This window comes from Roseovarius sp. TE539, from assembly GCF_003298505.1.
Classification (GTDB): Bacteria; Pseudomonadota; Alphaproteobacteria; order Rhodobacterales; family Rhodobacteraceae; genus Roseovarius.
This window is the reverse complement of the sequence record NZ_QNGB01000003.1, coordinates 57,672-114,012: the sequence shown is the minus strand read 5'-3', so window position 1 is coordinate 114,012 and position 56,341 is coordinate 57,672. Positions and strand designations below refer to the sequence as shown.

The 56,341-nt window shown below is 63.6% G+C and carries 58 protein-coding genes (2 of these 58 only partly in view); 23 read left to right on the top strand and 35 right to left on the bottom strand.

Annotated elements, in window-relative coordinates:
* From DQW77_RS02995 to coxB, 11 genes are all read right to left on the bottom strand, one after another.
* Window positions 1–434, bottom strand: the 5' end (the start) of a protein-coding gene (locus tag DQW77_RS02995) for an FAD-binding oxidoreductase (protein ID WP_113256702.1). The gene continues 988 nt to the left of window position 1, outside the view; 434 of the gene's 1,422 nt are visible here — the first part of the coding sequence; it begins with the start codon at window positions 432–434; its stop codon lies beyond the left edge, outside the window.
* A gap of 49 nt (window positions 435–483) precedes the next feature.
* The gene (locus DQW77_RS02990; RefSeq protein ID WP_113256803.1) at window positions 484–1,296 is read right to left on the bottom strand and encodes an MBL fold metallo-hydrolase; all 813 of its coding nucleotides are present in this window, start codon (window positions 1,294–1,296) and stop codon (window positions 484–486) included.
* A 61-nt stretch (window positions 1,297–1,357) separates the two neighbouring features.
* Entirely contained in the window at window positions 1,358–1,942 is a 585-nt protein-coding gene (locus DQW77_RS02985) for a GNAT family N-acetyltransferase (protein WP_113256701.1), read from the bottom strand.
* Window positions 1,942–3,204, bottom strand: coding sequence for a pitrilysin family protein (locus tag DQW77_RS02980; RefSeq protein ID WP_113256700.1), 1,263 nt, complete (start codon window positions 3,202–3,204; stop codon window positions 1,942–1,944). Before DQW77_RS02980 ends, DQW77_RS02985 begins: the two co-directional genes overlap by 1 nt.
* Window positions 3,201–4,589, bottom strand: coding sequence for a threonine synthase (gene thrC, locus DQW77_RS02975; protein WP_113256699.1), 1,389 nt, complete (start codon window positions 4,587–4,589; stop codon window positions 3,201–3,203). The genes DQW77_RS02980 and thrC overlap by 4 nt, the downstream gene beginning before the upstream one ends.
* Window positions 4,586–5,272 carry an SURF1 family protein gene (locus DQW77_RS02970; RefSeq protein ID WP_113256698.1) on the bottom strand — a complete coding sequence of 229 codons (687 nt, stop codon included), beginning with the start codon at window positions 5,270–5,272 and terminating at the stop codon, window positions 4,586–4,588. Before DQW77_RS02970 ends, thrC begins: the two co-directional genes overlap by 4 nt.
* A 100-nt stretch (window positions 5,273–5,372) precedes the next feature.
* On the bottom strand, window positions 5,373–6,173 hold the full coding sequence (locus DQW77_RS02965; RefSeq protein WP_113256697.1) for a cytochrome c oxidase subunit 3: 801 nt from the start codon (window positions 6,171–6,173) through the stop codon (window positions 5,373–5,375).
* A gap of 25 nt (window positions 6,174–6,198) precedes the next feature.
* The gene (locus tag DQW77_RS02960; RefSeq protein ID WP_113256696.1) at window positions 6,199–6,780 is read right to left on the bottom strand and encodes a cytochrome c oxidase assembly protein; all 582 of its coding nucleotides are present in this window, start codon (window positions 6,778–6,780) and stop codon (window positions 6,199–6,201) included.
* Window positions 6,780–6,944, bottom strand: coding sequence for a hypothetical protein (locus tag DQW77_RS18165; protein WP_181711184.1), 165 nt, complete (start codon window positions 6,942–6,944; stop codon window positions 6,780–6,782). Before DQW77_RS18165 ends, DQW77_RS02960 begins: the two co-directional genes overlap by 1 nt.
* The gene (gene cyoE / locus DQW77_RS02955; RefSeq protein WP_113256695.1) at window positions 6,944–7,888 is read right to left on the bottom strand and encodes a heme o synthase; all 945 of its coding nucleotides are present in this window, start codon (window positions 7,886–7,888) and stop codon (window positions 6,944–6,946) included. The genes DQW77_RS18165 and cyoE overlap by 1 nt, the downstream gene beginning before the upstream one ends.
* Window positions 7,889–7,983: 95 nt before the next feature.
* Entirely contained in the window at window positions 7,984–8,868 is an 885-nt protein-coding gene (gene coxB / locus DQW77_RS02950) for a cytochrome c oxidase subunit II (protein WP_113256802.1), read from the bottom strand.
* A gap of 193 nt (window positions 8,869–9,061) precedes the next feature.
* Between coxB and tldD the strand changes: the two genes are divergently transcribed.
* The 20 genes from tldD to pdeM all read left to right on the top strand — a co-directional run bounded on the left by tldD (window position 9,062) and on the right by pdeM (window position 31,994).
* Window positions 9,062–10,483, top strand: coding sequence for a metalloprotease TldD (gene tldD / locus DQW77_RS02945; RefSeq protein ID WP_113256694.1), 1,422 nt, complete (start codon window positions 9,062–9,064; stop codon window positions 10,481–10,483).
* Window positions 10,484–10,833: 350 nt separating this feature from the next.
* A complete protein-coding gene (dprA, locus tag DQW77_RS02940; RefSeq protein WP_113256693.1) occupies window positions 10,834–12,024 on the top strand; it encodes a DNA-processing protein DprA in 1,191 nt (396 codons plus the stop codon).
* Window positions 12,025–12,153: 129 nt separating this feature from the next.
* Window positions 12,154–14,673 carry a type I DNA topoisomerase gene (gene topA, locus DQW77_RS02935; RefSeq protein ID WP_113256801.1) on the top strand — a complete coding sequence of 840 codons (2,520 nt, stop codon included), beginning with the start codon at window positions 12,154–12,156 and terminating at the stop codon, window positions 14,671–14,673.
* Window positions 14,674–14,790: 117 nt separating this feature from the next.
* Complete coding sequence (locus tag DQW77_RS02930; RefSeq protein WP_113256692.1) at window positions 14,791–15,486, top strand: CoA transferase subunit A; 696 nt, start codon at window positions 14,791–14,793, stop codon at window positions 15,484–15,486.
* Window positions 15,487–15,489: 3 nt separating this feature from the next.
* Entirely contained in the window at window positions 15,490–16,116 is a 627-nt protein-coding gene (locus DQW77_RS02925; protein WP_113256691.1) for a 3-oxoacid CoA-transferase subunit B, read from the top strand.
* A gap of 423 nt (window positions 16,117–16,539) precedes the next feature.
* Entirely contained in the window at window positions 16,540–16,719 is a 180-nt protein-coding gene (locus DQW77_RS02920) for a Flp family type IVb pilin (protein ID WP_113256690.1), read from the top strand.
* 185 nt (window positions 16,720–16,904) lie between these two features.
* The gene (locus tag DQW77_RS02915; RefSeq protein ID WP_113256689.1) at window positions 16,905–17,084 is read left to right on the top strand and encodes a hypothetical protein; all 180 of its coding nucleotides are present in this window, start codon (window positions 16,905–16,907) and stop codon (window positions 17,082–17,084) included.
* A gap of 136 nt (window positions 17,085–17,220) precedes the next feature.
* Window positions 17,221–18,093 carry a Flp pilus assembly protein CpaB gene (gene cpaB / locus DQW77_RS02910; protein ID WP_113256688.1) on the top strand — a complete coding sequence of 291 codons (873 nt, stop codon included), beginning with the start codon at window positions 17,221–17,223 and terminating at the stop codon, window positions 18,091–18,093.
* A 198-nt stretch (window positions 18,094–18,291) separates the two neighbouring features.
* Entirely contained in the window at window positions 18,292–19,710 is a 1,419-nt protein-coding gene (locus tag DQW77_RS02905) for a type II and III secretion system protein family protein (protein WP_113256687.1), read from the top strand.
* A gap of 17 nt (window positions 19,711–19,727) precedes the next feature.
* Window positions 19,728–20,393: an OmpA family protein gene (locus tag DQW77_RS02900; protein WP_113256686.1), complete on the top strand. Its 666-nt coding sequence runs from the start codon at window positions 19,728–19,730 to the stop codon at window positions 20,391–20,393.
* A gap of 273 nt (window positions 20,394–20,666) precedes the next feature.
* A complete protein-coding gene (locus DQW77_RS02895; RefSeq protein ID WP_113256685.1) occupies window positions 20,667–21,896 on the top strand; it encodes an AAA family ATPase in 1,230 nt (409 codons plus the stop codon).
* Window positions 21,897–21,910: 14 nt separating this feature from the next.
* Window positions 21,911–23,362 carry a CpaF family protein gene (locus DQW77_RS02890; RefSeq protein ID WP_113256684.1) on the top strand — a complete coding sequence of 484 codons (1,452 nt, stop codon included), beginning with the start codon at window positions 21,911–21,913 and terminating at the stop codon, window positions 23,360–23,362.
* 5 nt (window positions 23,363–23,367) lie between these two features.
* The gene (locus DQW77_RS02885) at window positions 23,368–24,336 is read left to right on the top strand and encodes a type II secretion system F family protein (protein WP_181711182.1); all 969 of its coding nucleotides are present in this window, start codon (window positions 23,368–23,370) and stop codon (window positions 24,334–24,336) included.
* A 10-nt stretch (window positions 24,337–24,346) separates the two neighbouring features.
* On the top strand, window positions 24,347–25,321 hold the full coding sequence (locus DQW77_RS02880; protein ID WP_113256683.1) for a type II secretion system F family protein: 975 nt from the start codon (window positions 24,347–24,349) through the stop codon (window positions 25,319–25,321).
* Between the two features lie 27 nt (window positions 25,322–25,348).
* On the top strand, window positions 25,349–25,897 hold the full coding sequence (locus tag DQW77_RS02875) for a tetratricopeptide repeat protein (protein ID WP_113256682.1): 549 nt from the start codon (window positions 25,349–25,351) through the stop codon (window positions 25,895–25,897).
* Between the two features lie 29 nt (window positions 25,898–25,926).
* Entirely contained in the window at window positions 25,927–26,784 is an 858-nt protein-coding gene (locus tag DQW77_RS02870) for a lipopolysaccharide assembly protein LapB (RefSeq protein ID WP_113256681.1), read from the top strand.
* Between the two features lie 33 nt (window positions 26,785–26,817).
* The gene (locus DQW77_RS02865; protein ID WP_113256680.1) at window positions 26,818–27,312 is read left to right on the top strand and encodes a prepilin peptidase; all 495 of its coding nucleotides are present in this window, start codon (window positions 26,818–26,820) and stop codon (window positions 27,310–27,312) included.
* A gap of 99 nt (window positions 27,313–27,411) precedes the next feature.
* Window positions 27,412–28,725 carry an ATPase gene (locus tag DQW77_RS02860; RefSeq protein ID WP_113256679.1) on the top strand — a complete coding sequence of 438 codons (1,314 nt, stop codon included), beginning with the start codon at window positions 27,412–27,414 and terminating at the stop codon, window positions 28,723–28,725.
* Between the two features lie 144 nt (window positions 28,726–28,869).
* Window positions 28,870–31,278: a ligase-associated DNA damage response DEXH box helicase gene (locus tag DQW77_RS02855; protein WP_113256678.1), complete on the top strand. Its 2,409-nt coding sequence runs from the start codon at window positions 28,870–28,872 to the stop codon at window positions 31,276–31,278.
* Between the two features lie 53 nt (window positions 31,279–31,331).
* Window positions 31,332–31,994: a ligase-associated DNA damage response endonuclease PdeM gene (pdeM, locus tag DQW77_RS02850; protein WP_113256677.1), complete on the top strand. Its 663-nt coding sequence runs from the start codon at window positions 31,332–31,334 to the stop codon at window positions 31,992–31,994.
* Between the two features lie 3 nt (window positions 31,995–31,997).
* Here the strand turns inward: pdeM and DQW77_RS02845 are convergent, their stop codons facing one another.
* A complete protein-coding gene (locus DQW77_RS02845; protein ID WP_147094920.1) occupies window positions 31,998–32,861 on the bottom strand; it encodes a LytTR family DNA-binding domain-containing protein in 864 nt (287 codons plus the stop codon).
* Between the two features lie 186 nt (window positions 32,862–33,047).
* On the opposite strand from DQW77_RS02845, the gene DQW77_RS02840 reads away from it, so the two are divergent.
* Window positions 33,048–33,419: a PaaI family thioesterase gene (locus DQW77_RS02840; RefSeq protein WP_113256799.1), complete on the top strand. Its 372-nt coding sequence runs from the start codon at window positions 33,048–33,050 to the stop codon at window positions 33,417–33,419.
* Window positions 33,420–33,568: 149 nt separating this feature from the next.
* Here the strand turns inward: DQW77_RS02840 and DQW77_RS02835 are convergent, their stop codons facing one another.
* Window positions 33,569–34,327 carry a LytTR family DNA-binding domain-containing protein gene (locus DQW77_RS02835; RefSeq protein WP_113256675.1) on the bottom strand — a complete coding sequence of 253 codons (759 nt, stop codon included), beginning with the start codon at window positions 34,325–34,327 and terminating at the stop codon, window positions 33,569–33,571.
* A gap of 120 nt (window positions 34,328–34,447) precedes the next feature.
* Between DQW77_RS02835 and DQW77_RS02830 the strand changes: the two genes are divergently transcribed.
* Window positions 34,448–34,846, top strand: a complete 399-nt coding sequence (locus DQW77_RS02830) for a DUF2306 domain-containing protein (protein WP_113256674.1) — start codon at window positions 34,448–34,450, stop codon at window positions 34,844–34,846.
* A gap of 10 nt (window positions 34,847–34,856) precedes the next feature.
* Here DQW77_RS02830 and folD read toward each other — a convergent pair whose 3' ends face one another.
* The 19 genes from folD to ruvC all read right to left on the bottom strand — a co-directional run bounded on the left by folD (window position 34,857) and on the right by ruvC (window position 53,705).
* Complete coding sequence (gene folD, locus DQW77_RS02825) at window positions 34,857–35,774, bottom strand: bifunctional methylenetetrahydrofolate dehydrogenase/methenyltetrahydrofolate cyclohydrolase FolD (RefSeq protein ID WP_113256673.1); 918 nt, start codon at window positions 35,772–35,774, stop codon at window positions 34,857–34,859.
* A gap of 106 nt (window positions 35,775–35,880) precedes the next feature.
* Window positions 35,881–37,557: a formate--tetrahydrofolate ligase gene (locus DQW77_RS02820; RefSeq protein ID WP_113256672.1), complete on the bottom strand. Its 1,677-nt coding sequence runs from the start codon at window positions 37,555–37,557 to the stop codon at window positions 35,881–35,883.
* Between the two features lie 197 nt (window positions 37,558–37,754).
* Entirely contained in the window at window positions 37,755–38,474 is a 720-nt protein-coding gene (locus DQW77_RS02815) for a methyltransferase domain-containing protein (protein ID WP_404947921.1), read from the bottom strand.
* Window positions 38,475–38,533: 59 nt separating this feature from the next.
* Window positions 38,534–40,453 carry an ATP-dependent zinc metalloprotease FtsH gene (ftsH, locus tag DQW77_RS02810; RefSeq protein WP_113256670.1) on the bottom strand — a complete coding sequence of 640 codons (1,920 nt, stop codon included), beginning with the start codon at window positions 40,451–40,453 and terminating at the stop codon, window positions 38,534–38,536.
* Between the two features lie 80 nt (window positions 40,454–40,533).
* Window positions 40,534–41,802, bottom strand: coding sequence for a tRNA lysidine(34) synthetase TilS (tilS, locus tag DQW77_RS02805; RefSeq protein ID WP_258523650.1), 1,269 nt, complete (start codon window positions 41,800–41,802; stop codon window positions 40,534–40,536).
* Window positions 41,799–42,653 carry a tol-pal system protein YbgF gene (gene ybgF, locus DQW77_RS02800; RefSeq protein WP_113256668.1) on the bottom strand — a complete coding sequence of 285 codons (855 nt, stop codon included), beginning with the start codon at window positions 42,651–42,653 and terminating at the stop codon, window positions 41,799–41,801. Before ybgF ends, tilS begins: the two co-directional genes overlap by 4 nt.
* Before the next feature lie 27 nt (window positions 42,654–42,680).
* Window positions 42,681–43,178 carry a peptidoglycan-associated lipoprotein Pal gene (pal, locus tag DQW77_RS02795; RefSeq protein WP_181711181.1) on the bottom strand — a complete coding sequence of 166 codons (498 nt, stop codon included), beginning with the start codon at window positions 43,176–43,178 and terminating at the stop codon, window positions 42,681–42,683.
* A gap of 171 nt (window positions 43,179–43,349) precedes the next feature.
* Window positions 43,350–44,681 carry a Tol-Pal system beta propeller repeat protein TolB gene (gene tolB / locus DQW77_RS02790; RefSeq protein WP_258523649.1) on the bottom strand — a complete coding sequence of 444 codons (1,332 nt, stop codon included), beginning with the start codon at window positions 44,679–44,681 and terminating at the stop codon, window positions 43,350–43,352.
* Entirely contained in the window at window positions 44,678–45,778 is a 1,101-nt protein-coding gene (locus DQW77_RS02785; protein WP_113256667.1) for an energy transducer TonB, read from the bottom strand. Before DQW77_RS02785 ends, tolB begins: the two co-directional genes overlap by 4 nt.
* Window positions 45,779–45,786: 8 nt before the next feature.
* Window positions 45,787–46,272 (bottom strand): protein TolR, encoded by a 486-nt coding sequence (tolR, locus tag DQW77_RS02780; RefSeq protein ID WP_113256666.1) that lies wholly within the window; start codon window positions 46,270–46,272, stop codon window positions 45,787–45,789.
* 271 nt (window positions 46,273–46,543) lie between these two features.
* Window positions 46,544–47,239, bottom strand: a complete 696-nt coding sequence (tolQ, locus tag DQW77_RS02775) for a protein TolQ (RefSeq protein ID WP_113256665.1) — start codon at window positions 47,237–47,239, stop codon at window positions 46,544–46,546.
* Between the two features lie 115 nt (window positions 47,240–47,354).
* The gene (gene ybgC / locus DQW77_RS02770) at window positions 47,355–47,744 is read right to left on the bottom strand and encodes a tol-pal system-associated acyl-CoA thioesterase (protein ID WP_113256796.1); all 390 of its coding nucleotides are present in this window, start codon (window positions 47,742–47,744) and stop codon (window positions 47,355–47,357) included.
* 84 nt (window positions 47,745–47,828) lie between these two features.
* Window positions 47,829–48,386: an RNA 2',3'-cyclic phosphodiesterase gene (gene thpR / locus DQW77_RS02765; RefSeq protein WP_113256664.1), complete on the bottom strand. Its 558-nt coding sequence runs from the start codon at window positions 48,384–48,386 to the stop codon at window positions 47,829–47,831.
* Window positions 48,387–48,395: 9 nt separating this feature from the next.
* A complete protein-coding gene (locus tag DQW77_RS02760; protein WP_113256663.1) occupies window positions 48,396–49,439 on the bottom strand; it encodes a transporter substrate-binding domain-containing protein in 1,044 nt (347 codons plus the stop codon).
* Between the two features lie 3 nt (window positions 49,440–49,442).
* The gene (locus DQW77_RS02755) at window positions 49,443–50,531 is read right to left on the bottom strand and encodes a LysM peptidoglycan-binding domain-containing protein (RefSeq protein WP_113256662.1); all 1,089 of its coding nucleotides are present in this window, start codon (window positions 50,529–50,531) and stop codon (window positions 49,443–49,445) included.
* Window positions 50,532–50,678: 147 nt separating this feature from the next.
* Complete coding sequence (locus tag DQW77_RS02750) at window positions 50,679–51,317, bottom strand: hypothetical protein (RefSeq protein WP_181711180.1); 639 nt, start codon at window positions 51,315–51,317, stop codon at window positions 50,679–50,681.
* A 205-nt stretch (window positions 51,318–51,522) separates the two neighbouring features.
* A complete protein-coding gene (ruvB, locus tag DQW77_RS02745; protein ID WP_113256661.1) occupies window positions 51,523–52,548 on the bottom strand; it encodes a Holliday junction branch migration DNA helicase RuvB in 1,026 nt (341 codons plus the stop codon).
* Between the two features lie 3 nt (window positions 52,549–52,551).
* Window positions 52,552–53,223: a Holliday junction branch migration protein RuvA gene (gene ruvA / locus DQW77_RS02740; RefSeq protein WP_113256660.1), complete on the bottom strand. Its 672-nt coding sequence runs from the start codon at window positions 53,221–53,223 to the stop codon at window positions 52,552–52,554.
* Window positions 53,220–53,705, bottom strand: a complete 486-nt coding sequence (gene ruvC, locus DQW77_RS02735; protein WP_113256659.1) for a crossover junction endodeoxyribonuclease RuvC — start codon at window positions 53,703–53,705, stop codon at window positions 53,220–53,222. Before ruvC ends, ruvA begins: the two co-directional genes overlap by 4 nt.
* A 228-nt stretch (window positions 53,706–53,933) precedes the next feature.
* Between ruvC and DQW77_RS02730 the strand changes: the two genes are divergently transcribed.
* A complete protein-coding gene (locus DQW77_RS02730; protein ID WP_113256658.1) occupies window positions 53,934–54,134 on the top strand; it encodes a DUF1127 domain-containing protein in 201 nt (66 codons plus the stop codon).
* Window positions 54,135–54,222: 88 nt separating this feature from the next.
* Here the strand turns inward: DQW77_RS02730 and DQW77_RS17990 are convergent, their stop codons facing one another.
* From DQW77_RS17990 to DQW77_RS02720, 3 genes are all read right to left on the bottom strand, one after another.
* Entirely contained in the window at window positions 54,223–54,519 is a 297-nt protein-coding gene (locus tag DQW77_RS17990; protein ID WP_147094919.1) for a hypothetical protein, read from the bottom strand.
* 152 nt (window positions 54,520–54,671) lie between these two features.
* A complete protein-coding gene (locus DQW77_RS02725) occupies window positions 54,672–55,550 on the bottom strand; it encodes a 50S ribosomal protein L11 methyltransferase (protein ID WP_113256657.1) in 879 nt (292 codons plus the stop codon).
* Window positions 55,551–55,581: 31 nt separating this feature from the next.
* Window positions 55,582–56,341, bottom strand: partial view of an MFS transporter gene (locus tag DQW77_RS02720; RefSeq protein ID WP_113256794.1) — the 3' portion only. 473 nt of this gene lie beyond the right edge of the window; the window shows 760 of its 1,233 coding nt (coding positions 474–1,233); its start codon lies off the right edge, out of view; the stop codon is at window positions 55,582–55,584.

Here is a 56,341-nt window from a genome sequence, read left to right as displayed (position 1 = left end):
CCGATCTGCGCGCTGCCCCGTGCCGCGATGCTGAGCGGGAAGAGCCGTCCGGCCGCATCGGCGGCTGCCTGAATGTCGGCCAGCACCGCGCCCGCCTCGGCCTCCAGCACGTTTTCCTCTGGGTGAATCGCGCGGATCGCGTTCATTCGCTCAAGGCTCAGCAGGAGAGGCGCCGGCCCGTCCGGCATGATCTGCCCACCCACGAGGCCGGTGCCACCGCCATAGGGCACCACCGGCACCTTCGCACGGGCAGCGGCCCCGACGGTTGCCGCGACCTCTTTGGTACTGCGTGGCCGCACGACGATACCGGCCTGACCGTGCCAACGGCTGCGCGGTTCTTCCAGATGATGCGGCTCGGGCGCGCACATGTCCAGCCCCGGCAGCGCCGCGCGCAGCGCCTCGACGAAAGTACTGTCAGCGGGGGTCAGGGCCATACGTGACACTTAACACATGCGCACCCTCCGTCCAGCGGCTGACAGAAGCTCAGGGATCCCGAAGGTATTCGGGCCGCAGCACCGTGATCGTCGGCCGGGAGGGAAGGTCCCGCAAGGACACCGTCAGCGCGTTGGCCCCGTTGTCCCTGATCGCGTAATCCTCCGACATCCCGTCGAGAAACCGCATCAGGCCGGCCTCCGAGAACCAGTGCATCGGGATTACCACGGAGGCGCGGAGGCGCTGAAGCACGTCGATCATCGTCGGAAGATCCAGCGTTATCCCCCCGTCGACGGCGGCCATGACCACATCAAGCCGGCCGATGGCGGCGTATTGTTCCGGCGTCGGTTCGTGATGGAGATGGCCCAGGTGCCCGATGCAAAGGCCCGCTGCCTCGAAGATGAAGATGGAATTGCCATCGCGCTCCACACCCATGCCCGACCGGATGTCGGTCGGCACGTTACGGATCAGCATGCCGCCAAGATCCAGATGATGTTCGGCCCGCTCGCCGGGCTCGCCCCAACCTCGCAGGACATGCGGAATGGCCGGATCCGGATAGGGCGTCCAGTGCGTGGAATGGGCGTGGTTCATCGTCACCACGTCGGGTATGAAATCCACGTTGCCCACAAACCCGGTGTAGTCCGTGACCGCCGACAACCCGTCGACCGTCTGGATCAGGAAAGCCGCATGAGCCACGTATGTGATGCGCACCGCCTGATCAGGCACCGGATCGCGAAACGAAGCCCGGTGCAGATATTCCACCCCGGGGGTGTCCTGTCCGATAGCGATACAATGGCTTGGACGGCGTTCCTGCGCCATTGCGGGCAGGGAGAACATGGTCAGGAAAAGGATCAGTCGGATCATCTGCGCCACCTCCGCCAAAAAACATAGCGCAAAATTCTGCGGCGTCACCGCGGCTTTCACTTCAACCCGCCTCGGTCCGCCCTCGCCGGTCCGCGCGCAGTGCCGCATAGAGGACATGTGTGCGCCAGCGGCCGTTAATCTGAAGGTAGCTCTGTGCGACCCCTTCATATTTGAACCCGCATTTTTCAAGCAAAGCCCGCGACGCGGCATTCTCGGGCAGGCAGGCGGCCTCGATCCGGCTCAGGTCCATCCGGGTAAAGGCATGATGCACAACAGCGAGAATGGCTTCGCACATGTATCCCTGCCGCGCATGGGGTTGCCCTATCCAGTACCCAAGCGTGCCCGATTGCGCAGGGCCGCGGCGGATGTTGTCAAGCGTTATCGCCCCCAGAAGGGTGTCATCATCGCGGCGGAAGAGAAAAAGCGGCAGGGCCGCCCCACCTGCGATGGACCTTTGAGCCCAGTAAACACGGTTGGTGAAACCCTTGCGCGCAAGATGATCGGCGGCCCAGCTCGGTTCCCAGGGAGTGAGGAAATCCGTGCTGGCCCGGCGCAATCCGCTCCAGTGGCGGAAATCGGTCAAGGCAGGAGGGCGCAGGGTCAGCCGCTCGGTTTCGAGCCTGATCTTCCTGCGCGGCAGGAACATCAGGCTGCACGCCTTTCCTGCAGAGCCTCCAGCGTCGGCGCGGCGTCCACGGGCCCATAAAGCGCCATCGCCGCCGGTGCACGCAGTGCGATATCCCCGGCAATCTCGCGCACATCCTGCAGGGTGACCGCTTCGATATGGCCAACGACTTCCTCCAGCGGCGGCACACGCCCCCAGATCTGGAGCATCCGCGCCATGCGCTCGGCCCTGTTCGAGGGGCTTTCCAACCCCATCAGAAGCCCCGCTTTCATCTGTGCGCGGGCGCGCTCCACCTCGGCGGCGCTCATGTCGTCGGCGGTGCGCCGCAATTCGTCTACGGTTATCTCGGCCAGCCCGGCCATCTGATCGCCACTGGTTCCCGCATATATCGTCAGCATGCCGGTATCCGCATAGGCCCCGGCCTGCGCGAAGATGGTATAGCACAGGCCCCGGCGTTCGCGGATTTCCTGAAACAACCGCGACGACATTGAGCCGCCCAGCGCGCTGGCATAGACCTGCGCCGCGTGGATTCGCGGATCACAATAATGCGGGCTTTCGAAGGCCAGCGCGAAATGCGCCTGTTCCAGATCCTTGGCGTGACGTGTTTCTCCCCCCTTGAAACAAGCCAGCGGGGGCGCCGCCGCCGCACGGCCGGGCATGTCACCGAACAGCTTCTCGGCCTCCGCCGCGATCGCATCGTGGTCCACCGCGCCGGCGGCCGAAAGGATCATCTGCCCCGGGTGGTAGTGGCTGTCAACGAAGCCTTCCAGATCAGGTCGGTCAAAGGTTTTCACCCGTGCCTCGGGTCCGAGGATCGTGCGGCCCAGCGGGTGATCGGGATAGGCCTGCTCCTGCAACCAGTCGAAGATGATGTCGTCCGGAGTGTCATGGGCCTGCCCGATCTCCTGAAGGATGACGCCCCTTTCGACCTCGATCTCACCGGAATCGAATGCCGGATGGCGCAGGATGTCGGCCACCACATCGAGTGCCAGCGGCACGTCTTCTCCCAGCACGCGGGCATAATAGGCCGTGACCTCGCGGCTTGTATACGCGTTCATGTAACCGCCGACGTCCTCGATGGCCTCGGCGATCTGCAGTGCCGAGCGGCGCGCGGTCCCCTTGAAGGCCATGTGTTCGAGGAAATGCGCGATTCCGTTCTGCTCGGCCCGCTCGTGGCGCGCCCCGGCCAGCACCCAGACACCGATGGCAGCGGATTTCATCCCCGGCATGTGCTCGGTGACGACGCGGAACCCGTTCGGCAGGGTCGTGAGATTTACTGTCAATTCCCGGTGCGCTCCTTGATGAGTGTTTCCAGCATGGCCAGGTCGTTGGCGACCCCGGTGATCCGCTCGGGTCGCTCATACAGGTCCGACATGCGCTCGGGCAAGGGGGGACGGATGCCGGTGGCCGCCGCTACCGCATCGGGAAACTTGGCCGGGTGTGCAGTGGCGAGGGTGATCATCGGCGTGCCCGGCACCCGCTGCTCCTGCGCGACCTTCGCCCCGACAGCGGAATGCGGACACAGGAGTTCTCCTGTCGTCCGCCAAAGACCCGCGATGGTGGCACGGGTGTCATCCTCGTTGCAGACGCCGCTGTCGAACGCCTCGCGCAGGGCCTCCAGCGCACCCTGGCTGACGCTGAAACCACCGGCTGCAAGTTCGTCCATGAGCTGGGCAACGGCTCTGCCATCCTGTCCATAGGCATGGAACAAGGCCCGCTCGAAATTCGAGCTCACCTGGATGTCCATCGACGGGCTGATCGAGGGCACCACGCCGGAGGGCCGGTATTCCCCGCCGCTCAGGCAACGATGCAGGATATCGTTCTGGTTGGTGGCCACCACCAGCCGGTCGATGGGCAAGCCCATGCGCCGCGCGACATATCCCGCGAACACATCCCCGAAATTGCCCGTGGGCACAGTGAAACTGACCGCGCGGTGCGGCGCGCCCAGGCTGACGGCGGCGGTGAAATAGTAGACCACCTGCGCCAGCACACGCGCCCAGTTGATCGAATTGACACCAGCCAGCCCGACCGAGTCGCGGAAGGCAAAATCATTGAACATGCCCTTCACACGCGCCTGGCAGTCGTCGAAATGCCCTTCGACGGCCAGGGCATGCACATTGGCCTCCGCAGGGGTGGTCATCTGTCGCCGCTGGACCTCGGAAACCCGGCCTTCGGGATACAGGATGAACACATCCGCCGCATCCAGACCGCGAAACGCCTCGATCGCCGCACTGCCGGTATCGCCGCTGGTCGCGCCCACGATGCACACCCGCTGGCCGGATCGCTTGAGCGCCGCCTCGAAGAGTTGCCCGATCAGCTGCATGGCGAAATCCTTGAACGCCAGTGTCGGGCCGTGAAAAAGTTCCAGCAGGAAATGACCGGAGTCCAGTTGCACCAGCGGGGCCCGGGCCGCATGATCGAAACCGGCATAGGCCCGCGTGATGATGTCCTGGAATTCCGCCTCGGTGAAGGCGTCGCCAATGAACGGGCGCATGATCCGGAAGGCCGCCTCCTCGTAGGACACACCCTGAAGCGCGGCGATGTCGGCGCGCGACATTTGTGGAATGAACTGGGGCAGGTAAAGGCCGCCATCGCGTGCCAGCCCGGTCATCATGGCGTCTTCGAAGCCCAGGACGGGCGCCTGACCCCTCGTGGAGATGTAGTTCATGTCGGTCCGTCCTTCGCGCCACGGCGCATCCGCACAATGAGATAGAAGGTCATCGCCAGCCAGATCGCGGCCAGTGAAAACCAGGTTATCGCGTATTCAAGGTGATCGTTCGGAATGCCGCGGGTGTCGACCGGCAAAGGCGTCACCGGGGCGCCGGAATACGACAATTCCCGCGCGACCAATAGGACGGGGCGTGCGCCCAGCACCTGTGCCATCTCCGGAAGATCGCGCGCGAACCAGGTGTTTTCGGAGATGTCATTTTCCGGGGTGGACGCGTTGCGATCGTCGGGCCAGTGCAGATTCCCGATCACGGTAACCGGCTTATCGGGCGGTGAGGGTATCTCGCGCGCCACCTTCACGAAGCCACGGTCGACCAGGATGACCCGATCCCCGGTGTCCAGCGGCGAAATCACACGGTAGCCCGCACCGATCCGCTTGCGGCTGACAAGCACCCGCAGGGCACCGTCACCGAACCGTCCGGTCACCGTCACCGGCAGGTACTTGTCGGCCTCGGGATCGAGCGTTTCCGGCAGGGCCACCGGATCAGCGGCGATGCGGGTCTCGATATCGGCGAGCACACCCTCTTTCCACGCCAGCCGCTGCATCTGCCAGACACCAAGTGCGATCAGGACGGCCGCCCCCGCAAGTCCGAAGATTACCGGCGCCACAATCCTCGCTCGCATGTTATCCCCTTGAAGCAAAGATGCGGAAGGCAGCCCCCCGCATCCTGTCGTCTTCTTGGCCGAAACGCTCCCGACGGAGGCGGCTGATTTCGAAATGCCTTCAGGCGCCCCAGATGTAGATCGCGGCGAAAAGGAAAAGCCAGACCACGTCGACGAAATGCCAGTACCACGCGGCGGCCTCGAACCCGACATGCCGTTCCGGAGTGAAATGACCGCGCATCAGCCGTATCAGGCAAACGAACAGGAATATCGTTCCGATGATCACATGCGCACCGTGGAATCCCGTCGCCATGAAAAAATTGGCGCCGTAAATATTGCCGGAGAATCCGAACCCCGCGTGGGTATACTCGTAGATCTGGAAAACCGTGAACAACGCACCCAAAGCGATCGCCAGGATCAGTCCCCATTTCATGTCTTCGCGGTTGTTTTCATGCACCAGAGCATGGTGCGCCCACGTGGCGGCAGCGCCCGAGCAAAGCAGGATCAGCGTGTTGATGAGCGGCAGGTGCCAGGGATCAAACGTCTCGATCCCCGCCGGCGGCCACTGGCCGTCCTTGATCGGTGACATGGGCCCCATCGGGTACATCGCGTGCTTGAAGAAACTCCAGAACCACGCGGCAAAGAACATCACCTCCGACATGATGAACATGATGAAGCCGTAGCGCAGGCCAATCCTCACCACCGGGGTGTGATCGCCTTCCTGGCTTTCCGCCACCACATCGGCCCACCAGCCGAACATCACGTAAAGCACGCCCACCAAGCCGGCCAGGAACATCCACGGGCCGTTGCCGTGGAACATCAGCACGGCCCCGAAGAGCATGACAAACCCTGCCACGGCCCCGATGAATGGCCAGACCGAAGGGTTCAGAATGTGATAATCGTGGTTTTTCTCATGTGCCATCTTCGGTATTCCCTCGCTGGAAGGCTCAGTTCACGTTTGTCCCGGTTTCGCCCTTCCGGTCAAGGGCTGCCTGCGTTTCGGGCAGGTCTATTTCGTGGAAGGTGTAGGAAAGGGTGATGCGGCGCGTGTACTTGGCGTCGCGGTCCTCGACAATCTCGGGATCGACATAGAATGTCACGGGCATTTCGACCCGTTCGCCCGGTTGCAGGATCTGTTCTTCGAAGCAGAAACAGTCAATCTTGGTAAAGAAACCGCCAGCCTCGTACGGAGTGACATTGTAACTCGCACTGCCCGCCACCGGCTTGTCAGTGGGGTTGTAAGCCTCGTAGAAGGCCAGCCCTGTCTCGCCGATGCGCACGACCATCTCGCGTTCGACGGGTTTGAACTCCCAGGGCATGTCACGTTCCTTGGAGGCATCGAACCGGATCTTCATAGTCCGGTCAAGGATCTCATCGGAGCCCGCGGTGGCCACGCCCGGCTCTCCGCCGAACCCCGTCACCCTGCAGAACCAGTCGTAGAACGGAACCGAGGCCCACGCCAGCCCACCCATCAGCAGGACGACGCCGACCAGCCGTGTCACCGTTTTGGTATTCGCGTTCTGTGCCATCAGTCATCCACTCCGCTTTCGCTCTGGACGTTGAAGCCGTCAGTGCCGACCTTGGCCACCGTCAGCCCGAAGATCAGCCCGACAAACCCGGCAAGCACCAGCCCAAGCCCCAGGTTGCGGCTGAAACGGCGCTTGTGGATCTCATGCTGCCGGCTAAGTGCCATCACCAGCCTCCCAGCCCGAACGGTGCCAATGCCGCCTCAAGCATGATCGCGCCGAAATGGGCAAAGAGATAATAGAGCGACAGGCCGAAAAGTTTCTTCTCGGCGCGGTAACCGTCGCCCTCCGCAATTTCCTCGTTGCGTCGCCACACGGTCCACGCGCCCTTGAGGAACATCGCGTTCAGGATGACAGCCACCGCCATGTATACCGGCCCGCCTATGGCAGTCACCCCGAGACCGAGGGCCACCGGTGCCAGGAGCAGCGTGTAGACCAGTACATGCGCCCGGGTTGAACGACGGCCGTGGGTCACCGTCAGCATCGGCACGCCCGCGTCGTCATAATCGGACTTCATGAACAGGGCGAGTGCCCAGAAATGCGGCGGTGTCCACATGAAGATCAGGGCGAACATCAGAACCGATTCCATCGCGACACCACCGGTCACCGCCGCCCAGCCGATCATCGGCGGAAAGGCACCGGCGGCGCCACCGATGACTATGTTTTGCGGCGTGCTCCGCTTGAGCCACATGGAGTAGATGACCACGTAAAAGAAAATCGTGAAGGCCAGCAGTCCGGCGGCCAGAAGATTGGTCGCAAGCCCCAGCATGACCACCGAGAACCCGGCCAGCGCCATCCCGAACCCGAACGCTTCATCAGGACCGATCCGTCCGGCCGGTACCGGGCGGCGCCGGGTACGTTTCATTATCCCGTCGATGTCGGCATCCCACCACATGTTGAGCGCCCCCGACGCGCCACCACCGACGGCGATGAACAGGATCGCTGCAAAGCCCACGACGGGATGGATACCCCCGGGCGCCGCGATCAGCCCAGCCAGAGCGGTGAACACCACCAGCGTCATCACCCGTGGCTTGAGCAGGGCGAAGAAATCGGCGAAGCCCGCATCACCGGTCTGGGCCGGGGCAGAGGTATTCATGCTCGCGTCGCTCATTCCGAACCTCCGGGCGGGCACGTGACCGCCCGCATCCTTCAACGCCTCAGTGTCGGTGCATGGGGCCGTCACGCCCACACGCCCGCGTCATCATGTCACTCGACCGCCGCCATGCGCCGGACACGGTCAGGCAGGCTCGACGGGTCGCCGGCATACTCCTCCACCGCTCCCTTGAGCCAGAGATCGTATTCCTCCTGGCTCACCACCTTGACGGTGATCGGCATGTAGGCGTGGTCCTTGCCGCAAAGCTCGCTGCACTGACCGAAATAGACGCCTTCCTTCTCGGCCTCGAACCAGAGCTCGGCCAGGCGGCCCGGCACCGCATCCTGCTTCACGCCGAAGGCCGGAATGGTCCAGGAATGGATCACGTCGGCGCCGGTCACCCGCATCACGACCGTCTTGCCGACAGGCACCACCACCGCAGTGTCAGTGGCCAGCAGGAATTCATCCTCGGTGTAGCCCGCCGCTTCCAGTTCCGCCGCGACCTCGTCGTTGAGGACCTTGCCCTCCCCGATCATGAAACTTTCGAAACCGAAATCGTGGTCGGTGTACTCATACCCCCAGTACCACTGGTAGCCGGTCACCTTGATGTTGACGTCACCTTCGGGAATCTCCTGCTGCTTGAACAGCACCGGCAACGAAAACGCCCCGATGAACACCAGGATCACGATCGGAACAACCGTCCACGCCACTTCGATCGGCGAGTTGTGCGTGAAGCTGGCCGAATTCGGATTTGCCCTGCGGTTGTAGCGCACCATCACGATCACGAGCAGTGCGCAGACAAATATCACGATGGCGGTGATGATCACCAGGATCAGACCATCGAGCCATTGCAGATCGCGCGCCAGCTCGGTCGCAGCGGGCTGAAAGCCCATTGCGCCCTGTTCCGGCTTGCCGATGATCTCGAGCCCCTCCTGCGCCTGCGCTGGAAGGGCGGAAACGGCGGCCATCAGGGCCGTCAGGGAAGAGAATAGTCGCATGATGCATCCTGATCGGTTGAAGCGGGTCATTGTCGTCGGCATAAGGGATCGACCCCTACCGTGGTACAATCCCGTTGTTTCGTCGTCGTTAGAAACCATATTCTGATCCGGCAGACAAGAAAGACCATTGCGGCAAACGGACGCTTTTTTTGACTCAGATCAAATTGCCGCCCCCTGAAGAACTGGAGCACGGATGCCCGATGACGGCTTTGCACCCTTCGAAACCTCGCTTGACCGTGACGCGGCTCTGCGCCACCTGCGAGAGGCGACTGACGGCGCCGATGACGGTGAACTCTTCCTCGAACGGCGCCGGTCGGAGGCCCTCGTCTTTGACGACGGACGGTTGAAAACGGCCAGCTACGATGCTTCCGAGGGCTTCGGCCTGCGCGCCGTGCATGGCGAGGTGTCGGGATATGCCCATACCTCCGAGATCTCCGAACCGGCTTTGGGCCGCGCTGTCGAAACGGCTAGGCTTGCCGTGGGCGCCGGCGGCGGCGTGCTCGCCCCGCCACCGGTGTCGACGAACCGCCGGCTCTACACCGATGCCGATCCGATTGCCGGGGCGTCCCTGCCCGTGAAGATCGACACCCTGCGCGAGATCGACGCGTTCGGCCGCGGCCTCGATCCGCGTGTCGTGCAGGTTTCGGCCACCATCTCCGCCTCCCATCAGGAGGTCGTGATCCTTCGCCCCGACGGCACCCAGGTTTCCGACAGCCGCCCGATGGTGCGCCTCAACGTGTCGGTCATCGTCGAAGAGAACGGGCGCCGTGAATCCGGCACCGCCGGCGGCGGCGGGCGCGTGGGCCTGGGGGGGTTGATTGCCGCGGAGGACTGGCGGGAAAAGACCCGCGAGGCGTTGCGCATAGCGCGCGTCAACCTCTCGGCCGAGGATGCCCCGGCCGGTGTGATGGACGTGGTGCTTGGCCCCGGATGGCCCGGCATACTGTTGCACGAGGCGGTGGGTCATGGGCTGGAAGGCGATTTCAACCGCAAGGGCACGTCGGCCTTCGCCGGCCTGATGGGCAGCCGCATCGCAGCGCCCGGTGTCACGGTGGTGGATGACGGCACGATACCGGACAGGCGCGGCTCGATCACAGTGGATGACGAGGGGACGCCCTCGCGCCGCAACGTGCTGATCGAAGACGGCATCCTCACCGGCTTCATGCAGGACCGCCAGAATGCCCGGCTGATGGGCGTCGGGGTAACAGGCAACGGCCGGCGCGAAAGCTACGCCCACCTGCCGATGCCGCGGATGACCAACACCCTCATGCTGGGGGGAGAGAGTGATCCGGGCGATATCCTCGCCGATCTGGACGACGGGATTTACGCTGTGGGCTTCGGCGGCGGCCAGGTGGATATCACCAACGGCAAGTTCGTCTTCTCCTGCACGGAGGCGTATCGTGTGCAGGACGGCAAGGTCGGCGCCCCGGTCAAGGGTGCCACCCTGATCGGTGATGGCGCCACCGCGCTGCAGAAAATCCGCGGGCTCGGTAATGACATGGCCCTTGATCCCGGTATGGGCAACTGCGGCAAGGACGGGCAATGGGTGCCGGTCGGCGTGGGGCAACCCACCGTGATGATCGGCGGGCTGACGGTGGGCGGTTCCGCAGCCTGACAGCAGCGGCCCTGTCCGGGATGAATGGCCGGGTCATGGCCGTCGCACAAGAGCGGGGACTTTCCCCGGACCCGACCGCGGTGCGGGCGAACAGAAAACGCGTGGGCGGGAAAGGATCGAAAGCCGGCTTCAAACGATCCGCAACCGGTCCGGAAGCCGCGGGAGGAGTATCGGCATCCGACCCGGACGGAAACGAAGAAACCCGCGCTGTGGTACCCCGCGGGCAATCTGTGATAAATTTTCTGCCATCAGTTCAATGCTTTGCGGATGTTTTTTGCGAAAAGAAACCTGATTTACGCGCCATTAACCACTCGCCTCTATCACTGGTCCTGCAATCAGGCGGAGTCGCGTTGACCGTGGATAGTCATCCTTCCACTCACCCCCTACTCCCACCCACCACGGAAGATGATCGGGCTTCGTGGCTTCGTCTGTTGCGCTCCCGCCGGGTCGGGCCGGCCACCTTCTACCGTCTGATGGCCGAACACGGCAGCGCACCGGCCGCGCTGGACGCGCTGCCCGCGATCGCCCGGAACGCCGGCGTCAAGGATTACCATCCCTCAACCGACGCCGCCGCGAGGGCGGAAATGGACGCGGCGAAAAAGGCCGGGGCACGCATGATTTGCCTGCCTGACCCTGATTACCCGATCGCCCTCCGCGGGATTTCCGATCCGCCGCCGCTTCTCTGGGCAGTGGGTGAAGCCGAAATTTGCCCGCGTCCGGCGATCGCGCTCGTCGGGGCGCGCAACGCGTCCTCTCTGGGCACCCGGATGGCGCGCGCGCTGTCTGCCGAACTGGGAGAGGCGGGAAAGGTCATCGTTTCCGGCCTGGCCCGCGGCATCGACACCGCGGCACATCTGGCGGCGCTCGAAAACGGCACCGTCGCGGTGATGGCAGGTGGTGTTGACGTGCTGTACCCGGCGGAAAACGCACGTCTGGCCAACGACATCTGCGACCGCGGCGGCCTTAGAATTTCCGAGCAGCCGATGGGACTCACGCCTCAGGCACGTCATTTCCCGCGCCGCAACCGGATCATCAGCGGCATGGCACTTGCCGTGGTTGTCGTGGAGGCGGCGGCGAAATCCGGCAGCCTGATCACCGCGCGCACGGCGCTGGATCAGGGCCGCGAGGTGCTGGCGGTGCCCGGTCATCCATTCGATGCCCGCGCCGCCGGGTGCAACATGCTGATCCGTGACGGTGCCCTGCTGGTGCGCAGCGCCAATGACGTACTGGAAACGCTCGAGACCGCGGCACCGCGGGATCACGCCACCAAAGCACCATGCGATTCCGGTGCAATACCTCAACGCCCCGCGTGCCCGGCGCCGCCCCAGGCCAACGCCCCACCGGAAACCCGCAGCCTGCGTGAAACCGCGGAACTGCACCGCCGCATCCTCGACCGGCTTGGTCCGTCTCCATTGGCCGAGGATCAGCTCATCCGCGATCTCTCGGCGTCCGCGCACAGGGTTGCACCGGCCCTTCTGGAGCTCGAGCTCGAGGGGCGCGTCCACCGCCAACCCGGTGGGCTATTATCGCGCTCGAAGTGAAGCCTGAGTGAGCCCGGATCACCCGGCATCGTGACATGAAGCCGCCGAGTTGCGCTGCATTGACATTCACGGCCCCGGCACCACATGGTCCGCCGCCACGGATATCGTGGTGAGTCGAAAGGAATTTTCATGCCGGTCGTCGTTGTCGAATCGCCAGCCAAGGCAAAGACAATAAACAAATATCTTGGGTCCGATTACACGGTACTGGCGTCTTACGGGCACGTCCGGGATCTTCCGCCGAAGGACGGATCCGTTGACCCCGAAGCCGGCTTCGACATGAAATGGGAGGTCGGGACAGACAGTCGCAAACATGTCAAGGCGATCGCCGACGCGCTCCAGTCCGACCCCGAACTGATCCTCGCAACCGACCCGGACCGCGAAGGCGAGGCAATCAGCTGGCACCTTGAAGAGGCGCTGCGCAAGCGCCGGGCGATCAAGAAGGACACGCCGGTCAGCCGGGTTGTCTTCAACGCCATCACCAAGTCGGCGGTCACCGAAGCGATGGCCAACCCGCGCGGGATCGACGAGGATCTTGTCGAGGCCTATCTGGCCCGCCGGGCACTCGACTATCTCGTCGGGTTCAACCTCAGCCCGGTCCTGTGGCGCAAGCTGCCCGGGGCCAAGTCCGCGGGGCGGGTGCAATCGGTCTGCCTGCGGCTCATCGTCGAGCGCGAGATGGAGATCGAAGCGTTCAAACCCCGCGAGTACTGGTCGGTCAAGGCCCGCCTTTCCACCCCGAGGGGACAGGAATTCGACGCCCGTCTGGTCACCCTGGCGGGCAAAAAGCTTGACAAGTACGACATCGAGAATGGCACCAGCGCGGAAATGGCCGTGCAGGCGATCCGGAGTCGCGACCTGTCGGTCACCTCTGTCGAGGCCAAGCCGGGCACCCGGAATCCGTCCGCGCCCTTCATGACCTCGACCCTCCAGCAGGAGGCATCGCGCAAGTTCGGAATGGGCGCCCGTCAGGCGATGAGCGCGGCACAACGGCTCTACGAGGCGGGTTACATCACGTACATGCGGACCGACGGAATCGACATGGCGCCAGAGGCCGTACATGCAGCGCGTGATGCCATCCGCGACCGTTTCGGCGCCGAGTACGTGCCCAAATCCCCGCGCATGTACAAGAACAAGGCCAAGAATGCGCAGGAAGCGCATGAATGCATCCGTCCCACCGAGATGACCCGCGATGCCGCCGCGATCAGGACCACAGACGCCGATCAGCGCAAGCTTTATGATCTGATCTGGAAACGCACCCTGGCTTGCCAGATGGAGGCCGCGCGACTTGAACGCACCACGGTGCAGATCAACAGCGCCGACCGGCAGGTCGGCCTGCGCGCGACCGGGCAGGTGGTGCTTTTCGACGGGTTCCTGCGCATTTATGAAGAAGGCCGTGACGACACGGTCGTGGACGATGACGACAATCGCCTGCCCCAGATCGCCGAAGGCGAACCGGCCGAGAAACGCGAGGTGACGCCGGAACAGCATTTCACCCAGCCGCCGCCGCGCTACACCGAGGCGACTTTGGTCAAGCGGATGGAGGAACTCGGGATTGGCCGTCCGTCAACATATGCCAGCATCGTCACCACGATCCAGGACCGTGAATACGTCCGCAAGGAAGGCAATCGCCTGATCCCCGAGGACAAGGGCCGGATCGTGACGGTCTTCCTGCTCAATTTCTTCCGCAAATACGTGGGCTACGAATTTACCGCCAACCTGGAGGAGGAACTTGACAGGGTCAGCGCGGGAGACGCTGATTACAAGGAAGTCCTGAACAATTTCTGGCGTGATTTCTCGGCCGCCATTGCCGAGACGAGCGATTTGAGGATCACGGAAGTCCTCGACGTTCTGGATGAGGCGCTCAGCGATCAGCTTTATCCGCCGCGCGAGGATGGCGGCGATCCGCGTATCTGCCCGCTCTGTGGCGAAGGGCGGCTGCACCTCAAGACGTCCCGTACCGGCGGCTTCGTGGGCTGCGGCAATTACCCCGAATGCCGCTATACACGCCCGATCGGCGGGGATGCCGATCAGGCCGGCGATCGTGTGCTTGGCGAGGATCAGGGCGACGAGATCAGCCTGCGTTCGGGGCGTTTTGGCCCCTATGTGCAGCGCGGCGAGGCAACCGAGGAAAACAAGAAGCCGCCGCGCGCCTCCCTGCCCAAGGGGTGGAAACCCGAGGACATGGATCTTGAAAAGGCGCTCATGCTGCTGAGTCTTCCGCGCGAAATCGGACACCACCCCGAGGATGGCGAACCGATCGAGGCCGGCATCGGCCGTTACGGGCCTTACGTCAAGCATGGCCGGCTTTACGCCAATCTCAAGGAGGTTGATGAGGCCTGGACGATCGGCATGAACCGCGCGGTCGAGGAACTTGCCAAGAAGGCTGCCAGCCGCGGCAAGGGACGGGGGGCTGCGGCAAAGCCGCTAAAGGAACTGGGCGAGCATCCTGACAATGGCGGTCCGGTCAATGTCATGGACGGCCGCTACGGGCCCTATGTCAAGTGGGACAAGATCAATGCCACGCTGCCCAAGGGCACCGAACCCGCGGACGTGACCATGGACATGGCAGTTGCCCTGATCGACGAGAAGGCAGCAAAGAAGGGCAAGGGGCGCAAGGCACCGGCAAAGAAGGCGACGGCGCGCAAGTAGCGGCGCCGGCACCTAAGTAGAAATCCTTATGCCGTGTTGTCAGGCACGGCCACGCGTTGACTTTGGGGGCCGCCCCGGCACATACCCGTGGCGAATACCTCTCAAGGGGAGTTTTCCATGAAGAAAATATATGCGAACGCCACCGATGCACTCGACGGTCTGCTGCATGACGGGATGTTGATCGCGGCAGGTGGCTTCGGCCTCTGCGGCATTCCCGAACTGCTGTTGCAGGCCATCAAGGAGGCCGGCACGAAGAACCTCACTTTCGCGTCCAACAATGCCGGGGTTGACGACTTCGGCATCGGCATCCTGCTCCAGACCCGTCAGGTCAGGAAAATGATGTCTTCCTATGTGGGCGAGAATGACACGTTCATGCAGCAATATCTTTCCGGCGATCTGGAACTGGAATTCAACCCGCAGGGTACGCTGGCCGAACGCATGCGCGCTGGCGGGGCGGGCATTCCCGGCTTCTATACCAAGACGGGCTACGGCACGCAGATCGCCGAGGGCAAGGAGGTCAAGGAGTTCGACGGCGAGCCCTACATTCTGGAACGCGGGATTTTTGCCGATCTTTCCATCGTGAAGGCCTGGAAGGCCGACGAGACCGGGAACGCCATCTTTCGCAAGACAGCCCGCAACTTCAACCCGCCGGCGGCGATGTGCGGGCGCACCTGCGTGATGGAGGTCGAGGAGATCGTGCCGACAGGCAGCCTCGACCCGGACTGCATCCACCTGCCCGGCATCTACGTGCACCGCCTGATCCAGGGTGAGCACGAGAAGCGTATCGAGAAACGCACTTTGAGGGAGGGCTGAGCCATGCCTTGGGACCGCAACCAGATGGCCGCGCGCGCGGCACAGGAGCTTGAAGACGGAACCTACGTCAACCTCGGCATCGGTATTCCCACACTCGTGCCGAACTTCATCCCCGAGGGCGTGCACGTGACTCTGCAGTCTGAAAACGGGATGTTGGGGATGGGACCTTTCCCCACCGAGGACGAGCTGGACCCCGATCTCATCAATGCCGGCAAGCAGACGATAACCGAGTTGCCCAACACATCCTATTTCGACAGCGCAACCAGCTTCGGGATGATCCGGGGCGGCAAGATCGCGATGGCGATACTCGGCGCGATGGAGGTGGCCGGAAACGGTGATCTGGCAAACTGGATGATCCCCGGTAAGCTGGTAAAGGGCATGGGCGGCGCGATGGATCTGGTTGCCGGGGTGCGCCGGGTCGTCGTCGTGATGGACCACACCAACAAGCACGGTCAGTCGAAGGTGCTCAAGGAATGCACTCTGCCGTTAACCGGGACCGGCGTGGTGAACAGGATCATCACCAACCTGGGCGTTCTTGACGTTGTCGAGGGTGGGTTGAGGATAGTCGAGACCGCCGACGGCGTCACCGAGGAAGAACTCCGCGCCGCGACCGACGCCGCAATCGTCTGACAACCAGGGCACGGCGCACCAACCGCGCCGTGCCCGCGCGATCTGCCGCGGCTCTCTGGGCTCCGCGCGCCTTTTGCTACCATACCGCGCATCCCGATTTCCCTGATTCATGAAGGCGCGAGTCGCTCGTGACAGGCCGAAAACACCCTGAATCACCCCTCCAGGATGCCTGCCGCGACACTCCGTTCAAGCCGAATTCACGCGGCGCGTAATTTTTTGTTAATGTTTTTCAGTACCTTAATGATTGCATTTGCAAAAAAATGAACCCGCAACAAAAAGGCGCCATTCGCGCCAAATTCCCGCCTGAATTCGCTGGCTATATCTCCCCATACCGCGGCGCCAACGAGCCAAACAGAGAGTACGGCTCAATGAACGGTGAAGCGGTTGTAACCTGAGTAACCTGATCCTTTGGAGGGACAAACAATGATCAACTTCATCAAGAACTTCCGCAATGACGAAGACGGCGCCGTTACTGTTGACTGGGTTGTGCTGACCGCAGCCATCGTGGGCCTGGGCGTTGCAGCCGTGTCGACCGTCGAAGGCGGCGTTGACGGCCTGGCGTCGTCCATCAGCAGCGGCGTCTCTGACGAAACCGTTCGCTAATAGCAGGCAACCACCTGCGACGGAATTGCCTGAGGCCGCAAATCCCCGATTTGCGGCCTCTCGCACCCAAGATCACTTGAAATCGACGCCCTTCACTCGGATGGACTCCATTTTAATCATCCGTCTCTTTCTATCGCTCCGCTCGTTGCCTAGAATTATGCGACGCAACAGGAAGACAGTTTCAGATGTTCGGATTTCTCAAATCTCGTGGTGCCGATGAAGATGGCGCCGTCACCGTGGACTGGGTCGTTCTGACGGCAACGATGATCGGTCTCGCCGCGGGCGGTGCCACCGCCACGCTGACGGGTATAGAGGCACTCGGCGGCAAGGTCGAAAGCAACCTGTCCACACGCTCGGTGCAATGATCCGAATGGCAAGTCCGGCCCGGAAAGGGCCGTCGCGTTTCCGTTTTTTCGCCACATTCGGTTGGCATTGAAATACCAGACAGGTGCGCCCGCAACGGGCGTTTGGAAACGGGTGCGTTACCCTGAAAGGATAGACATGCGTTTGGTATTCGGACTTGTTCTTGTTCTGGGGCTCGGCCTGGCCGGTTTTGCCGTCTACATGGCAAAGAATTACATCCAGTCCTATCAGACCCAGCTTGAAAAGGAACGCAAGCAACGCGCTCCGGCGATCAAGACCACCGACGTGATCGTGGCCGGGCGCCCGCTGGCATATGGTGACCGTATCACCCAAGAGGATGTCCGCCGGGTCAAGTTCCCGGTGGATGCGCTGCCCGAAGGCACGTTCGAGAGTGTTGAAATTCTTCTGCCCGAGGGTGAAGAGAAGCCGCGCACCGTGCTGCGCAGCCTGGCCGAGAACGAGGTGCTGCTTGCATCAAAGGTCACCGAACCCGGCGCCAGTGCCGGAATCACGACAAAGCTCAAGCGCGGAATGCGCGCCTTCGCGATCAAGGTCGATCTGTCAAGCGGTGTTTCGGGCTTCCTGCGGCCCGGTGACTACGTGGATATCTACTGGACCGGCAAGGTCGGATCAGAGCGGCTTCGGACCGAAGGTGATTCCACTGGAGAAGTGACCAAGCTCATCGAGGGCGGCATGGAACTGATCGCGGTCGATCAGGTCTCGGACACGAACACCACCGGCGCCATCGACGCCCGGACAGTGACCGTTTCGGCCCGCCCGCAACAGGTTGCCGCGCTTGCCCAGGCCCAGGCCACCGGACGGCTCAGCCTGTCTTTGGTCGGAGTCGGAGACACCAGCGTCTCGGAGGTGGTCGAGGTCGATCAGCGGCGGCTTCTGGGCATCGCCGAAGCGGCCCCGGAAGCCCCCGAAGCGCCGAAAAAGGAAGTATGCACGATCCGCACGCGCCGCGGGTCCGAGGTGATCGAAACGCAGATCCCCTGCACCAATTGATGTGCCGTGAAAGCGTAGCGGCGCGTGGCTGCGCATTGCGCAGCCCGTTGCGTTTTTGCCGATCCTGCGTGGAGCGGTCACTGCAAGAATGCAGGAAAACCCATTGATAGTTGCAAAGAATCCGAAAATATCGCACAGTGTCGGGAACAGCGGGCAAAAAGACCCGTTTTTGAGGCGTGATCGGAAAAGGCAGGTCACATGAAAATCTTGACTGTTTTCGCGGCTGCCCTTTTGGGGGTGTCATTGGCTGCCGGGGCGCCTTCTGGGCCGGTCGCGGCCCAAACGATCCATGTCATGCGCAGCAGCACCTCGCGCGACCTGAACGTCCCGGTCAACCGGGCAGTTGTCGTCGAGAGCGACGTGATTTTTTCCGAGATCAACATCGCCAATCCGGCCATCGCGGACTTCTTCACCCTTTCGGACCGGACGATATACGTTCTCGGCAAGTCGCCGGGGCGCACCTCTTTGACATTGCTGGACGAAACCGGGCGGCTGATTACCAATGTCGAGGTGCGCGTCACCAACGACATCGCCGAGTTCAAGGAACGGCTGAGGCAGATCCTGCCAAACGAGAAAATCGAGGTCAGGACCGCGAATGACGGCATCGTCCTTTCCGGAAGTGTTTCAAGCACCAGTGACATGCAGCGCGCGCTTGATCTTGCCGAGCGTTACGCGCCCGAGCGGGTATCGAACCTGATGACGGTTTCCGGCAAACAGCAGGTGATGCTCAAGGTCCGGTTCGCCGAGATGCAGCGGAGCGTTTCCAAGCAGCTCAGCTCTTCAGTGGGGGTCAGCGCGCCGGGCGGCGAAGTTGGCGTCCTGAGTGAAACCGGAACATTTCTTGACGGTGGCAGCACCATCAACAACCCGCTGGCCGGCACCCAGAGCGGGGTCGAAGGGGCGATTTCCTTCGGCTTCGGTTTCGGCTCCACCCAGGTGGGCATTCTTCTGGAAGCCCTTGAAAGCAAGGGCGTCGTGCGCACTCTGGCCCAGCCGAACCTGACCGCGCTTTCGGGCCAGGAGGCCAAATTCCTTGCTGGCGGCGAATATCCCGTTCCCGTCGCCCAGGAAAATGATCAGATCACGATCGAGTTCAAACCATTCGGTGTCGAAATGAACTTCGTGCCCCGGGTGCTGGCCGACGGGGTGATCAACCTAGAAATGGCCGCGGCCGTCTCGTCTCTGGATCCCAGTAACGGGATCACGGCCACCGGCGGATTTTCGATTGATGCCTTCCGCCGCCGCGACACCTCGACAACGGTGGCGCTGCGCGACGGTGAAAGCTTTGCCATCGCCGGGCTGCTTCAGGACGATTTCCGCGACACCGCCGGGCAGGTGCCCTGGCTGGGTGACGTACCCGTCCTCGGGGCGCTTTTCCGCAGCGCGGATTTCCAGAGATCCCAGACGGAACTGGTGATCATCGTCACGGCGCATCTTGTCACGCCGACACAGGGCGAGGCGCTGGCCCTGCCAACGGACCGGGTGCGTCTGCCGTCCGAAAAGGATCTGTTCCTCAACGGGCGTGTGGCGCGTGAAGTGACGCCCCCCGAAAAGGGCGGGGCCGGCGAGGTTGCCAAACAGGACTTCAGCGGCTCTTACGGGTACGTGATGGATTGACACGGAGGCGGGGGCACATGAGACAACTTGTTGCGATTGCAGGCGTATCTTTTTTAACCGCCTGTGCAGGACCGTCCGGAGAGGTCTATCGCTCCTATTCCGAAGCCGGCGGGATCCTCGACGGCGGGAGCTTCGGCGCCGCCGACACCAACAATCGCCAGATCATGAGTGGTGAGAAAGTCTTTGCCATCGATCTTTCGAATCGCTTCGCGACCGAGGTCATGACGACGGTGAACTTTGCCTTCAATTCCGCGCGTCTGGACGCAGGCGCGCGCGACACGTTGCGCGAACAGGCAGCCTGGATCAAGCAATTCCCCGAAGTCCGGTTCCGCGTCTACGGTCATACCGATGCCGTCGGGTCGACCGCCTATAACAAACGGCTCGGGCTGCGCCGTGCACGGGCGGTCGTTTCCTATCTCGCCTCGCAGGGAATCAGCCGCAACCGGCTGGAGGCCGTTGTCTCATTCGGCGAAACCCAGCCGCTGATCGTTGCCCAGGGGCGCGAACGCCGCAACCGCCGGACGGTCACCGAGGTTTCGGGGTTCCTGAAATCGCATCCGGTCATCATGGACGGGCGCTATGCCGAGGTCGTGTACCGCGAAACGATCGAAAGCGCCAAACCGGATTCGGATCTTAAGATGGTCACCGGCGGTGGCGCGACAACCGGCGAAGGCGGCGAGTAAACCCATTCTCCCAGTCCGGACAGTCACCGGACCACCTTGAGCCCGCCCGGAAGGGCGGGTTTTTCTTTGTCCCTGGTGATCCCACAAATTCGATCTTTTGGCCTAAATATCGCCCAGATTTTCAGCGACATTGATGTCTGCCGGCCCCATAGCCCCTTGCTCGAGGTCGAGGTGACCGGCGATCGGGGGAATGCGCATTTGACAGGAAATTGCGGCCCCAGACGGAATTGAGGCGCCCTTCGCAGGGGGCAAACAGGATAGGACAGACGTTCGATGGCGAGTAATGGCATGCAACAGGCAGATCCGAGTCCGATCATCGCCTGCACGATCAGCAGGGATGTCCAGAATTTCGACCTCCTGATCGAAGACATGGAGGCCGCCCTCGGCGAAAGTTGGGGCGACCTGGGATTCTCCGAGGCGCTTGCATTCTTCAACCAGCCAGAGGCCGACACCCTCAAGTTCGTCGCCCTTGCAATCGACGAAACCGACGAGGCTGATATCGCGCTTCTGGGGCAGATAATCACCCTCGCACGCAGTCGCGGAATCAAGGTGATCCTTATCGCCGAGGACGTGAGCCCGGCAGCCCTGCATCAGCTGCTGCGCCAGGGCGCGGATGAATTCGTGCCCTATCCACTGCCGGAGAACGAGCTGCAGGCGGCCATCGAACGCCTGCAGAAACCCGAGCCGGCCCCGGCCAGCACCGTGGCCGCACCCGATGCCTCGGGCGAAGAGGGTGTTCTTCTGGGCGTGCATGGACTCGCCGGAGGGACCGGGGCTTCGACGCTGGCCGTCAATCTTGGCTGGGAACTGGTCAGCGTGGCGGCCGAAGACCCGCCCAAAGTCTGCATACTCGACCTCGACCTTCAGTACGGGGCAGTGGCGACCTTCCTCGACCTGCCCCGCCGCGAAGCGGTTTACGAGATGTGGTCGGATATCGACTCGATGGATGACGAGGTGTTCAAACAGGCCCTCGTCAGTTTCCAGGACAAGCTGTGGGTTCTCACGGCGCCTCCCGAAATGCTGCCCCTCGACATGATCACACCCGAAGACGTCACCCGGGTTCTGGAGCAGGCCCGCCGCCACTTCGATTACGTGGTCGTGGATATGCCCTCGACGCTGGTCCAGTGGTCCGAAGCCGTCCTCAGCTCCGCACAGCTCTATTTCGTGACCCTGGAAATGGACATGCGGTCGGCCCAGAACACCCTGCGCTTCAAACGCGCACTCAAGGCCGAGGAGTTGCCCCTGGAGCGTTTGCGATACTGTCTCAACCGGGCGCCGAAATTCACCGACCTGACCGGACGCTCACGGGTCAAGCGCATGTCGGAGAGCCTCGAAATCGGCATCGAACTGCAACTGCCGGATGGCGGGCGGCCGGTTGCGCAGGGGGGCGATCACGGGTTGCCCTTGGCAGAATCGGCTCCGAAAAATCCGCTGCGCAGGGAAATCGCGAAGCTCGCCGCTTCGCTGCATGAAATCGGCAAGAATGATGCCGAGGCCGCGTAGAACAAGGGGCACGCATGTTTTCCAGATACAAGAAATCCACGCCAGGGGCAGTCAAGACCTCGGCGCCGAAACCGGCCAACGATCAGCCCGGACCGGCCGCCCCGCAAAAGGCGCCCGAGGCCAAGCCGACCCTGCGGCGCGCACCGCAGAAGGCCAAGGCTGTTCCCGCCAGCGCCGACAAGGACCGCAAGCGCAAGGAGCGTCTGGCCGAGATCAAGCTGGACCTGCACCGCGCCCTTCTGGACAATCTCAACCTCTCTGCTCTTGATTCCGCCAGCGAGGCGGATCTGCGCGCCGAGATCAGTTCCATCGCCAGCGAGGTTCTCGAGGAGCGCAGCATCGTGCTCAACCGCGAGGAACGCCATACCCTCACGCAGGAACTCTATGACGAGGTTCGCGGACTCGGGCCGCTGGAGACATTGCTTCAGGACGACACCGTGAACGACATTCTCGTCAATGGTCCGCAGCAGATATTCGTCGAACGCGCCGGTCAGCTCGAACTTTCCGACGTCACCTTCAAGGATGAAAGGCATCTGCTTCGCATCATCGACAAGATCGTCTCGGCGGTTGGCCGCCGGGTGGACGAGTCCAACCCCTATGTCGACGCGCGCCTTGCGGATGGTTCACGTTTCAACGCCATGGTCCCGCCGATCGCCGTGGATGGAAGCCTCGTGTCGATCAGGAAATTCAAGAAGGACAAGCTGGGCATCGACGACCTGGTGAATTTCGGCGCCTTCAACGAGGAAATGGCCGCTTACCTTCAGGCCGCGGTGGCCTGCCGTCTGAACATCATCGTCTCGGGCGGAACCGGGTCCGGCAAGACCACCACACTCAACGCGCTGTCGTCGTTCATCGACAATTCCGAACGCATACTGACCATCGAGGACACGGCCGAACTGCAGCTTCAGCAGATTCACGTGGGCCGGATGGAAAGCCGTCCACCCAACGTCGAGGGCAAGGGCGAGGTGAGCGCGCGGGACTGCCTCAAGAACGCGCTCAGGATGCGCCCCGACCGGATCATCGTGGGTGAGACCCGCGGCGAGGAGGTTATCGACATGCTGCAGGCCATGAACACCGGCCATGACGGCTCGATGACCACGATCCACGCCAACAATGCCCGCGATGCGGTCAGCCGTCTGGAGAACATGATCGCAATGGCCGGGATCGAAATGCCGCTCAAGGCGGTACGAAGCCAGATCGCTTCGGCCGTGCACCTGATCGTGCAGGCCAGCCGCCTTCAGGACGGGTCGCGCCGCATGACCTCGATCACCGAGATCACCGGGATGGAGGGTGACGTGATCTCGATGCAGGAGATATTTCGTTTCCAGCGTGTCGGCCTGACACCCGAAAACAAGATCATCGGCCACTTCACCGGCGCGGGGGTGCGTTCGCACTTCACGGAACGTTTCCGGCTTTGGGGCTACGACCTGCCGCCTGCCATCTTCGAACCAGTGGCGGCGGAGTAACCGGGATGACAATCAGCCCGGAACCCATAATCTATGGCCTTATTTTCGTCGGGGTGCTGGTCCTTGTGGAAGGCATCTACCTGACGGTCTTCGGCAAGTCCATCAGCCTCAACAGCAGGGTAAATCGACGCCTCGACATGCTGGAAAAGGGCGCCGCCCGGCAGGAGGTGATGGAAAAGCTCCGCAAGGAAATGGAGCAGCATCTGCGATCGCAGCGGATACCGCTTTATTCCATGCTTGCCAGCAAGGCGCAGAAGGCCGCGATCGCTTTCACGCCGCAACAGCTTGTCCTGCTGATGTTCGGGCTGGCCTCGGCGGCCTTCGTGGCATTGTCCATCGGCACCGAGACCGAGGTGCCGGTGCGCGCGGCGATTTCTGTCGGGATGGGCGTGGGGGGCGTGATCCTTTGGATCAACATCAAGGCCGGCAAGCGGACGGCCCTGCTTGAGGAACAACTTCCCGACGCGATCGAACTGATGGTGCGCTCGCTAAAGGTGGGGCATCCGTTCTCGTCGGCCATATCGATCGTCGCCAACGAGGTTGCGGACCCGTTGGCGACCGAATTCGGAATGATCGCCGACGAAGCCGCCTATGGCCGCGACATGAGCGAGGCGCTCAAGGAAATGTCCAACCGTCTCGACATGCAGGACCTGCGCTTTCTGGCCGTGGCTGTGACGATCCAGCAGCAATCGGGCGGCAACCTGGCCGAGATCCTTGCCGGTCTCGCCAGGGTGATCCGGGCCCGGTTCCGTCTGTTTCGCAGGGTCAAGGCGATCACCGCCGAGGCGAAATGGTCAGGCAACTTCCTGTCGGCATTTCCCGTGCTCGCGCTGATCGCGATCAACATGCTGGACCCGAATTATTATGACGAGGCGATGGAGCACCCCTTCTTCATCCCCGCCTGCCTTGCTGTCGGGGCGTTTCTTGTCGCCAACCTGTTCGTGATGCGTGCCCTCGTGAACATCAAGGTCTGAAGGAAAAACCATGCGCCTGATCATCGACATGCTGACCACGACGCTGGGCCCCTTCGGCCCGGTGATCGCGATCGGCATGCTGGGCGTCTTCCTGATCCTCGGGACGGTTCTGCTGATGATCAATCAGCGTGCTGATCCGCTTGACAAACTCAAGAAGAACGCCCGGCCGGACACAGGCAAGTCCAAGGACAAGCAGCAATCCCTGCGCAGCCGCGGGCGCAATGAAAAGCTCGACAAATACGCCAATTTCCTTGAGCCGCAGGACGAGGAACAGCTTTCCGAGATGAAGCGCACGCTGATGCAGGCGGGCTATCGGGGCCGCGATGCCGTGCGCTATTTCCACTTCGCCCAGTTCGCGCTCGGGATCGGGTTCCTGGTTATCGGGGTTGTTTACTACGTCATGTTCGTGTCGGGTACCGACACGACGACCCAGCAGACACTGATGTATATCCTGGGTCCGGGTGGCGTGGGCTACATGCTGCCCAAGTACTGGATCACCAAGCGCCAGCAGAAACGGCAGGAGGAGATCGAGGAGGGCTTTCCCGACAGCCTCGACATGATGCTGATTTGTGTCGAGGCCGGTCAATCACTCGATCAGGCAATCATACGCGTCGCCCATGAAATCAAACCGTCCTTTCCGGCCCTTTCGGAAGAATACGAGATCGTGTCACAGCAGATCAAAGCGGGCCGTGACAAACCTTCGGTGTTGACAGAAATGTCCGAACGTTGTGGCGTGCAGGACATATCGAGCTTCGTGACCGTTCTGATCCAGTCGCAGAGTTTCGGCACGTCGATCGCCGACGCGCTGCGGGTCTACGCCGGCGAAATGCGTGACAAACGGGTCATGCGAGCCGAGGAAAAGGCCAACAAGCTTCCCACGAAGATGACATTGGTCACCATGACGCTTACAGTTCCCCCACTTCTTATCATCCTGGTGGGGCCTTCGGTGATCGGGCTGATGGAACTCACGGCAATGTCAAAGTGACACGCGGATCGAAAAAAACAGGGCCGAATGGCACGGGCAGGGGCAATTCTGGTGATCGCGCTGGCGCTGGCGGGCTGTAACCCGGGCGATCCCTCGAATGGACCCTACGCACCGGGTATCGCTCCCTCCGGCACGTCTGTGGACGGCTTGACCGTGGGGCACCGCATGATGCGCGCGGGCGAACACGAACTGGCGCTCGAGGCTTTTACCCGCGCCGCGTCCGAACACGGAATAACGCCTGATATCCTTGCCGCACTTGGCAGCGCAAATCTTGCGCTCGGACGGCTCGGTCAGGCCGAGGACCTGTTGAGAGACGCGATCGAAAGCGAAGATGCCGTGCCGGAAACCTGGAACAATCTCGGCGTCGTCCTCATGGAACGGGGCAAGACGGCCGAGGCATCCCGGATTTTCCGTCACGCATACGCGATCGACAATGGCGAAAGTGACGCGATTCGCGATAATCTTCGCTTGGCCCTCGCAAAATTGGAAAATCCCGGTTATGTTGTTGGCAAGGAACAAGATTACAAATTGGTACGGCGGGGCAGCAGCGATTACCTGATCCGCAAGATACCATGACGAGGCGAAGGCAGTAAAAGGACGCAAAAATGCGCCACCCCATCCTATTTTCGCTCTGCGCCGCTGGCGCGGTCCTGGTGTCTGGCTGTGAAAAGGACAGCGGTGACGATGTCGACCGCGCCTTTCAGGGCGTGAATGTCGTTGACGAGACAAATCTCAACGACGTCATGCTCACGGCGGCGGACCCGAACGAGGCCGTGACCTATTTTCAACGCACCACCCAGGAGCAGCCGGATCGCATCGACCTTCGGCGCGGCTTGGCCAAATCCCTGATCCGCGCCAAGCGCCACACAGAAGCGATAACCGCCTGGAAAAAAGTCACCAAGCATGAAAAGGCCACCGACGAAGACCGTGTCAACCTGGCCGATGCGCTTATCCGGAACAATGACTGGGACGAGGCCGAGAAGGTGCTTGATGCCATCCCGCCAACCTTCGAGACCTTCAAGCGCTACCGGCTCGAAGCGATGGTCGCCGACAGCAACAAGGACTGGAAAAGCGCCGACAGTTTCTATGAAACCGCCGCGGGTCTGACGACCCGCCCTGCCGGAGTTCTGAACAACTGGGGTTATTCCAAACTTTCGCGCGGCGAATTTGCCGAGGCTGAAAGGCTGTTCTCTGACGCCATACGCCTTGACGGAACGCTGTTCACCGCCAAGAACAACCTTGTCCTGGCCCGCGGAGCACAGCGCAATTATACCCTGCCGGTGATGCCGGTGACCCAGACCGAACGTGCGCAACTGCTCTACACGCTCGGGCTTTCTGCGATCAAGCAGGATGACGTTACAACCGGTCGCGGGCTTCTTCAGGAAGCGGTCGACACCCATCCCCAGCATTTCGAGGAAGCCGCCCGCAGCTTGCGCGCGCTCGAAAGCAACGTCGTCAATTGATTTGCCCGCCAAGGGACCGGACCGGAGCCACCGATGCACATAACCGCCACCGAGGCCCTCTGGTTCCTGCCCTTTGTCCTGCCGGTCTGTCTCTGGGTGGCCTGGACCGATCTCAAGCTGATGCGGATCCGGAACACGGCTGTGATCACGCTTGCCGCCATCTTCGTGATCGTGGGTCCGCTGGTCCTGCCACTGGAGGATTACGGCTGGCGGCTGGCCCACCTTCCTGCGGCGCTCGTGATCGGCATCGCACTGAACGCGGGCGGGCTCGTGGGGGCGGGCGACGCCAAGTTCGTTGCTGCTGCCGCCCCCTTCATCGCCCCCGGTGATATCACATTGCTGACCCTGATCATGGCCGCCAACCTGCTTGCCGCCTTCGCCGCCCATCGAATCGCCAAGTACAGCGGCCTGCGCCGTCTCGCCCCCGACTGGGAAAGCTGGTCACGCGGCAAGAAATTCCCAATGGGCCTGTCGCTGGGGGGATCCCTGGCGATCTACCTCGGCCTTGCGGCAGCATACGGCGCCTGAGCCGGCACCGCCCCGGACCTGCCCCGGGGATACCACATTTCCTGCATCTTTCGCCGGCATCATCCACGCGACGCACCATGCAAGCACAGGATCGACGTGATGAACATGCAAGCCCCTGCAACCGGGGTACAACCACCCCCGCCACCCAGCACCATCGAGGACATGCGCCTCCCCCCGGTGATGATGCGCGACATCCTGCTGAAAACGATCTTCCGCAAGAATACCAATACCGCCTCGGATATCGCCACCGCGCTCTGCCTGCCGCGCGCCGTCACCCAGGAACTCGTGGACACTGCCCGCGAACAACGCCTGCTCGAGGCGACCGGCACGCTCAACGCCAACTCCGGCAACGAGATGGGTTTCCAGCTCACGGATGCGGGCAAGTCCCGCGCCCTCGACGCGCTCAGCCAGTCAGAGTATTTCGGCGCCATGCCTGTGCCGCTCGCGGTTTACGCCGAGCAGGTCCGTCGGCAGTCAATCCGCAATATCCAGATCACCCGGGATGAACTGACCCGCGCGATGGGGCATCTGGTACTGCCCGACTCGCTGCTCGATCACCTGGGTCCGGCGGTCAGCGCGGGGCGCTCGATCCTGATGTACGGCCCGCCGGGTAACGGCAAGTCCTCGATCTCGAATGGCATCCGCGACGCCCTTGGCGACAAGATCTATGTCCCCCGCGCGATCGAGTACGCCGGCCAGGTGATCACTGTTTACGACCCCATCGTGCATTCCGCGGCAGAAGCGGAACAGGACGACCCCAACGCCCTGCGCCGGCGCCGCACATTCGACGCGCGCTACGTGCGCTGCGAACGTCCGACCGTGATCACCGGCGGGGAACTGACGCTCGACATGCTTGATCTGGTGTACAACCCCACGGCCCGGACATACCAGGCGCCGCTTCAGTTCAAGGCCACCGGCGGGATCTTCATCGTCGATGACCTTGGCCGCCAATCCGAGCCGCCGCAAAGCCTGATAAACCGCTGGATCGTGCCGCTGGAGGAAGGAAAGGACATCCTCGCCCTGCAGTCGGGTGAAAAATTCGAGGTGCCCTTCGACACGCTTGCGATCTTCTCGACCAATTTCCACCCGAACGAGATCTTCGACCAGGCCGCCCTCCGCCGCATCTTCTACAAGATCAAGATCGACGGTCCCTGCCAGGCCGATTTCCTCAAGATCTTCGCAATGGTGGCCAAGAAAAAGAAGATGCCGCTCGACGAGGCGTCGCTTGTCCATCTGATCCGCAAGAAATATCCGGAAATCAATAACGTGTACGCAAACTACCAGCCGATTTTCCTGATCGACCAGATGATCGCGATATGTGAGTTCGAGGGCATCCAGTACCAGATGACGCCCGAACTGATAGAACGTGCCTGGGCCAACATGTTCGTCCGCGAGGAAGAGATCATCCACTGACGGCGGTGGCGCGGCCCGGCCCGCTCCTCGGGCCGGAATAAACGTGCGGCTTCCGGCCCTGATCGCAGATCGCCCTGCGGGCGCGCCACCGCTCTCTTCGGCCACGTCTTTGCTTTCCGCGCCCGCGCCCCTAGCTTGCCGCCCATGAAAGCTTTGCCCCCGCTCATTTCGGACTGGTTCACCACGCGTGGCTGGTCGCTTCACCCGCATCAGCGCGAGATGCTCGCACGGGCCGGCGACCCCGCCACCTTGCTGATTGCGCCCACCGGCGGCGGCAAGACGATGGCGGGCTTTCTGCCCACCCTGGCAGAGCTGGCCGATGGCGGGCATGACGGGTTGCACACGCTTTATATCTCGCCGCTCAAGGCCCTCGCCGCGGATATACGGCGCAATCTGGTCACGCCGATAACCGAACTGGACCTGCCAATCCGGGTCGAGGATCGAACCGGAGACACATCCTCGCATACACGACGGAGGCAACGCGCGGCCCCTCCGCACATCTTGCTGACGACACCCGAAAGCCTGGCGCTGCTGACATCCTATGCCGATGCGCCGCAGATATTCGCGGGGCTGCGGCGCGTGGTCGTGGACGAGGTTCACGCGCTGGCCGAATCCAGGCGCGGCGATCAGCTTATGCTGGCGCTCGCGCGACTTCAGGCGCTCTGCCCCGGGCTGCGGCGCGTGGGCCTTTCGGCCACCGTGGAGGATCCCGGGGCGATCGCGGCATTCCTGGCGCCGCATCCAGAACCATGCGCCATCCTTGCCGCCGATCCTGGCCCGGACCCGGATATCGCCACCCTGGAAACGCGCGTTCCGCCCCCCTGGGCAGGCGGCGGGGCCATCCACGCGATACCGGAGATCCTGGAACAGATCCGGGCCCACCGAACGACCCTGATCTTTCACAATACCCGCGCCCAGGCCGAGATCTTCTTCCGCAACCTGTGGCTGGCCAATGAAGAGGGCTTGCCGATCGGCATCCACCACGGCAGCCTGGACCGCGCGCAGCGGGAGCGTGTGGAGGCGGCCATGAGCCGCGGTGAACTGCGCGCCATCGTTTGCACCGGCAGCCTTGATCTAGGGCTCGACTGGGGCGATGTGGACCTGGTGATACAGGTCGGCGCCCCCAAGAACGTCAAGCGTCTGGTGCAGCGTATCGGACGGGCAAACCATCGCTACAATGCTCCCTCCAAGGCGCTTCTGGTGCCCGCCAACCGGTTCGAGGAGCTCGAATGCCGTGCCGCTCTGGAAGCGGTCCGCGCGCATGCTCTGGATGGCGAGCCAAGAGGGCCCGGGCCGCTCGACGTCTTGTGTCAGCACATTCTCGTCACCGCCTGCGCGGGGCCCGTCGCGGCGGATTACCTCTTTGACGAGGTGAGGCGCGCGGGGCCCTATGCCTCTCTGTCACGCGCCGATTTCGATGATTGCCTGGAATTCTGTGCCACCGGCGGCTACGCGCTCCGGGCCTACGACCAGTGGCGGCGGCTGAAACAGGATTCGGACGGTTTATGGCGCCTGCGTGACCCGCGCAGTGCGCGCCTCATACGGATGAACATTGGCACCATCCAGGATGCCGACAAGCTCAAGGTGCGCCTGAAACGCAAACGCGGCGGCAAACCCCTGGGCGAGGTCGAGGAAGGATTCGCCGCCTCTCTGACGCCGGGCGACACCTTTTTGATCGGCGGGCAGGTGGTGCGTTACGAGTCGCTGCGCGAAATGACCGTAGAGGTCAGCCGCGATGCCGCACGCCAACCCAGGATCGCGGTGTTTTCCGGCACCAAGTTCGCCACATCCACACAACTTTCCCAACGTATCCTCAAGCTTCTGGCGGGAGGGGACTGGCGAGACCTGCCCGAACATACCCGCGACTGGCTCCAGCTTCAGCATCAAGTGTCGCAATTACCACGCGCCGGCCGCCTGCTGATCGAGAGTTTTCGACATGAAAGCCGGGAACATACCTGCATTTACGGCTTTGCCGGGCGCAACGCGCAACAGACACTCGGCTTGCTTCTGACCAAACGGATGGAGGAGACGGGCCTTGCGCCGCTCGGTTTCGTGGCCACCGATTACGCCACGCTGATCTGGGGGCTGGAGCCGGTACAGGATCCGGCGCCGCTTTTCCAGCCCGAGGCGCTGCGCGCCGGGCTTGATACATGGCTCGCGCAGAACGCCCTGATGAAACGCACCTTTCGTGCGTCGGCCACCATCGCCGGCCTGATCCAGCGCAACGCGCCGGGCTCACGGAAATCCGGCCGCCAGGCGACGTTCTCTTCCGACATTCTCTACGACACCCTGCACCGGCACGATCCCGGTCACCTGCTGCTGCGCGTTACCCGGCAGGAGGCGATGCGCGGGTTGATCGATTTCGGGCGCGTCACCGAAATGCTGGAACGGATTGGCGGGCGGATAGACCATCGCCGCCTGAAACGGGTATCCCCTTTCGCGGCGCCCCTTCTTCTCGAGGCCGGGCGCACACCGGTCGAGGGCACGGGTCAGGAGCGCCTGATGGCCCAACAGGCGCAGAAGCTGATGAACGCGGCTGGACTGAACGATTGACAGCCTCCCGTGACAGGCTTGCAACTTCGGTGCCGGCGCTCCAATCAGGGGCCATGACGGGACATGGTTTCACCCTTTCCGGCGCGCATCTCGTCGCGCTCGGCAGCGGCGCCCTGCATTGGCCCGCGCATGACCTGCTCTGTGTTTCGGACCTGCATCTCGGCAAGTCCGGCCGGCGGTTGCGCCTCGGCGGCGCCCCGCTACCCCCCTATGAGACACGCGACACGCTTGAACGGCTGGAAACAGCGCTGCACCATACCGGCGCCGGAACCGTGGTATGTCTTGGCGACAGTTTTGACGACAACGCCGCCGCGAGGGACTTGCCCGAGGAAGAAAAACTCAGGATCACGGCGCTACAGGCCGGCAGACGCTGGATCTGGATCGAGGGCAATCACGATCCGGGCCCGGTGGAGCTGGGCGGCACGCATCTAGACGAAATGGCGCTGCCCCCGCTTTCCTTCCGCCACATCGCCCGTCGCGACCGGACAGGCGAGATATCGGGGCACTACCACCCCAAGGCCACGATCGGGCTGGGCGGACGCCGCATGTCGCGGCCGGCCTTCCTGATTGACAACGACAGGGTCATCCTGCCCGCTTTCGGCACCTATACGGGCGGCCTGCGCAGCGATGATCCCGCCCTTGCCGGGCTGATGCGGGAGTCCGCCGTCGCGGTCCTGACAGGGGCTGCTCCGGTCGTGATTCCGATGCCGCGCTGAAGGTCATGCGCTTCGCGCCAAGGCGTTCTCGCCGGTATGGATGATACCCGAAGCCTCGAGGTCGGACCGGTATTTCCGGCTGACCGGCAGACGATCGCCATTTGTCACAATGACGAAGAACCGGTGCGCGTTCTCACGTTCCATTCCGGCAATGGCCCTCCGCGCTACCCAGAAGGACCGGTGCGTGCAGAACCCTTCCACCGGCTCCATCTCGTCCATTGCGTCACCAAGACGCATGCGCAATGTGTGCCGGCCACCTTCGGTGACCACTTCGACAAAATGATCCCGCGCGCAAAGGTAGAGGATCGGCGCACGATCCTCCCTGGGCAAGCGCCGCAACAGCCGCGCCGCCTCGGGTCCGTGCGCGTCTGCACGCGGGGAAACGCGGACGCAGGCGTCACTCGTGCCGGAGGTGAAGTAGCTCCCCGGTTCGACGCCGGGGATCAGGCGCCGCGCGACGAATACCCCGACCGAGATGATCAGGACATTCAGCGCGGTATGCAGAAACGGGGTATCGGGTTCGGCGCCCGGCAACGCCAGGCCCCTTTTGGCAAGCCACGGAACCGGCGAGAAAACCGCTGTCATCATGAGTACCGCCGAAACATCGAAAAGGATCGGCCGTTCCGTGCCGACCAGCCCCTTCACCGTTGTCCTCACTCCGCAGCCCGCCACGATGGACACCGTCACGATCACCAGCCAATAGAGCGCGCGGCCTTCGAAACTCATCGTCCGGTCCGTACCGAACGGCGCTGCCAGGATCGCGACCATGACAGCGATCAGCCATATGTGAATGGTCAACGGGCTGAGAAGCGACCCGTAACTTTCCCTGAATGCAGCCCTCAGGTCCTCTTCCCTCTTGCGTGACAAGATCTCACCGCTTCCACTTGCCCGAAAGGGCCCGAACCAAAAAACGGCGCGAATTTCTGTTCACAGCTCCCGCGCCGAACGCTAGAAGCAAGGGGTAGCACATCCAGCCACAAGGGAAACAATTCTGACGTGTGCCCGCGATCACGAAAAATTGAAGAATTGCAGGCCAGCTTCGCCGCCCAGTCGATGATGGCCACGCTTGGCGCCACCCTTGCCAAGGCCGGCGAGGGCGAGGCCGAAATACATGCGCCAATTCTTCCCGGTAGCCTTCAGCAGCACGGCTATGCCCATGCCGGGCTAACCTTCTCGATCGGTGACAGCGCAGCCGGCTACGCGGCCCTCAGCGTGATGCCGGATGGGGCCGAAGTGCTGACCTCCGAGATGAAGATCCACCTTCTGGCTCCGGCACGCGGCGACGTTCTGATCGCACGCGGACGGGTGATCAAACCGGGCCGCAGGCTTGTCATCGTGCAGGCTGACATCCACGCCCGCGCGGACGGGACTGAAACCCATGTCGCGCTCATGACCGGCACCATGGTTCCGATCCTCCCCGGCTGAAGTCTTTCACTGTTGACCGGACCCGATCCGCAGACGTGCGCCCGGCCGCCCCGGTGGTTCCGGCGGCTCCGGCACGCGCCCGCCTCGGGGCGGTTGCGTGCCCGTCGCGGTTGCGACGGATGGATGCATCCGATCTGGCGCAGCTTGCACTAGATCAATCCCGCGGCACGTGCCGCGGGTCTCTGGGAGCGGCTTACCGGCACCTCGGCACCATCGGCCATCACGACAAGGTCCCGGCCACGGCGCCGGCGGTGCCCGCTCGCCTGCCGGATCATGATCCAGTGCGAGCGGTGAACGCGAAGGCCGCCCGCCCCGTCCAGCTCGGCCTCCGCATCCGCAAGGCGCATCAGGATCAGCGCATGTCCGGCCGCCGTCACGACCTTCAGGTAATGGTCCTGCGCTTCGATGCGGATGAGAGGCCCACGCCTGTCCGATGGCAAACGCCGCAGGAACACGGTGGCCGGCGATGGTTCGGCCGTGCCCCCTGACCGTTCTGGCGGGGCCTTGCCCGGTCGCGGCGCGCTGAATGGTCCCAGCAGCCTCGCCGCGGCTTCGACCATCAGCGTGATCAGGAACACCAGTCCAACCATGTAGACCAGATCCTCCCAGCTACCCCAGCCGTCGAAGACGGCCGCATTAATTCCGTGAATCGCCAATGCAAGGATGATCGACCCGGCGGACCGCGCCGCGATGCCGCCCCACTCCGAAAGGCCGGCGGACAACCTCACCGCAAGCAACCCCAGGCTGACAGAAATCCCCACGATGCCGGCCCAGTAGGCCAGCCTGGCCGTGGGGGCGAGTGCTTCGAACGTACCGAAGGGGCCGGCCACCCCGGCCAGCACGCTCAGGATTGCCCAGATCCCGAGCGGCAGCCGCCAGCGGTGCAGTTCACGAAGCGCGCATTGCATTGCCCGTCACCCACGTAGCCGGTTTGACGGCCGCGCATGCGCTCTGGCGCGGACCGCCGCGCCTGCCCGATACCGGCCTGGACATCCAGATCCAGACATCACCGGCACGGGAGACGCATCATGACACTTCAACCCCTCCTGAATACCACAGCGGCAATACAGCTTCACGCCCTCACCGCGCTCGCGGTGCTGTGCCTTACGGGGGCCATCTTCATGCTCCCGCGCGGGCGCCGGGCGCATCGCGTCCTCGGCTGGATATGGGTGATCGCAATGCTCGTTATCGCTGTCAGCAGCTTTTGGATACACACGATTGGCCAGTTCGGGCCGTTCAGCCTCATTCACCTGCTCTCTCTCGCCACACTGGCCGGGCTCGCTTACGGGGTGTCGGCCGCACGCCGCCACCGCGTGGCCGATCACCGGCGAACGATGCTGCAACTCGTGTGGATCGCCCTGATCGGCGCCGGGGTCTTCACACTTCTGCCGGGCCGCCTGATGCATGCCGTCCTCATGGGCGGCTGACGGCCGGGTTTCAGGCGGTCAGCCCCTCGGGCTCATCCAGCCCATTGGCCCGACAACAGGCGGTAACCGTGTTGGCCAGAAGGCAAGCGATGGTCATAGGCCCGACGCCGCCCGGCACGGGCGTGATCGCCCCCGCAACCGCCGCCGCGGACTCGAAATCCACGTCGCCCACCAGCCGGCTCTTGGGGCTTCCATCCTCGTTCACACCGCGCTCGGGCGCGGCGATGCGGTTGATACCGACATCGATCACGGTCGCACCCGGCTTGATCCAGTCACCCGGCACCATCTGCGGCCGGCCAACGGCCGCCACCACGATATCGGCCCGCCGGACCGTTCCAGGCAGATCCCTGGTGCGTGAATGGGCGATCGTGACGGTGCAGCTGTCCCCCAGCAGAAGCTGCGCCATGGGCTTGCCGACGATATTGGAGCGTCCGATCACCACCGCGTCCATGCCGCTCAGGCGGCCATGGTGTTCGCGGAGCATCATCAGGCAGCCAAGCGGTGTGCACGGCACCATGGATTTCTGCCCGGTGCCCAGACGGCCGACATTCGAGACATGGAACCCGTCGACATCCTTTTCAGGGCTGATTGAGTTGATCACCAGATCCTCGTCCAGATGCCCGGGCAGCGGAAGCTGCACGAGAATTCCATGTACTTCCGGGTCGTTGTTGAGCGTGTCGATCAAAGCCAGAAGATCCGCTTCCGGGGTGTCGGCTTCCAGCTTGTGCTCGTAGGAGTTCATGCCGGTCTCGACCGTCTGCTTGCCCTTCGAACGGACATAGACCTGGCTGGCCGGATCCTCGCCCACCAGAACCACGGCAAGGCCGGGAGTGATTTGGTGATTCTCCTTCAGGCGTGCAACCTGTCCTGCCACCTTTTCGCGTACCGTGGCCGCGAGCGCCTTGCCGTCAATGATCTCGGCCGTCATTTTGCGGTCCCTTCATCTTTCCCAAAATACTCCCGCCGGAGGCGGAGCCGCCATCGGGCGGCGACCGGGCCGGGCGGGGCCATGCACCGTCCGGCCCGTCCCGTGTTCAGAACAGGCCCTCGATCTCGCCCGCGTCGTTGAGGCGGATCGATTCCGCAGCCGGCTTGCTGGGCAGGCCCGGCATGGTCATGATCTCGCCGCAGACCACAACCACGAATCCCGCACCGGCACTCAGACGCACTTCGCGCACCGGGACACTGTGCCCGGTGGGCGCGCCGCGCAAGCCGGGGTCGGTGGAAAAGCTGTATTGGGTCTTTGCCATGCAGACCGGCAGGTTTCCGTATCCTTGCTCTTCCCAGAGCTTGAGCTGGTCGCGGATCTTCTTGTCCGCGATCACCTCGTCAGCCCGGTAGATCGACTTCGCCACCCGCTCGATCTTCTCGAAAAGCGGCAGGTCATCGCGATAGAGCGGCGCGAACTGGCTCTGGCCGCTGTCGGCCACCTCGGCCACCCGCTGCGCCAGATCTTCCGCGCCCTCGCCGCCCAGTTCCCAGTGGCGGCTGACGATCGCTTCGCTGCCCTGGCCGGCGACGTAGTCTTTAACGGCCTCGATCTCGGCCTCGGTGTCCTTGACGAAATGGTTGATCGCCACGACCACCGGCACCCCGAAGGACTTCAGGTTCCCGATATGGCGGCCCAGGTTGGCACAGCCTTCCTTCACGGCCTCCACGTTTTCCTCGCCGAGGTTCTCCTTGCTGATCCCGCCATTCATCTTCATGGCCCGCACGGTGGCCACCAGGACCACGCAATCGGGCGCCAGTCCGGCCTTGCGGCACTTGATGTTCATGAACTTCTCGGCACCCAGATCGGCACCGAATCCGGCCTCCGTGACCACGTAGTCCGAGATCTTCAGCGCCGTCTTGGTGGCGGTGACCGAGTTGCAACCATGAGCGATGTTGGCGAACGGCCCGCCGTGCACGAAGGCGGGGTTGTTTTCCAGCGTCTGCACCAGGTTGGGCTGCATCGCGTCCTTGAGCAGCACCGCCATCGCGCCCTCGGCCTTGATGTCGCGGCAATAGACCGGCGTGCGGTCGCGCCGGTAGGCGACGATCATGGCGCCCAGGCGGTCCTCCAGGTCCTTCAGGTCGCTGGCCAGGCACAGGATCGCCATGACTTCGGAGGCGACGGTGATGTCGAAGCCCCCCTCGCGCGGGAAGCCGTTTGCGACCCCGCCCAGCGACACGTTTATCTGCCGCAGGGCCCGGTCGTTCATGTCCACCACGCGGCGCCACTGAACCCGGCGCACGTCGATTTCCTCCGCGTTGCCCCAGTAGATGTGGTTGTCGATCATCGCGCTCAGGAGGCTGTGCGCGCTGGTGATGGCATGGAAATCACCCGTGAAGTGCAGGTTCATGTCCTCCATCGGCACAACCTGCGCATGCCCGCCGCCCGCGGCGCCGCCCTTCATTCCGAAGTTGGGGCCAAGGCTGGCCTCGCGGATGCAGATCATGGCCTTCTTGCCGATCCGGTTCAGCCCGTCGCCAAGCCCCACGGTCGTCGTGGTCTTGCCTTCGCCCGCCGGGGTCGGGTTGATCGCGGTCACGAGGATCAGCTTGCCATTGTCGTTCTTCTGAACGGCGTTGATGTACTCCTGGCTTACCTTGGCCTTGTCATGGCCATAAGGCAGCAGGTGCTCGGCGGGAATGCCGAGGTTGTCACCGATTTCCTGAATCGGTTTCTTCTTCGCCGCGCGGGCGATCTCGATATCGGATTTGAATGCCATGTCCTTGGTCCTCGTTCTGCCGGCCGGCCGGTGATGCTGTGGCCGCTCTTATCCGGTCCGCGACAGCATACAGAACGCGATTCCGACATTTCCACCCCCGCTTGCGGCGGGTTGCCGCGGCCCCGTTTCGCATCGGAAACAGACGGCACCCGTGCAGACGCGCCCCTGCGCCGGACGCCCCCGCCCCGGCGGGGCGGTCACACCGTCAGCGTGAAGAACAAGCGCCGGAAGGGAAACAGCACCGATCCATCGGCGCGCACCGGATAGGCGGCCTGCATGGCCTCCTCATAGCGCTGCACGAGTGCCGCCTTCTCATCGGGGTCAAGCGCCGCCAGCACGGGCCGCGCATAGGTGCTTTCGGTGAATCGCCGCACCGGGTGGCTTCCGGCTTCGGCCATCAACCTTTGATAATATTCCGTTTCCCAAAGGCGGAACCGCCCCAGCGGTTCAAGCAACGCCTCGTATTTCGCCGGCGCCATGAGCCCGGGGGTACCCATCTTCTCGACGCGGCCGGGAAACATCTCTTCGACAAGGTTCAGCCAGACGCGGTGCGACGGAGCCTTGTTCTGATGCGGCATCTGCACCGCAAGGGTCCCGCCGCGCCCCGGCATCGCCGCCAGCCGCGGCATCAGAACCTCATGGTTGCCGACCCAGTGCAGCGCCGCATTGGAAAAGATCAGGCCCGGCGCACGATGCGGGTGCCAATCCGCGATATCCACCTGCTGCAGCTTGTCATACCCCGTCGCGGCGCGCGCCTTTTCCAGCATCGCGGGCGATGCATCGACGCCGATGACCGCACGCCCGCCGGCGCGTGCCGACAAAGCCTCGCCCATCGTGCCATTGCCGCAGCCAAGGTCGATCACGTCACCCGCGCCCATCTGCCCGACCGCGTTCAGCAGGTCCAGTGCCGGGCGCATGCGCAAATCCCGGAACCTTGCATAGGCTCCGGGATTCCAGTCGCTTTTCGCCTTGGCGCTCACGTCGAGGGTTCGGGTTCCAGCCCGCCGTCCTTGGGGGGCGACTTGGGTTTGGTCTTGGGGATCGCCGCGAAAGACGGCTTGTCCTCTTCGGCCGGGGAATCGCCACCGTGGTCATCCGACTCGGGTGGTTCGCCCCGAATGACGCGATTGATCTCCTCGCCGGTCAGGGTCTCGTATTCCAGAAGCCCTTCTGCCAGGCGTTCCCACTCCTGACGCTTGTCGGTTAGTATCTGCTTTGCCCGGTCATAGGCTTCGTCGATCAGGCGCTTGACCTCGTCCTCGATCAACTCCTTGGTGTGGGCCGAGATCGAGAAACCGCCGGCGGCATTGCCCATGTACCCCTCGTGCGCCTGCTCGTAATCGACATTGCCCACCTTGTCGGACATACCCCACCGAAGAACCATGGCGCGCGCCAGTCCGCTGGCCTGCTGAATGTCACCGGCCGGGCCGTTGCTGACATTGCCTTCTCCGTATCTCAGGATTTCGGCGGCCTTGCCGGCCATCGTCATCGCCAGCTTTTCCTCACATTCCGACTTGTGCCAGTTCAGCCGGTCGATTTCAGGCAGGCTGACAACCATGCCAAGCGCACCGCCGCGCGGAATGATCGTAGCCTTGTAGACGGGATCGCACTTGGGAAGTTCCAGCCCCACGATGGCATGTCCGGCCTCGTGGTACGCGGTCTTTTCCTTTTGTTCCGGGGTCAGCACCATCGACCGCCGTTCCGCGCCCATCATCACCTTGTCCTTGGCCATCTCGAAATCCACCATCGAGACGTAGCGCCGCCCGATCCGCGCCGCCATCAGCGCCGCTTCGTTGACGAGGTTGGCCAGATCGGCCCCCGAGAAACCCGGCGTGCCGCGGGCGATGATGCGCAGGTCCACGTCCGGGCCGAGCGGCGTCTTGCGGGCGTGCACGCCAAGGATCTTTTCCCGGCCCTTGATGTCGGGGTTGGGCACGGTGATCTGACGGTCAAACCGGCCGGGGCGCAGGAGCGCGGGGTCAAGCACGTCCTTGCGGTTCGTCGCGGCCACGATGATCACGCCCTCGTTGGACTCGAACCCGTCCATTTCCACAAGAAGCTGGTTGAGCGTCTGTTCACGCTCGTCATTGCCGCCGCCATATCCGGCGCCGCGATGCCGTCCCACGGCGTCGATCTCATCGATGAAGACGATGCAGGGCGCGTTCTTCTTGGCCTGTTCGAACATGTCGCGCACACGGGATGCGCCGACACCCACGAACATCTCCACGAAGTCGGACCCGGAAATGGTGAAGAACGGCACCCCCGCCTCGCCGGCGATCGCACGCGCCAGAAGCGTCTTGCCTGTGCCCGGCGGGCCCACAAGCAGCGCCCCCTTCGGAATCTGCCCGCCGAGCCGCGAGAACTTCTGCGGATTGCGCAGGAATTCCACGATCTCCTCAAGCTCTTCCTTGGCCTCGTCAATGCCGGCCACGTCATCGAACGTCACCCGGCCCTGTTTCTCGGTCAGCATCTTGGCCTTGGACTTGCCGAAGCCCATGGCACCGCCCTTGCCGCCGCCCTGCATGCGGTTCATGAAGTAGATCCAGACCCCGATCAGCAACAGGAACGGCAGAAGCGAGATCAGGAATGTCTGGAACCCTGACTGCTCCTGGCTCTCGGCGCTCACCGGGATGCCTTCCTCGATCAGGCGATCGGTGATCTTGGCATCTTCCGGTTTGATCGTGACGTAATTCTGGCCGTCCTGCCCGCGAAAGCGGATCGTCTCGCCATCCAGTGTCGCCTGGCTGACATTGCCTTGCTCCAGCGCGGTCAGGAACTCGGAATAACTGAGCTGCTTGCTTTGCAGCGTGTTCCCGGATCCGCTGAACAAATTGAACAGAGCGAGGATCAACAGGAACAGGACCAGCCAGAAGGCGATATTTCTTGCGTTGCCCAAGGAAACTCTCCCAAAAAATCGGTTGACCCTGCGCCTACCACAAGGGCCACCCTTCTTAAATAGACATCATGCAGCCCACTTCAATGCGGCGGCCAATCGCCACGCAACGTGGCAAAATAGTCCTCGCCCCCCCGTGAGAGCCGGGCCGACCATCCATTGTTCAGCCCGGCCAGCGGCGCCGACAGCAGCTCCGCCCCCCGCCAGAGCGCCGGTGACGCCGCCATCGAGGCCGCGGGAAGCCCGGTCCGATGACGCCCGGGACACCGCGCCAGCCCCTCCGGACCAAGGGCCTTGATCTCCGCGCCCGGCGCGTCGGGCCCGGAAAGCCGCCAGCGCCCGTCCCAGATACCGTCGGGCGGTACGCGAAGCCCCGATACCGCCCTGTATTCCCGGCTCATGCGGATCTGCCCGCGCCCCACACCGATCAGGCAGCCATGCAATGTCATGCCGCGCCCGGCGCGCAACGTGTCCACGAGCCGCATCTGGGCCCGTCCCCGCGGCACATAATCCGCCCCGCTGATCCACATGAGAGCCGCCTGCACAATGCGCCGCGCCAATTCGTCCGAAAGCGCCGCAAAGCCCTCGCCCTCGATCAACAGGTCGCCCTGGTCAACGGCCACGATCGAGCGTGCCGCCGCCTCGGCCTGCAGCCCCAGCTCCACCCGCGCCGCGCGTAAATGCCGCGCCACCGCACTCAACCCCTCGGCGGTGATTCCCAATGGCGCCAGCTCCGCGAGGGCCTGCCGCGCCCGCACCCGCTCATAGGCAGGGTCGGCATTGCCGGGATCATCGGCCCACGTCATGCCACGCGCCCGCAGCACCCCGCGCAGGGCCTCCCGGGTGACCGGAAGTGCGGGACGATGCCATGTCACGCCCGCATCGTGGCGCCTTGGTGCCATCGCGGACAACCCGTCAAGCCCGGCCTCGCGTGCAAGCCGCATCAGGACGGTCTCGGCCTGATCGTCGGCCGTGTGGGCCAGCGCGACATCGGCAAACCCGTGCGACAGCGCCCACCCGGCAATCAGCCCATAGCGCGCCCGCCTTGCCTTGTCGGGCAGGTTGCCGCGGCCGTCCCAGCCACTCCATTCCAGGGTCTCATGCGGTACGGCCAGACCGGCACAGACATCGGAAACCTGCCGTGCCTCCGCCGCCGATTCAGGCCGCAGGCCATGATCGACGGTCACTGCGCTGATCTCGGGGCCGCCCCGATCGCGCCAGTCGCTGAGAAGCACCAGAAGGGCAAGCGAGTCGCTGCCCCCTGAAACACCCACTGCCAGGCATGGCGGCGCGTCGGGCAGAAAATGATCTGCGATCCTGTCGCGCAATGCCACCGCCGGGGTGACGCTCAAGGACATCCCAGTTCGCGCATCTCGTCGCGCGCGGCCTCGACCACATCGGCTGCCTGCGGATAACGCGGCCCGACCTCTCCGAGGGTGACGCAAGCCTCATCGACCTTGCCGAGCTGGCCAAGCGCGGCGCCCAGCCTATACAGCGCCTGCGGCGCTGACGGACCGGCCGGTGCGGCGCTGAACGTATCCAGGAAGGCGCGCGCGGCGCCGCTGGTATCACCCGCACCCTCAAGCGCCCGGCCCAGAAGCAGGCCGGCACGGCCCGCCAGCGGACTTCCGGGATAGGTTTCGCGGAACCCCCGCAGAAGATCGGCGGCCTCGGCATATTCGCCATCTTCCAGCGCCGCCTCGGCATTCTCGAAATCCTCTTTCTCGCCGACGGCCAGCTCCGGTTCCGCTGCGCCGTCGGCATCCGCGGCGTCATCGGGGGGCGCGGCGCCCGGCACCGGGCCCGGCGCCCCGGCACCGCCCAGTGTCGGCGTCTCGCCCAGCGTGGCGATATCGCAGTCCGGCTCCAGTTCGCACAGGCGGAACTCAAGATCCCCGATCCGGTTGGTGCCGTCGCGCACGACGCCTTCGATCCTGAGTTCCAATTCCTCGGTCTGCGCGGTAAGGCGTTGCAACTCACCCTCGATCGCCGAAAGGCGGTCCAGAACCGATCCGCCTGTCACCAGCTCTCCGGTGCCTCCCGTGGTGCTGAGTTCCCGCCGCAACCTGCGCAGCTCGACGTAAAGAACCGAAAGTTCCTGACGGATGTCGGCAAGGGTTGCATCGCGATCCTGCGCCAGGCCCGGACGCGGCACACAGGCCAGCGCGGCCAGCACAGCGAGCCCGCAAAGAAATGCCTTCATGCCACGCATCCGTCCATCACCCCGCGATCAGCCGGTGACACCGGCCGTGATCACGGTCACGGCACGGCGGTTCTTGGCATAGCAGCTTTCGGCACTGCAAATCTCGATCGGGCGCTCCTTGCCATAGCTCACCACATCGAGCCGTTCGGCCGGGACACCGCGGCTGAGCAGGTATTCAAGAACCGAATTCGCGCGCCGCGCCCCCAGTGCCAGGTTGTATTCCCGCGTCCCCTGTTCATCGGCATGGCCCTCGATCACGGCATCGTAATCGGCATTGCGCAACAACCAGTCTGCCTGTCCGTCCAGCACCTGCCGCGCCTGCGTGGTGAGGGTGTGCTGATCGACCTCGAAGAGAACACGATCACCGACCGCCTGCTCGAAATAGGCAGGCGACGTGGGATCGTCCACGCCGGCATTCGCGCCGTTCAGGTTCACGGTGTTGTCATCCCCGAACCGTGCCGCGCCGCCACATGCGCTCAGCGCCATTGCCGCCATCAGGATAAGAAGCCTGCTCAAGAATTTCATGTCTATGCCCCGCTCGATCATTTGCCCGTTTCGTCAAATCATGCGCCATTACGCCCGCAGCACGCTTTTCCGCGCGTCTGTTTTCGGTTTCTAGCACAGTGTGGACCGCATTGGAACGCATCACCGCATGTACGCGGCCTGCTTTCGGCGGGTTTCCTCCGCACCGCGGCCTCAGTCCAGCAGCGGTGACCACGATGGATCGCTTGCTCCGGTATCGGTCGGCACCTTGCGCAGGTTCCGCCCGGTGATATCCACCGAGTAGAGGTTCGCACGGCCCTGTGCCCCCTGGGTTTCGCGGGTGAACATGATCACGCGCCCGTTGGGTGACCATGTCGGCCCCTCGTCCAGGAAGGATGCCGTCAGAAGCCGTTCCTCGCTGCCGTCCACGCGCATCACTCCGATATGAAACCGCCGCTTGGATTGCTTGGTGAACGCAATCAGATCACCGCGCGGCGACCAGACCGGCGTGCCGTAAAGGCCGGCGCCGCTGCTGATCCGTTCGGCCGGGCCGCCCTGCGCCGGCATGATGTAGATCTGCCGGCTGCCGCTGCGGTCGCTCTCGAAGACGATCCGCTTCCCGTCGGGCGAGAAGCTTGGCGCCGTCTCGATCGAGGGGGCGCTCGTCAGACGGGTACTCTCGCCCGTCGCGATGTCCATCCGGTAGAGGTCGGTATTTCCGCCACGGGTCAGCGAGTAGACCACCGTCCGGCCGTCCGGCCCGAAGCGCGGGGCGAAACTCATCGCGCCGTCCTGCGCTTCCAGCGCCCGGCGCCGCACGCTCGCCACATCAAGGACATAGATGCGCGGCCGGCCCGTCTCGTAGCTGGTGTAAAGGATCCTGTCTCCCGTGGGCGAGAAGCGCGGCGCGAGCACGAGCGCCGAACTGTCGGTCAGGTATTTCACGTTGGCACCATCGTAGTCCATCAGCGCGAGCCGCTTGGCTCGATCATCCTTGGGGCCGCTTTCGGCCACGAACACCACCCGGCTGTCGAAATAACCACCCTCCCCGGTGATCCGGCTATAGACCTGATCGGCGACCTTGTGGGCCATTCGGCGCCACCCCTCCTCGGTCCCCACGAATTGCAGGCCGTTGCCCATCTCCTGCCCGGCGAATACGTCGTAAAGCCGGAACTGCACCACCAGCCGCCCCGAAGCCTCAAGGCTCACCGACCCGGTGACCAGCGCCTGCGCATTGATGGCTTTCCAGTCGGAGAACTGCACCGGACTGGAAAAACTGGTGATCGGGCTGATGAACGCGTCTTTCCGGATTTCCCGGAAAAGCCCCGTCCCGCTGAGATCGGCGGCGATCACCCGGGTGATGCGCTCGGCCAAGTCGCGCCCTCCGGCGCTGTCGGCGATGAAACGGGGCACCGCGAAGGGCAGCGGCTCGATCACACCCTCGGTTATCTCGATCCGGAGCGGGCCACGGTTCTCGTCTTGCGCAGCGGCCGGAAGGGCCCAGGTCACGAGCAGGGCAAGGAGAGGCAGGAAACGTGTCATCATTTGGTTCTCATGTTCTCCGGATTGAATGTCATTTCGATGTCACGCCACCGATCATACTTCTCCGGCGGCAGATCGAAACCCCGCGCACCACACCGGATGATTGCCCGGCGCGCCGCTTCGAAGGCCTGGCGCGAAGCCTCGCCCGAACCGCCGGTCGCACCGACCATGCGGATGGAAGAGTTGACCGGCGTGCCGTCGCGCGACATCTCGAGGCCCACGACAACCGTGGTCCCCAACGCATCGGTACTCAGGGATCCGACATTCCAGCATCGGCCGACCGCCACGCGCAAAGCCTCCCTCTCGCCGCGGCTGAGCGGGGGCCCGGCAGGCGCCGGCGCCGGGTCTGGCGCGTCCCCGCCAAGCGCCTCTGCAATCGCCGCATCCACCGCCGCATCGTCGGGCGGTTCCGCCTCCGGCGCAGGCTCCTCGGGGGCATCCGCGGGCGCCCCGGGCCGCGCACGGGGGCGCAATGACCGTTCCGGCGCCGCCGCGGCCTTCTCGGCCTCGGTCACGATTTCGGTCGTGGCGGCCTCCGGCGCCGCAGCTTCACCCGGCTCCGCCGGCGCATCGGCTTCGGGATCCGGCGCACGTTCATCACGCGACGTTTCCTCGGTCAGGGTGTCGGGCTCGGGTGGCGCAACAGGATCGGGCCTGACCCGCGGCGCCGCGCGCGGCTGCGGGTCGGCGTCGGGCAGCAGTGCCGCACTCTCTTCAGGCGGGGCCGCGGGCGCCTGCGGGGCCGCACCCGGGACATCACCGGCCCGGGGCGGCGGGGGCGCTTCGGGCAGGGTTTCGGGTGCCCTGTCGGGCGCGGACGCATCCGCCTCTTCGGGGCGCGCACGCTCGGGGGCCGCATCGGCGCGCGAGGACAGGTCAGGCGCGGGCCCGCCCGGGTCGGGCGCATCCAGAATCGCCACATCCGCGATCGCCTCGGGCACCGTCTCGGATTGCGTCAGCGCCGCGTATTCCTCAGCCGAAATCGCCGTCACCTCCGTTACCTCGAAGGGCGGCGTATCGGGCGCAAAGAGATTGCCCGCCAACGCCCAGCCGATCAGGCCCAGATGACCGGCACCGGATATGAACTGGCCCGCGTTCATCCGCGCCCCTATTCAACCTGTGAACCGCCGGACTCAAGGTCCGGCCCGCCGGTATCCGTCACCAGCCCTATATCCGCGAAACCGCCCCGGTTCAGCGCCCCCATGACCTGAACCACCTGTTCATAAGGCACCCGCCCGTCCGCGCGCAGGTACACGCGTTTGCTGTCCCGCTCGGCGGCGATGGCCCGCAGCTTGGGCAAGAGCGCATCGCGTTCCACCTCGGTTTTCTGGATCATGACTGCGCCCTCGCCCGTCACCGTCACGGTCAGGGGTTCCTCCTGATCGGCCGGCAGCGCCTCCGCGGCGGTTTTCGGAAGCTCGACCGGAACGCCCACCGTCATCAGCGGCGCCGCCACCATGAATATGATCAGCAGCACAAGCATCACGTCCACGAACGGCGTGACGTTGATCTCGGCCATCGGCCGCGTCCGGCCGCGGCCCCGGCGCCTCCGCCCTTCGCCATCACCCGTCTTCTGAACCACGCCACCCGCCATCGCTTAGGCCCCCGACTCCGAAAAACCCGTCACGGCAACGAAATGCCACGGACCGCCTACGCTCCGGTTCGCGCCCGGCCCCGCCCCAAGCACGGCTCCGGCGTGATTCCCCAAAGACGGCGGGCGCGAATTGTCCGGACGTCCCAAGGATACGGGACGGCTTCGTGTTGGAACATGAGCGGCGCAGACCCCGCCGCACCCACCCTCGGGGGCGGGCGCGAACCTGTCCACACGCCCGAATATCGATGATGCGTCCTTCGATCCCATGATATCAGCTGTCCAGCTGCCGGCTGAGAATGGTGGCGAATTCATCCGCGAACGCCTCGTAGCCCGCCACGATCCGATCCGCATCCGCACTCAGCTTGTTGTAGAAAATCACCGCCGGGATCGCCGCCAGCAGACCAAGGCCCGTGGCCAGAAGGGCCTCGGCGATGCCCGGCGCCACTACGGCAAGGTTGGTGCTCTGCTGCTCGGCAATGCCGATGAAGGCATGCATGATGCCCCAGACGGTGCCGAAAAGCCCCACGAAAGGCGCCGTGGACCCCACGGTCGCCAGAACCGAAAGCCCACCTTGCAGGTCCTCGGCCTCCTTGGCGATGGCCACGTCCATGCTGCGATCGATCCTGGCCGTGGCGCCGGCGATCAGCGCGCCGTCGGTCCGGTGGCTGCGGCGCCATTCCATCATGCCGGCCGCAAAAATTCGCTCGGACCGCCCGGCCGGATCAGGGCCGATCTCGTCGAACAGTTCATCCAGCGGCTCGCCGGACCAGAACCGCGCGTCGAACTGATCCGCCTCGCGTCGTGCCGCGCGATATGTGATCAGTTTCTGGATGATGATCGACCACGCCCAGAACGACGCGATGATCAGCATCAGCATGACCAGTTTCACGATTATCGTGGCGCGCGCGAAAAGGGCCCACATGGAGAAATCAATCTCCTGCGCCATTGCCAGGGTTTCTGCTTCCATCTGCCTGCTCGTTTTTGTCCACGGCCTTTTTGGGCTGACCGCCTTGCACGGGACGCTACAGGAATTCCACCGTGAAAGCCAACACGATCCTGTCAACGGCCCCGTTTTGGCGGCCTCAGTGGAGGATGCGGCGGATATTCGCCGGCAATCGCGCCGGCTGCCCGGCATCCGTGATGCACACCACGGTCACCAAAGCGGTGAAAAGGAGGGTATGGTCGCGCCATACCTTCTGCTCCATCACCAAACGCGCACCGCTGACCGACTGCACCCGCGTCGCCACCTCCAGACGATCGTCGAAGCCGGCGGTCGCAAGGTAATCGCATTCGATACGGTGGACCGCGAAAACGCGCCCCGAGTCTGCCTTCATCGCGACTTGGTCGATGCCCATCTGCCGCACCCAGTCGCTGCGCGCACGTTCGATGAACTTGAGGTAATTGGCGTGATAGACGATACCGCCCATGTCGGTATCTTCGTAATGGACGCGGATCGCGAAACGGTGAGTCATGGTACGGTCCCGGTGAGTGCGGGCTGACCGTAGGCCGTGCCCGACCGGCGCGCAAGCCGGACCCTTGCCGGCCTTCATGTCCGCTCAGGCGTTTTCCGGCGCCCGGAGAGGATATTCCGCCAGTGCCTCATAATCCGGGCCCGCGGGACCCAGATGCGAACGGCAGAAGTGAAACTCCTCGACCGGGAAAGGCGGCAACGACAGGTCGCCATGCGCCTGCAGGAACCGGCCCAGCCTATCACGGTCCTGCGGCTCCATCTGCCTGGGGAAGCGCGCCAGCGTCACATGCGGGCGGAACCTCTCGCGCGGCATCTCCACCCCGCCGGTGCGGATCGCACCCCGCACCTTTTCCCGCAGCCTGACCAGCCAGGGGCATTTTTCCACCATGGCGTGGACAAGCCTCGGATTGCGGTCCCCGAACACTCCCAGGCCACCAATCCCGAGGTGAAAGCCGGGCATGTCGATTTCCGACAACAACTCGTGGACCGCCTCGGCGGTGGCGACGTCCTGATCACCCAGAAAGGCAAGGGTCACGTGAAAATTCCCGGGCTCCACATGCCGACCCGTCGAAAGATCCGCTTGCAGGCGCGCCAACTCTCCGGCAGCCGAGCCGGAAATCGGTATCGACACGAACAGGCGCATGCCATTGCCCTAGTTCAACTGGTCCCAGAAGATCCTGAGATGCTTCGAGACGATCTCGTTGTAGCGGCCCGAAGCGCGCAGCGCCCGAAGCCCGGCATTGACGCGGTAGAGATGTGCCGTCCCGCGCCAGTGCGTCTTCGAGATGATCACATGCAGCGCCTCGTGGGACAATGGTTTTTCCACCGGCACGGCCTTTCCGCGCAGTCCCATTGCAACGATCTTGGAGGCCCCGAGGAACGCGTTCACAGTCACCGCGTCCACGTCTCCGGCCATCAGGCGCTCGAAACAGGCTTCGGGGCTTTCGGCCCGAACAAGCTCGATCCGTCCCCCGCTCAGCCAGCGGCGGTCGTCGCGGTCCAGATCATGGGTGAAATACCCCGCGGGGCGGCACAGTGTCCGGCCCGGGATGTCGGCATCGCTCTCGTAGGTGAAATCGCTTGCGGCGCGCGTGAACAGCATCACCGGCAGTTCCATCAACGGGTCGGAAAAATGAAATCCCGCGCATCGCTCATCGTCCGGTGTTGCCTCGCAATCAGGGCGAAGCCACGGAAATCCCATGTCGTATTCCTTGCCGTCCAGCATCGGGAACAGGTGCCGCGACCAGTCATCCTCCCACCCGATCGAATAGGGCACCGGCGACGGGCTCAGTTCCAGCGCCGCGTTGACAAGTTCGATCACCATCCCGCGCCCCGGCCAGGCCCGGTCGGTGAAGGGCGAATAATTGCTGCCGGTCAGCAGGGTCATCTGCGCATCCGCCTGCCGTAGCGGCGTGGCATCCGGCGCCACGTCTCCGGCCGGACAGGGCACATAGACCTCGCGCCCCGGTTCCAGCTCGCGGCCGCCACCCGCCAGAATACCCTGATTCGCATAATAGATCAGGGTCCACCGGTCGCGGGAACCGTAGTGCTGTTCGGAAATCGTGAACAGCGTATCGCCCGGCTGCACCTTGTGTGTCACGTCGCACAGGGCCGCCGCGGTGCCGGGCAGCAGCGACAGCGCAAGCACGGGCAACGCGCGGGTGAGTCGGGGGAGGAGATCCCGGATCACGGCCATTGCTCAGAACCCGGCCCAGACACGGGTCATGTGCCGGTCGATGATGGCCTGATAGGTGCCGTCTTCCTTGATCCCGCGCAGGCCCGCGTTGATCGTTCCAAGCATCGCCTGTGCCTGCGGATGGCTCTTGTGGACGACCACGTGAAGCCCCTCGATCGACAGCGGACGGGCCTGCACGATCTCTACGGAGTCCTTGAGGCCCAGATCACGCAGCGCGGTGCGGCCGGTGAACTCGTTGAGGGCCACGGCGTCCACCTCCCCCTCCATCAGCATCTCGAAACAGTCGGCCACCGCCTGCGGCCGGCGTAATGTGATCCGCTCCTCGCTGATCCACCGGCGGCCCTGACGATCCAGATCATGAGTGAAATAGCCGCGCGGACGGCACAGGGTCCGGCCGGGAATGTCGGCATCCGACTCGAACGCGATCGGGTCGGACTTGCGGGTGAACAGCAGGATCAACATCTCGAACATCGGGTCCGAGAACAGGAAATCGGCGCAGCGGTAACTGTCCGGCGTGCCGGCGCAATCGGGCCGGTACCACGGGAACCCCAGATCCAGAAGCGCGTTGGAAAGAAGCGGCTCCAGATGCGACCCCCAGTCCTCGACCCAGTGAATGGCATAGCCTGCCGCGGGATCGGCCTTGTCCATCGCGGCGTTGACGACATCCGCCAACAGCCCGCCATTGGGCAGGTCACGATCGGTGAAGGGTTCGAAGTCGCCCGCGGTCAGAAGATTGATACGGCTGCGCGTGGCCGCGGTTCCGCTGCCTTCCCGCAGCGCCGGAACCGCTTGATCGGCGGCCGCCGCGCTCCCGACGGGCACGCCACCCGGCAATCCAGTCGGGTGTCCGTCGATGCAACCCAGCGACAGGGTCATCCCGACACGGATCGTGTCCACCCGTTCTCCGATGACCTCCAGGTTGTTGGAATGGATCGCCGTCCACATCGACGCGTTCTTGTAATGCCGGTCGGCGATCTCTGACAGGCTGTCGCCAGGCTTCACGGTGTAGGTGCCGCCGCATGTCTGTGCCGCGGCTGGCAAACCCAGTAGCCCACACACCAGCAGCAGACCACTAAAAATGGTGTTCCGCATGTCACTATCCCCCAATATGAAGTGGAAATAACGATATCCGGGGGGCTCCGGTCAAGCCTTCTGACTGCCTTGTGCGAAATTTTCCTGACGCGGGGTCAGCCCCGGGGCGCGGCACCGAATTGCAGACTGTTGAATCGCCAAGGGATTTCAGTGCGGACGCAGGCGCGCAAACAACCTGAGCGCGTGCGCCGGATCATCTGCCACCGCCGGCAAAACCGGATCGTAGGCCGCGCGGATCAACCCGGCGATCTCGGGGCGCAGAATCACCGCGCCGGTCTCGGGCACCCGGGCCAGCGGTGATCTCTCGGTGAAGGCCAGGTCCGACCACAGCAGCGCTGTCTGCACGATCTGGCTCAGCGCGAGGGTTTCTGCGGGCACCGCGCGCAGCTCCCGGTCCATGCGCAGGAAAACGAAACAGGCGCGGATCGCCCCCTCCTCGTCGAAACGGAATATCCGATACTGGTTGGCATCCGCCGCCTCCAGCCGCTCCACCAGGGGCCCGAGGTCGGGGATCATCCGGTCGAGATCGGGCACCTCCGGCAACTCCCGCCAGTCGCGGAAGAAAAAGATCATCAGGTTGACACCAAGTTCGGGGTCCGTTTCGGCAATCGCGTGCCCTGCCAGCGTGACCACGGCTTCGACCGCACCCTTGACGGTTCCGATCGTCGCGTCATCCACACCGAACACAACCGGAACGATTGGACGCCCCCACCGCGCGAACACATACTGGCCGTCACCGCGGGTGAACAGCGACTGGATTTCGTCCGGGGTGATCTCGTCCGTCATACCGTCTGCCTACCAATCCTGTGCTTCAGCGCAAGCGCCCCGTGCCCGGTCCGGACCTTCATCGGAGCGGACAGGATGGCCCGCCACACCGATGGCGCAACGCCTCCGAGAGGTTGAGGGCGTGTTGCGTTCAATCGGAGACGGCCCGGCGACGTGTGCGCGGGACATTTCGAATTCCTTGTTCAAAGTCTTCACCACGTGCAGGTCACTTGCCGAAAAGGTCTTTTCCGGGGCCGCTTGGCGGGACAATGCCCAGATGGCGCCATCCGCCTTGGGCCAGCATCCGCCCGCGCGGGGTGCGCTGGATCAGCCCCTGTTGCAGCAGGAAGGGCTCGATCACCTCCTCCAGCGCGTCCCGGCTTTCGCTCAGGGCCGCACCGATCGTCTCGATCCCGACAGGGCCACCCTGGTAAGCCTCTGCGATCAGACGAAGATACCGGCGGTCGGCGCCGTCGAGGCCCAAACCGTCAACCCCCAGACGTGTCAGCGCACCGTCGGCAAGGGCGCGCGTTATCCGGCCATCCCCCTCGACCACCGCGAAATCGGCAACGCGCCGGAGCAGCCGTCCGGCGATACGAGGGGTCCCGCGCGACCGGCGCGCGATTTCCCGGGCCCCTTCCGGCTCTGCCGGTGTTCTCATCAGATCGGCATTGCGCGTGACGATCTCGTGCAGCTCTTCGGTGCTGTAGAACTCGAGCCGCGTGGGAATCCCGAACCGATCGCGCAAAGGCGTTGTCAGCAGGCCCAGCCGGGTGGTGGCGCCGACCAGCGTAAAGGGTTGCAATTCGATGCGAACCGTACGCGCTGCGGGGCCTTCACCGATCACGAGATCCAACTCGAAATCCTCAAGCGCGGGGTAAAGAACCTCTTCGACCGCGGGGTTGAGACGATGAATCTCGTCGATGAACAGGACGTCTCGGGCCTCCAGGTTGGTCAATATCGCCGCCAGGTCGCCGGCCTTCGCCAGGACCGGCCCCGATGTCATGCGAAACCCGACCCCCAGTTCCGCCGCCATGATCTGCGCCAGTGTCGTCTTGCCCAATCCGGGTGGTCCGTGAAACAGCGTGTGATCCATCGCTTCACCGCGCTGCCGGGCCGACTGGATGAATATCTTGAGGTTGGCACGCGCCTCGGCCTGACCGATGAACGCATCCATGGATTTCGGCCGGAGCGAACGGTCAGTGTCCTCGGGCAAGGGATCGGGACGCAGGGTCGGATCCGGGTCGGACATGTCTTATTCCTTTGGCGCCAAAATCTTAAGAGCCGATCGTATCAGAACCGCGGTATCGGCGCCGGGATTATCGCCAGCCACTCGGGCCACAGCCGCCGCGCCGTCCCCGGGCCCGTACCCGAGGTTGGTAAGAGCCGAAAGCGCTTCAGCCTGTGCGTTCGTGCCGGCCTCCGGTGGCGGATTCGCCGACGTGGCCGGAGGCATCGACTCCGTGCCCCCCGTCACCTCCGGCGCTGCCTGTGCGCCACCGCCCGGCCCGCCCATTGCCATAACTTCCGCGGCGCGGTCCTTGAGTTCATTGACGACGCGCTGCGCGGTCTTTGGCCCGATCCCTTTCGCAACCTTCACGGCGTTCCAGTCACCAAGCGCAACCGCCCGCGCGACACCGTCGGGACCAAGAGACCCCAGTATGGCCAGGGAAGCCTTCGTTCCGACGCCCTGCACACCGGTCAGGAGGCGGTGCCACTCCTTTTCGACCAGTGTCGTGAAGCCGACGAGTTGCATCAGATCCTCCCGCACCACGAGATCGGTATAGAGTGCCGTATGCTCGCCCGTGGCCGGCAAGGCCTGGAGTGTGCGCTCGGAACAATGGACCAGATAACCAAGTCCGCCTACATCAATGAGGACGTGATCGGGGGCGCGATAGTCGATGCGTCCTGCGATACGGCCGATCATGCGCGCACCCGCCGGTCCGGCTGCGCATGGTGCGCATGACAGATCGCCACGGCCAACGCATCCGCCGCATCAGGAGTGTCAGGCGCCGCACCGGGCAATTGCAGGCGGACCATGTGCAGGATTTGCGCCTTCGCGGCGTGACCGACACCGACCACGGTCTTCTTGACGGTGTTGGGCGCATATTCCCCGACCTGCAGCCCGGCTTGCGCCGGTACCAGGAGGGCAACCCCGCGCGCCTGACCGAGCTTGAGCGTACCGGCCGCGTCACGGTTGACGAAAGTCTGCTCGACCGCGGCTGCATGCGGGCGGTAAATCGCCACGACTTCCGTAAGCTGCCGGTGCAATTCAAGCAACCGTGCCGCAAGCTCACCGGCCCCCGAAGAACAGATGCCGCTCGCCACATGGGCAAGCCGGCTTCCATCCACGTCTATCACGCCCCAGCCCATCTGGCGCAATCCGGGATCTATACCAATTACCCGCATGTCCTGCCCTCGTTTCTGGTCTTTTTCATTGGTTAGCACGAAAGGGGAACAGACACCAAGCGGAAGTCGACAGGGCATCCCGAGCGCACCCGGCAAGCATCCGTGATGACCCATGCAGGAACTGCATAAGGACTATGCAGTGCGCTCACTTGCTTGGCAAAGCGCGGGCGACTAGATGCCGGTCAGAGCCTCTCGACATTCCGTCATTCATCAAAAGGAGCTTATCCAATGGCTGCTATCGACACCTCCCGCCCGCACAACGCCCCGACCTTCGTTCTTGGCGATGCCCTTGGCCGTGCCCTTGTGGCATTGAAAAACTGGAACGACGAGCGCGTGACGCGCAACGCCCTGTCCCGCCTTTCGGATCGCGAGCTTGACGATATCGGAATCTGCCGTGGTGACATCGCCCGGATTTCGGCACGGGCATGAGAACAAGCAGCCCACTCGGTTGCTTCGAAAAGGCCCCGCATCCGTCCCCCGGCGCGGGGCCTTTTCATCGGCAGTGGCATTCATCCGGTCAAAGGAAAGGCCCCAGCTTTTTCGCAATCCCAAGCGACAGCGGTTCGGGATGCATCAGGACCGCTCCGACACGATCTATCGTCGTTCCCCTTTCAAGACGCTCCACACGAGTGGTGTAATCGCTCATCCCCAGATGGGCGATAAGAGCACCCTTGATGCAGATTATCGTGATCACTGACAGAAAAAGGCCACGCCACGGAGCTCGATAGCTCGGGCGCCTTGGACGTGGCCGACATCGGATCAACCCGTCCGACCCGATTTCGGTGATATACCCGTCCGAGAGACGCTTGCGCATGCGACCAACCCGCATGCAACGTTGTTCAAAGTCTTGGCGCGTGGAATCCATTTTCGGCATCCAGATCAGACACCCCCGCCCAATCCGGACACTAAATTCCGTTTGGAATGTGGCAATTTCAAGGCAGTTGCCACATTTCGGCAAAATTTCGGCTACATTTGGGCCACGTTTTTCACAGTGAGCGTTGCCCAGTCACCAATCCTGTCAAGATGGATCACATCGTTTCCAAGACTTGAATAAACCCGGCGGACCTCTTCTGCCTGATCATTGAGAATACCCGAAAGAATCACATGCCCACCCGGACGCATGCGCGCGGTGATCGCCGGTGCAAGGGCGATCAATGGCGCCTTGAGTATGTTGGCGAACACAAGATCAAAGGGCGCGGCGCGTTCGATATCTTCATGATCCAGGCCATCCGCCCGAAGGCATCTCACACGTCCTTCCAGAGCGTTGGCCGTCACGTTCGAATGCGCCACCTCGATCGCGACGTCGTCGATATCACTCGCAAGGACCGGCCCCGGCCAGATCCGCGCCGCGGCCATCGCCAGAACGGCGGTGCCACATCCCACATCCAGAACCGACCGGGCCGAGACGCCCTCTCCGGCCAGCCGATCCAGCGCCAGAAGACATCCCTGCGTGGTTCCGTGGTGCCCGGTGCCAAAAGCCATCGCCGCCTCGATCAAGAGGGCGACACGGTTGTCCGGCACCTTGTCCGCGTCATGGCTGCCGTAAACGAAGAAACGGCCGGCCTCGACCGGCGCAAGTTCACGCCGCACCTTCGCCACCCAGTCCACCTCGGGCAGTTCCGACACCGCGAACGTTCGAGCATCATGCATCGTGGCCAGCAGCGCGAGCCCCGCCCCATCCGGCTCTTCGTTGAAATAGCCGCCGACTTCCCACAGTCCGGACCCGTCCTCCAGTTCGAAAACGCCCACACCGGTGGGCGCCGGGGACAGCCGTTCCATGGCCTCGCCCAGGGCTTCGGCCGCGTCTTGGCCCTTCAAGGTTGTCAGTGCCGTGAACGTCGGCATCCAGTTGCCTCCTCCTGTCAGACCTGGCGGTCTATTCCGCCGGAGCGGGATCACTGCGGGAAAGTATCGTCTCCTGCCCCGGCCGGGGATGCCGCGGAATCAGCAACGACAGAAACAGCGAAACACCCGCCATTGCCGCGGCCAGGATGAAAACGCCGCCCGGAGAGACGAGCCAGAGATACCCCAAAAGCGCCGGCAGGAAAACCGCTGCTATATGGTTGATGGTGAAGGCCACTGCCGCGGTCGGCGCGATATCGCCCGGGTCCGCGATCTTCTGGAAATATGTCTTGAGGGCCAGCGCCAACGCGAAGAGCAGGTGATCCACAACGTAAAGCGATGCCGCCAGCACCACACCCCAGCCGAAATAATAGATGCCGCCATAAGCGAGGAAGACAATAATCAGCCCCGCATATTCGAAGGCCAGCGTGGCGCGCTCTCCGTAGGAAAAAACCGCCCGCCCCATGAGTGGTGCAAAGATCATGTTGGCGAGCAGATTGACAAGGAACAGGCCCGTGACCTCGTGCACCTCGAAACCGAATTTTTCCACCATCATGAACCCCGCGAAGACCACGAAGATCTGCCGCCGGGCCCCAGCCATGAACTGCAGGGCGTAGTATAACCAGTAGCGCCGGCGCAGGATCATCCGCTTGACCTGCGGGTTCGGCGCCTCGAACCTGGGATAGGCAACCATGCAAAGCAAGGCGACCACCGCAGTGAATCCGCCAGCCAGCATGTAGACCATGTTGAATGTCAGCCCGAGCGTTTCCCACGTCGTGACGATGAGCAGGTAG

Bases quoted from the DNA above. Each gene is read 5' to 3' on its own strand.
- DQW77_RS02990 (WP_113256803.1), bottom strand. From the start codon at position 1,296: ATGATCCGACTGATCCTTTTCCTGACCATGTTCTCCCTGCCCGCAATG.
- DQW77_RS02985 (WP_113256701.1), bottom strand. From the start codon at position 1,942: ATGTTCCTGCCGCGCAGGAAGATCAGGCTCGAAACCGAGCGGCTGACC.
- thrC (WP_113256699.1), bottom strand. From the start codon at position 4,589: ATGAACTACATCTCCACGAGGGGTCAGGCGCCCGTCCTGGGCTTCGAA.
- DQW77_RS02970 (WP_113256698.1), bottom strand. From the start codon at position 5,272: ATGCGAGCGAGGATTGTGGCGCCGGTAATCTTCGGACTTGCGGGGGCG.
- DQW77_RS02965 (WP_113256697.1), bottom strand. From the start codon at position 6,173: ATGGCACATGAGAAAAACCACGATTATCACATTCTGAACCCTTCGGTC.
- DQW77_RS02960 (WP_113256696.1), bottom strand. From the start codon at position 6,780: ATGGCACAGAACGCGAATACCAAAACGGTGACACGGCTGGTCGGCGTC.
- DQW77_RS18165 (WP_181711184.1), bottom strand. From the start codon at position 6,944: ATGGCACTTAGCCGGCAGCATGAGATCCACAAGCGCCGTTTCAGCCGC.
- cyoE (WP_113256695.1), bottom strand. From the start codon at position 7,888: ATGAGCGACGCGAGCATGAATACCTCTGCCCCGGCCCAGACCGGTGAT.
- coxB (WP_113256802.1), bottom strand. From the start codon at position 8,868: ATGCGACTATTCTCTTCCCTGACGGCCCTGATGGCCGCCGTTTCCGCC.
- tldD (WP_113256694.1), top strand. From the start codon at position 9,062: ATGCCCGATGACGGCTTTGCACCCTTCGAAACCTCGCTTGACCGTGAC.
- topA (WP_113256801.1), top strand. From the start codon at position 12,154: ATGCCGGTCGTCGTTGTCGAATCGCCAGCCAAGGCAAAGACAATAAAC.
- DQW77_RS02930 (WP_113256692.1), top strand. From the start codon at position 14,791: ATGAAGAAAATATATGCGAACGCCACCGATGCACTCGACGGTCTGCTG.
- DQW77_RS02925 (WP_113256691.1), top strand. From the start codon at position 15,490: ATGCCTTGGGACCGCAACCAGATGGCCGCGCGCGCGGCACAGGAGCTT.
- DQW77_RS02920 (WP_113256690.1), top strand. From the start codon at position 16,540: ATGATCAACTTCATCAAGAACTTCCGCAATGACGAAGACGGCGCCGTT.
- DQW77_RS02915 (WP_113256689.1), top strand. From the start codon at position 16,905: ATGTTCGGATTTCTCAAATCTCGTGGTGCCGATGAAGATGGCGCCGTC.
- cpaB (WP_113256688.1), top strand. From the start codon at position 17,221: ATGCGTTTGGTATTCGGACTTGTTCTTGTTCTGGGGCTCGGCCTGGCC.
- DQW77_RS02905 (WP_113256687.1), top strand. From the start codon at position 18,292: ATGAAAATCTTGACTGTTTTCGCGGCTGCCCTTTTGGGGGTGTCATTG.
- DQW77_RS02900 (WP_113256686.1), top strand. From the start codon at position 19,728: ATGAGACAACTTGTTGCGATTGCAGGCGTATCTTTTTTAACCGCCTGT.
- DQW77_RS02895 (WP_113256685.1), top strand. From the start codon at position 20,667: ATGGCGAGTAATGGCATGCAACAGGCAGATCCGAGTCCGATCATCGCC.
- DQW77_RS02890 (WP_113256684.1), top strand. From the start codon at position 21,911: ATGTTTTCCAGATACAAGAAATCCACGCCAGGGGCAGTCAAGACCTCG.
- DQW77_RS02885 (WP_181711182.1), top strand. From the start codon at position 23,368: ATGACAATCAGCCCGGAACCCATAATCTATGGCCTTATTTTCGTCGGG.
- DQW77_RS02880 (WP_113256683.1), top strand. From the start codon at position 24,347: ATGCGCCTGATCATCGACATGCTGACCACGACGCTGGGCCCCTTCGGC.
- DQW77_RS02875 (WP_113256682.1), top strand. From the start codon at position 25,349: ATGGCACGGGCAGGGGCAATTCTGGTGATCGCGCTGGCGCTGGCGGGC.
- DQW77_RS02870 (WP_113256681.1), top strand. From the start codon at position 25,927: ATGCGCCACCCCATCCTATTTTCGCTCTGCGCCGCTGGCGCGGTCCTG.
- DQW77_RS02865 (WP_113256680.1), top strand. From the start codon at position 26,818: ATGCACATAACCGCCACCGAGGCCCTCTGGTTCCTGCCCTTTGTCCTG.
- DQW77_RS02860 (WP_113256679.1), top strand. From the start codon at position 27,412: ATGAACATGCAAGCCCCTGCAACCGGGGTACAACCACCCCCGCCACCC.
- DQW77_RS02855 (WP_113256678.1), top strand. From the start codon at position 28,870: ATGAAAGCTTTGCCCCCGCTCATTTCGGACTGGTTCACCACGCGTGGC.
- pdeM (WP_113256677.1), top strand. From the start codon at position 31,332: ATGACGGGACATGGTTTCACCCTTTCCGGCGCGCATCTCGTCGCGCTC.
- DQW77_RS02840 (WP_113256799.1), top strand. From the start codon at position 33,048: ATGATGGCCACGCTTGGCGCCACCCTTGCCAAGGCCGGCGAGGGCGAG.
- DQW77_RS02835 (WP_113256675.1), bottom strand. From the start codon at position 34,327: ATGCAATGCGCGCTTCGTGAACTGCACCGCTGGCGGCTGCCGCTCGGG.
- DQW77_RS02830 (WP_113256674.1), top strand. From the start codon at position 34,448: ATGACACTTCAACCCCTCCTGAATACCACAGCGGCAATACAGCTTCAC.
- folD (WP_113256673.1), bottom strand. From the start codon at position 35,774: ATGACGGCCGAGATCATTGACGGCAAGGCGCTCGCGGCCACGGTACGC.
- DQW77_RS02820 (WP_113256672.1), bottom strand. From the start codon at position 37,557: ATGGCATTCAAATCCGATATCGAGATCGCCCGCGCGGCGAAGAAGAAA.
- DQW77_RS02815 (WP_404947921.1), bottom strand. From the start codon at position 38,474: ATGCGCCCGGCACTGGACCTGCTGAACGCGGTCGGGCAGATGGGCGCG.
- ybgF (WP_113256668.1), bottom strand. From the start codon at position 42,653: ATGAAGGCATTTCTTTGCGGGCTCGCTGTGCTGGCCGCGCTGGCCTGT.
- pal (WP_181711181.1), bottom strand. From the start codon at position 43,178: ATGAAATTCTTGAGCAGGCTTCTTATCCTGATGGCGGCAATGGCGCTG.
- tolB (WP_258523649.1), bottom strand. From the start codon at position 44,681: ATGATGACACGTTTCCTGCCTCTCCTTGCCCTGCTCGTGACCTGGGCC.
- DQW77_RS02785 (WP_113256667.1), bottom strand. From the start codon at position 45,778: ATGAACGCGGGCCAGTTCATATCCGGTGCCGGTCATCTGGGCCTGATC.
- tolR (WP_113256666.1), bottom strand. From the start codon at position 46,272: ATGGCGGGTGGCGTGGTTCAGAAGACGGGTGATGGCGAAGGGCGGAGG.
- tolQ (WP_113256665.1), bottom strand. From the start codon at position 47,239: ATGGAAGCAGAAACCCTGGCAATGGCGCAGGAGATTGATTTCTCCATG.
- ybgC (WP_113256796.1), bottom strand. From the start codon at position 47,744: ATGACTCACCGTTTCGCGATCCGCGTCCATTACGAAGATACCGACATG.
- thpR (WP_113256664.1), bottom strand. From the start codon at position 48,386: ATGCGCCTGTTCGTGTCGATACCGATTTCCGGCTCGGCTGCCGGAGAG.
- DQW77_RS02760 (WP_113256663.1), bottom strand. From the start codon at position 49,439: ATGGCCGTGATCCGGGATCTCCTCCCCCGACTCACCCGCGCGTTGCCC.
- DQW77_RS02755 (WP_113256662.1), bottom strand. From the start codon at position 50,531: ATGCGGAACACCATTTTTAGTGGTCTGCTGCTGGTGTGTGGGCTACTG.
- DQW77_RS02750 (WP_181711180.1), bottom strand. From the start codon at position 51,317: ATGACGGACGAGATCACCCCGGACGAAATCCAGTCGCTGTTCACCCGC.
- ruvB (WP_113256661.1), bottom strand. From the start codon at position 52,548: ATGTCCGACCCGGATCCGACCCTGCGTCCCGATCCCTTGCCCGAGGAC.
- ruvA (WP_113256660.1), bottom strand. From the start codon at position 53,223: ATGATCGGCCGTATCGCAGGACGCATCGACTATCGCGCCCCCGATCAC.
- ruvC (WP_113256659.1), bottom strand. From the start codon at position 53,705: ATGCGGGTAATTGGTATAGATCCCGGATTGCGCCAGATGGGCTGGGGC.
- DQW77_RS02730 (WP_113256658.1), top strand. From the start codon at position 53,934: ATGGCTGCTATCGACACCTCCCGCCCGCACAACGCCCCGACCTTCGTT.
- DQW77_RS17990 (WP_147094919.1), bottom strand. From the start codon at position 54,519: ATGCGCAAGCGTCTCTCGGACGGGTATATCACCGAAATCGGGTCGGAC.
- DQW77_RS02725 (WP_113256657.1), bottom strand. From the start codon at position 55,550: ATGCCGACGTTCACGGCACTGACAACCTTGAAGGGCCAAGACGCGGCC.